Origin of the sequence: Streptococcus australis ATCC 700641, assembly GCF_000186465.1 — a bacterium.
GTDB lineage: Bacteria > Bacillota > Bacilli > Lactobacillales > Streptococcaceae > Streptococcus > Streptococcus australis.
This window is the reverse complement of the sequence record NZ_GL636091.1, coordinates 103,188-159,886: the sequence shown is the minus strand read 5'-3', so window position 1 is coordinate 159,886 and position 56,699 is coordinate 103,188. Positions and strand designations below refer to the sequence as shown.

The window sequence follows — 56,699 nt, the reverse complement described above, 5'->3', positions numbered from 1 at the left end:
GGGTGATCGATGTCTATATCAAGGAACTACGAAAAAAACTGGAGCTGGACTGTATCGTTACGGTACGCAATGTCGGCTATAAATTGGAGAGGCCATGACCAAACGGAGTATCTTTGCAAAAATCTTTCTGATCACCTTTGCCCTTTTTAGTAGCTTAGTTATCCTTCTACATGCTTCGGTTTACTTTATTTTTCCATCGACCTATATCGAGTCCCAGCGCCAGACGATTTTGAAGAAATCGCAAGCCCTGGCTAAGAGTTTCCAGGGCCAGGAAGAAGGGACCATTGAGTCGGTCATCGACCTTTATTCCAAGACCAATGATATCAAGGTCTCGATCAAGGGCAAGGAAAAACAAAATGCCCTAGAGGTCAAGGATGACCTGCTCGTGAACCCTGATAGCCAGAACAATTCCCTGGTCATTGAAGAGCGAAAGATTCAGACCAAAGAGGGGAAAGACTTGACCTTGCAATTCTTAGCGACTATCGATTCGCAAAAGGAAGCGCGGGACATCAGTCTGGGATTTCTTCCCTATAGTCTCCTTGCTTCCTTTGTTCTGTCGCTAATTGCCTCCTATCTCTATGCCCGCATGATTTCTGCTCCGATCCTTGAAATCAAGCAGATGACCAAGAGGATGAAACGGCTGGATCGGACAGCTAGTCTTCCCATTCATTCGCAGGATGAGATTGGCGTTCTCAAGCAACAGATCAACGACCTCTATCATCATCTTTTAGAGGTGATCGACAATCTAGAGCAGCAGAAACAGGAAAATCTGAAGTTGGAGCAGATGAAGGTCGAATTTCTAAGAGGGGCTTCGCATGAGCTCAAGACGCCTCTGGCCAGCTTGAAGATTATCCTAGAAAATATGCGGGATAAGATCGGCCGTTACAAGGATCGGGACCGCTATCTGTCGGTCTCTCTCGATATCGTCGATGAGATGAACCAGATTGTCCTGGAAATTCTATCTCTGTCCTCTGTCCAAGAACTAGCCGGAGACAAGGAGTGGATCCAGCTGGACCAAGTCTTAGAGCAGATCCTCGACCAGTACAAGGTCTTGGCTCAATCCCGCGCGCTCACGATTGACAATCAAATCGCTGACAAAGCAGTTTATATGGACCCAGCCATTCTGAAATTGGTTCTCTCAAATGTCATTAGTAATGCCGTCAAGCATTCGGATGCCGGTGGAGAGATCCAGCTCCGTCTCGAAGAAGAAGGGACGCACTTGGCAGTTGAAAATACCAGCCAAGAAATGGTAGAGACCGCTGAGATGCCAATGACCGCTAGCCGCCAGAAGAAGGAAGGTGGCTTGGGACTCTTTGTGGTCCAACACTTGCTGGACCATGAAGAATTGGCCTACCAATTTGATAAAACAGCTATGGGCTTACGCTTCCGTATGGAACTGCCCAAAGATCCTCAAGAATAAAAAAATAGAGAGTGGGACAGAAATCGGTAATTCGTTAGAATTCGATTTCGTCGTCCCACCTCCGCACAGTTGAGTAGGGCTATAAAAGCTGATGAAATCAGCGTAGTAGAGCCCACTCAACCACTGCGTCTTGCTCGACAATGCAAAGACAATTGAGAGGCTAGGACTTTTGTCCCAGCCTCTTTTTGTATTTAATCAAGCTGTCCGACCTTTAGCAATTGACCATGTTTTAATTCATAAATGGTATCCACATAGGTCAGGATGGAGCGGTCATGGGTCACCATGATAGCGCTCTTATTTTTGGATTTGACTTCTTTCCGGATCAACTGGGCGATTTCTTGCCCTCGGTCTGGGTCTAGGCTAGCCGTTGGTTCATCGGCCAAGATGACCTGTGGATTTCCGATGAAGGCTCGAGCGATGGCTGCCCGTTGTTTTTGCCCACCGGACATCTGATTCGGGTATTGGTGGTAACTAGCTTCGATGCCCAGATCTGCCAACAAAGCCTTGACTTCCTCTTGGCGTTTTTTCTTGCCCTTTTCCCCCTTCAATTTGGCCACCAGTTCTAACTGGTCACCGATTTTCATATAGGAGAGGAGCTGGTGATCTTGAAAGATAAAGCCGAGCAATTCTAGCCGTTTTTGCGTCCACTGGCCTTGGTTGAGGCCGGTTAGGTCTTGGCCAGCGATAGAAATCCGCCCCTCGTCTGCTGACAAAAGCAAGCCAGCGATGGCTAAGAGAGTGGATTTACCAGATCCTGAAGGGCCCAAGATGGCGACAAATTCGTTGGGTTCGACGCTTAAATTCAGCTGATTGAGGACATGGTGCATCTGGCTGCCATCGGCGTAGGATTTTCTGATATTTTCTAATGCAATAATGGCCATCTTATTCTCCATTTCCACCAATGACTTCGATTGGATCTACTTTTTTGATTTTGACAAGGGACAAGGCACCACACAAGATAGAGGTCAGGATAAAGCTAACCGAGATGATGAGATTGTCTTTCAGGGTCATAAAGGAAGGGACGCTATTGGGTAAAAATGGCGCCATTATGGTTGCCAAGCCAAGTCCCAGCAGTACTCCGATAAGGGAGATGATGGTGAGCTGGGATAGTTGGACATAGGTAATCTGGCTCATGGACATGCCAATGGCCTTTAGGACACCAAACTGTTTTAACTTTTGCAGGGTGAGGATATAGAAGAAGACCCCAAGGATAGCAGAAGAAGCGAGTAGTAGCACCCACGTGATCATCCGTAGCGTCAGGTTTTGAGCCTTGTAGCCAGGGATTTTATCGATCACTTGCTTCTTATCCGCCACCATTAAGTTGCTGGCTAGATCGTTAGAAGGGATGTTTTTCTTAGTCACAAGGGTTTGGGCTTGCCATTGATAGCTTGGATCTGTTTTTTGCCGCATGCCTGTGTAGGTATCCGAGCTGATAAAACCAATCTCGCTGTAGCCGTATTTGGCATTTTTCGCGAAAGCCACGACCTTGAGTTTTTGCTTAGAAGTTTTGTCGATCACTTGATCGCCGACTTGGATTCCCTCATCCTCTTTGAAAGAATGGTCCAGAATGACCTCGTTTTTCTTTAGGTCGGAGATCTTGATGTCTGTATCCTCCATGATTGGATTGAGGATCTCTTTTTCGTTGTTATCGGTCGCGAAATAGGTGATATCCAGGGTGTTGGAATCCTCTGATTTTGAGACGGTTGCCCGCTGGATGGACAAGCCAGAATAGTCCATCCCTTCTATCTTTTGGACCTCATCTAAATCTTTCGCCGTAATGGTTGAAAAGGGGATAATCCCTTCTGAATCTGTCGAAAGGATGTAGTGCAGGGCCCCATAGTTATTGATTTGGGCCGATACCGAACGGCCCAGTCCATTTGTCAGACCGGATAAAAACACCACCATAAACATGAGAATGGTAATGAGAAGTTCAATCAAGATAAATTTCTTGGGTTGGTATTTAATTTCATTCCATGCGATTTTCATATTCGTCTCCTTTTAGCACGGAGGTACTCAAGTAGCTTGGCACCTAAACATACTATACCATCATACCACAAGTGGGGGGATAATAGGAGGCTGATATTTGGTAGAGTGTTTCAAAAACATTATTCTTATTATCTTTCCTTTAGATACTTAAATGCCTATGAAACTGTTATTCTTCTTGTTAAGTAGACTATGATACATATGGTTTGTGGTATACTGGGATTATAGAGAAACGATGCTAAAAACCAAATCGGAGGATAACATGTTAGAAAACTTTATCAAAGAGGCAGATATGCCCCAAGAAGTTATTGAAAAATACAAGGACCAAGTCCCTGCTGAGTTGTTACAGATTTGGCAGGAGGATGGCTTGGGAACCTTTTTAGATGGTTATCTCAAAGTCATTAATCCAGATGACTATCTTGAACTTCTCCAAGATAGTTATTTCAGAGGAGATATCGCTTTTCCTATGTTCGTAACAGCATTTGGAGATATTATTACTTGGGAAGAGAATGAATTTGTTGGTATTGTAAAATATAACCTTCAAGACTGCGACATTATTATAAAGAGTTTGAAATATTTCCTTCAGTATTTAGATAACTCATATGTGACTGATAACTTTGAACTTGATTTATATAGACAAGCTGTGTCAAAATATGGTGCTCTGTCTTATAACCAATGTTTCGGTTTTGCCCCGCTCCTAGCATTAGGAGGCTTTAAAAATGTGGATCATATGGATAAAGTTAAAATCCTGGAGCACATTTACCTCATGTACCAACTCACAGGCGGAGTGTTTGACGATTGATAAAAAAGAACCACCCCCGAGGTGGTTTTTTCGATTCTTTGAATGAGGCTCGCTTATTTTGTGGATATAAAATTTTTGGTACAAAATTTGGTACAAAAAACAAAATGACAAGCAAAAAAGCCTTGTAAATAAAGGCTTTTTCCTGTTGATTTAGATGCCCCCTGCATGGATTTGGAAAGGATTTTCATATTGAGAGTAATTAAAAATATTGAAATATAAGTGATTTTAGGGAAGTACTTTTAGGTATTTCCAATGTCATGATTTAAAAATGGGGCAAAAGTGGGGCAAAAACGAATGACTCTCATTTGGTTTGAAAACCTATAATATCTAATGATTATGCTATACTAGAAATATAGTGTTGTTATCAATAAATATCAGTGCGAGACTAATCGGAGGATAAAATGGAAAAACAAATTAATGAAAAAATTATCGAAATGGATAGGGAATATCCCTTTTTATTTTGCTTTAAATCAGATTTTTGGATGGAATAGTAGATGATAAGACAAAATATCTTTGAAGATACAAAAAGACAAACGCCAAAAATGACGTTTGTCTACGTTCTGAGGTAGCCTTTAGGCTCCCTTTTTTCTTAGAAAATACCGATGAGTAATTGCATGCCAAGACTAGTCAGGATGATAGCGATCCAGCAAAGGGCTCCAAGAAGAATGGATTTTCCACTGGATTTGATCATAGCAACGAGGTTAGTTTTGAGACCAATAGCACTCATAGCCATGATGATGAGGAATTTGGAGAGCTGTTTGAGAGGTGAAAAGAAGCTATTGCTAACACCAAAAGAAGTAAGGACGGTAGTTAGCAGAGAAGCTAGGATGAAGTAGAGAATGAAAACGGGGAAGATTTTTTTAAGCTTTACTCCTTGGTTGTTGTCTTGTTGACGGCTTTGCCAATAGGAGAGGAAGAGAGTAATAGGGATAATAGCTAAGGTACGAGTCAGTTTGACAATGGTTGCAGATTCTAGAGTATTGGTATGATACAGACTATCCCAGGCGCTAGCTGTGGCTGTTACAGAGGAAGTATCGTTGACCGCAGTACCCGCAAAGAGAGCAAAACCTTCGTTGGAGAGATGGAGCCAAGAACCTAGAGTTGGAAAGATAAGAGCTGCCAAGACATTGAAGAAAAAGATAACAGAAATGGCTTGGGCTACTTCTTTTTCCTTGGCGTGAATAACAGGAGCAGTCGCTGCAATGGCAGAACCGCCACAGATAGAAGAGCCTACCCCAATCAAGGTAGCTAGCTTTGTATCCATGTTAAAAAATCGTTGGAAAAAGAAAGCAATAATTAAAGCGATAGAAATAGTCGAAAGGATGACAGGAAGGGAAGATTTTCCAACTGCGAAAACTTGAGAGATATTGAGTCCAAAACCGAGCAAGATAACAGCATACTGAAGCAATTTTTTGGAGCTATAAGTCAAACCAGCATCCAGTTGTTTATAGGGAGTGAGAAAGGGGTAGAGAATCATTCCGATAAAAATGGCGAAAACAGGTGCTCCCACAACAGGCAGAAAGCCTCCTAAAACCCAAGAGATGATAGAAATGATCAGACAGACTAACAGTCCTGCCCAATTTTTTGATAGAAATGACATAAAAACCTCCGAAAATAAATACTCCTTATTATAATCTTATCTGTCAGAAAAGTAAAATAGAAAGTAGGAATAAGGTTGTAAATTAACGGAATTTTGCGGTCAGAGAGCTTTTGTAGTTTAATAGATATATGTTCTTTGATCAATAAGGATGCAAATGTGGCATATGTTATTGAAAAAAATGAATTTGATGAGCCTGGATATGTGAAGTAATTATGTGAGATAAGAAAATAAATAAGAGAGTTGAAAATGTACTGCACCCCAAAAGTTAGACAGAAAAAATCTAACTTTTGGGATCAGTACATATCCTCGCTTTTTTTAATCTAATAGGTCCTTATTTTCAATTAAGAGTTCTAGTGGGGATTTATCTCTTGCTACAATAAAACCAGGTTCATATTGGTTATGAAATGTTCTTTTCGGAGAAGTTGGATCCATATACAACTCTTCTCCATCTTCTGTGTATAGTTGGTTGCCTCTTGTTATGAATTTATAAGAAATTTTTATATTGAAAGTAATCAAAAATATTGAAATATAGCTGATTTTAGGGAACTACTTTTAGGTATTTTCAATGACATAATTTAAAAGTGGGGCAAAAATGGGGCAAAAACGAATGACTCATAAAGGTTTCTAATTTGGTTTGAAAAACCTATAATACCTAATGATTATGCCATACTAGATATATAGTGTTGTTATAAATAAAAATCAGTATGAAACCAAATCGGAGGATAAATCAGAAGAGATGGTTCAGACTAGATGGATACTAATCATATAATATTTACTATTAAATTATCAAAATAAATATATGACGGTATAATTAAAATTTCAGAACAAAATTAATCCTCAAATAAAAATTGAGTGTACTCAATGGTTATGGTATAATACACATGAAAATTATATCTAAAGAAAAGAGGAAACGCATAGCATTAAATTATAAAACCTTGTGGATACAACTCGCCAAAAAGGGATTAAAGAAAACAGAAGTTATTGTTATTGCACAGATTACAACTAATGTCATGGCACAGATGGGAAAAAATAAGCCAATCACATTTAAAAATTTGGCAAAAATATGTAATGCATTGGAATGTACTCCAAATGATGTATTTAGTTTTAAGGAGGGTGGAAATGAATGACTGAAATGAAAATAATGCTTGTAGAAGATGATACTAACTTAGCAGAACTTATAAAGATGTATTTAATATCAGAGAATTGGGAAATCAGCATTTTTCATACTGGAAAAGAGGCGTTAGAGGAATTTGAAAAAAATAAATATGATTTGATATTATTGGATATTTTACTTCCTGATATAAATGGATTTGAAATATGCAAAAAGATAAGAGAAACGTCCACTATGCCAATCATTATGCTTACTGCCTTAGAAGATCCTATTCATAGAGTGCAAGGATTGAATATAGGTGCAGATGACTATATCGTAAAACCGTTTGAACCATCTGAATTGATTGCGAGAATTAATTCTCATTTTAGAAGAAATTATGTATTTACAAAAAATATTGTAAATACAATTAATTGTGATAGAGAAGTTAATAATTTAAAGATTAGCATTAAAACACATAAAGTTTACTATGGTAATATAGAGATTGAACTAACACCAAAAGAATTTGATATTTTGTGGTTGCTTATGGAAGAACCTGGTAAAGTGTATAATATGGATGATATACACTATAAAATATGGGGTGATAAGGTGCTAGAAAATGAAGTTAACCCAGTTATGGTTCATGTAAGAAGAATTAGAAGTAAGTTTGAAAAGATTGGGTTAAAATCAGTCATATTAACTGTTTGGGGAGTGGGGTATAAAATCAATGGGTAAGAAAAACCGTTTTTTTGTGGAAGGTATTATTTATCAAATACTATGGATATTTTTAAGTACAATCCTATTTTTCATTATTTACAAAATAATGGATAATTCTTTTGTTGACAGTGTAGATCCAGAATTGCCATTAGATAAATTTGCTTCCTTTTATTTTGAAATAGGTAAATATATAATACTTTTACTAGGGGCGGTTGCTATATTGATAGGGACATTTATAATACAGAAAAAAAGGTTTTATGTATATAATCAATATTTTGAGTCTGGACTGAATTATCTTAAAAGTGAAGATAAAGATTTAATACCATTTCATGAGTCATTATCAAAGGAACGAGATTTGTTTATAGAACTTCATAATTACAATAAAGAACTTGAAAAGGAGTATGAACTGGTATATAAAGAAAAAACAGATCTGCTAACGTATTTAGCTCATGATATAAAAACTCCTCTTGCGAATATGATAGGTTATATAACACTATTAAAAGACGAAAAAAATCTTTCTGAAGAACAAAAAAATAAGTTTGTTGATGTTATATATGAGAACATAAGATATTTAAATCGTTTAAGTGAAGATTTTTTTTCATATTTAAAATTCAATTTAAATGAAATTCCACTAAATTTAACGGATGTAGATATAAAAATTTTTTTTAGCCAGTGGGAAGAAGAAAAAAGTTTATCTATAAAAGATCATCTTTTAATTTTGGAGTTTTTAAATTTGGAAAACAGTAAGATTAAAACGGAACCACAACTTTTACTTAGAATAATGGAGAATCTGATTACAAATGCAGTTAATTATTCTGTGAAAGGAACAAGCATAAATATAAAGGTTGAGGAAATTAATGGAATGTTAAAAATAAGTGTTATAAACGATGTTTCTCCAAATTTAAATGTGAATTGGAATATGGTTACTTCAAAGTTTTATAGGGGAAATTTATCAAGACGAATAAGCAATAATGGATCGGGACTTGGACTTACAATTGTAAGTGACATTGTAAAACACTTGGGTGGAAATTTTGAAATTGGAGAGGAGAATAAAAGAGTTTGTGCTAAAGTAATACTTCCATATATATTAAATTAAATCGCAAAGAAAACGCAAGAATTATTTAAAGATACCGTTAAGTATAAAGCAAAGAGCTATTCTATAATATAAATAAGGATAGCTCTTTTATATTTGAATGGAATTATTAATTTGAATCATCATCTGTGATTATAAATATATAAAAAGGAGGTAGAGTTTTATGAATTATAATAATCCTCATAGGTATAGGAACGGAGATTGAGTAGAGTTTTTGAAAACTTTATTCGGAAGAAAAATTTTACAAAAAGTTTAAGTATTTGAGAGAGGAGAATTTTATCATGAAAAAATCATTGTCATTAGTATTATTAACAGGTTTTATGTTAGTATCATTCGTACCAGCATTGGCAGCAGAAAAAACAAACTTACCATATGTTGAAGGTCTTGGTTATGAGGTGGAAGTATTTGAAGAAGATTATACTCTGCCAAGGTTGTTCAGTTATGATAGCGGATGGAAAAGTTTTTTAGGTGGAAAATGGAGACATGGTGTAGGTAGTGTATATGTTTGGTCTAAATACGATCACAATAATAAAACACATAAAACTACAGTACAAGGTGCTGGTGGTAAATTCTCTTATTCGGGTTGGATAAACGCTGGAAGTAGAGCAGAAGCTTCTTGGGAAAAAGCTTCAAGTGGTAATAGAGCTTGGGCTGATGTTAAATAACAATAAATAAAAATAGTTGAACGAGTTTGAGCGGTACCACGTTGTTATTTTAGTATTGTGGCATTACTCATACTCGTTATTTTTATAAAGTTGGAGATGATGCAGAATGAAAAAAACAGTGGGTATACTGGCAATTTTACTAATTATAGTGATTGGTATAGGAAAGTTTTTCTATTCAGACGGTATGTTTTTAAATATATTCATAAAAGAGTTTAATACTACTGTAAACATTGTAACAAAGCCAGAAATAGCTGATAAAACAATAATTGAATTGCAGAAAATCGCCAATAAAAATGGTTTAAGCTTCATAAAGGAAGAATATATTCCTAAGAATAGTAGATTTGATAAACAGAAAATAAAGATTTACATTCATCTAAATGATTCTGAATGGTTCAAGAAATCTTTTAGAAATATATCTATTACTGATAGCAAAGACAAATTGAATGATTTTGAGAATGTAAAATCAATGAGTTTACTCACGTCAAAAGATATAAGCTTAATTCCTTTTGAAAACGTCAGCAAGGAAAAAGTTAATGGGGATTATCATGTAAGAGGTACGGAAGTAAATATTAATAAGTTTATTGAAGAAATAAATCAAAATGAAAAATTAAAAACAGAGGTCGTGGTTAATCCGGATTTTACTGTTTCTAGTGAATTCACACAGAAACAAGCATATCTATATATGCTTATGATTTTTATTATATTTGTAGCTACTGTCTTTTGTCTAATTATTTATAATGGGATGCTTTCAAAGGAATTATCGATATCAATTTTACTAGGATACGACAAATTAACTTTAGCTATTTCTAAGGTTTTAAATATTCTTGCAATACCAGCAATAGTGGGACTTGTACTGACGATTGGAATTATAGAATATTTAGTTGCTCCTAGTGATATTTTAGGATTTATGATATCAATGAAAACAATACTTATTTTAGTTGCTTTTATAATAGGGGGGCTAATATCAATAGAGTTTATATTGATTTATCTCAAATTAAAAGGAATTAATGTTATTGCCTTATTGAAAGGTTATAGAAGAAGTTATCATAGAAGTTCTTTTTTTATAAAAACAGGGTCGATTGTTATGGTTCTTTATTTAGCAATTGTAAGTATTTTAGGACTCGCTGATTACTCGAGTATGAAACAATACATTCCAACTTGGGAAAGCTCAAAATATTATGCAAATTTGGCTTGTGCATGGTCTTGGAGTTATGAAAAAGATGATGATAAGTTCCATGAGATTGTTATTCCAAAGCTGAATAACTTATGGAATAGTTTGGACGATAGTGGAGCAATATTATTTAATGCCCCAAACGTTAGAAAAGAGGGAATGAATGATGATGAGGAGTATCTAAATCAACAACCGTTTCAAGGCAATTATGCCTATGTAAATAAAAATTATTTACATATTGCTAATCTCTTAGATAAAGATACGAATAAAATAGAACAATATAAAATACATGAAAATGAGTGGATTGTTTTTGTTCCAGAAGATGTTAAAATTACTGAATTTGACAAAGAAAAAATTCATGAAGATCATATTTTTCAAAATATAAAAAAACAAGGTACAATTACAGAAACATATGTAAGGCTGAAAGATAATCAAAGTGTATTTTCTTTTGATAGTGGCAAAAGAATTGATGAAGCAAACTTGAAAAATTATGTTTTGGTAGCAGTAAATGGGAAAGAATTACTCCCAGATTATGGAATCAAACTATCATCTTTAGTAAATGGGCAGCTACATCCATATGTTAAAGAGCCTAGTAGAGGATACGAGAGTTTGAAGGACATAATTGAAGAAACAGAATCTGAGCCGTTTATACTCTTTATCAGCTCAGTCTACGATGATATAGTCTCAAGAATAGACGAATATAAGATGGAGGCAAGTATATATGTTATTGGTCTTGTCTTATCTATTGTTATTTTAGCAACGTTATTAAAAATAGATAAAGAAACATATTTTTATAATCATGGACAACGAATAGATGTTTCTAGGTTGTTGGGATATGGATTTTTTGATATACATCATAAGAAAATTATTGAAAATATCGTTGGTTATATCATAAGTATTATTATTTTATTTATGGTTATTATGGTAACAGGAGTAATAAGTGATGTTGGACTGTTTATACCAAGAGATGGTTGGAGTATGTCTAAACTTTTGATTAGTTTAATAATAGCTATTTGTGGAAGCTTTATATGTTTTGGCATAGAAATTTTACAACTAAAGAAAAGTGAAAGAAGCATTGTACTTAGGTTAAAGGAGGGGTGTTAAATGCAAAAAGAAAAGGAATTGCAAATAACCTTAAGAAATGTCTCTAAGAAATATGGGGAACACAGTATTTTGGAAAATATTAGTTTGGATATTTATAAAGGAGATTTTGTTTGTATCTTTGGGAAAAGTGGAGGAGGAAAAACAACACTTTTGAATATAATTGGGACATTAGAAAATTATGATAGTGGTAGTGTAACCTGTTTTTCAAATCGAGATCCTATAAAAGATCCTAAAGTAGGAGAGCTATTACGCAGAGAAAAAATTGCTTATTTATTTCAAAATTTTGCTTTGGTAGAAAAAATGACGGTTGAGGAAAATATGATGCTTGCTGCCAAATACAATCAAGAAAAAAATAAGAAAAATCTTATAGAAGCTGCATTGAATAAAATGGGCATTTCAGACAAATTAAAATCGAAGGTTTATGAACTTTCAGGTGGAGAACAGCAAAGGGTAGCCCTTGCAAGAAATATGATAAAACCGTTTGAAATTATGTTGGCGGATGAACCGACAGGTTCTCTTGATTATGAGAATAAAAAAATTGTAATCGATACACTTATTAGATTAAATAATGAAGGTAAGACGATCGTAGTTGTAAGTCATGATAAGGACTTTGAAAAAGTAGCACATAAGAATTATATTATTGAAAAGTCAGCTATAAGGGAGGTGTTAAGATGAAAAGGAAGATTGCTTTATTAGTACCGGTTATAGCACTGTGCATTTGTGGTTTATTCTTTTACATGAACAGAAATAGTGATGATATTGATGTTGCATTTACAGTAAAAAATGAAACAAAAGAAAAAATAGATACAGTGGGTATTGCGATGGGGAAAAAATGTATTTTGAATAGAACAAATGGAGAAAAATTTTATTTTCCAAAAGATCTAGTCAAAGAAAAACAAGACAAAGCTATTGTTTTTGTAGTATCTAAAGATGGAATCATAGCAAAGTCAGGGGAAATAGATTTAAAAGAAAATAAAGAAGTAAGCATAAGGGGAATTAAAGAAGGAGAAATATCATTGGATATAGCTGATCAAAAAACAGATATAAAAATTAGTATTCCTAGATTAGATGCTTGGAAAGTTAGTACAGATGAAAAATTTATCAAGGGTTCTTATGAAGCAAATACTGATTCGCAATATACATTATATTTATTAGGAAAAGGAGGAAAATTAGGTATTTCCAGTACAGAAATGAAAGGAATACGTGTTATTGCAAGTTGGGAAAAACCAAAAGATAAAATAGATAGTTGGCTTATATTTAATGATTAAAAACACAATATTTGTAATAAAAGTTGTAAAATAATAATTTATTGTTAGGGGAGGATTTTATACTGACCCCAAAAAGTTAGACAATTAGTTTATCCAAAGGATTTAGTTCTGTATTGCACAGGACTGAGTCCTTTTAGTTTTATCTTAATTCGTTTGATGTTGTAATAATCAATATAGTCTACAATAGCTTGTTCCAATTGCTCAAGTGAGTGAATGGTCTTCTCATAACGATAAAACATCTCAGACTTAAGAATGCCAAAGAAGGACTCCATCATGCCATTATCTGGGCTGTTTCCTTTACGTGACATAGATGCTGGATTCCTTTATCCTCTTTATTTAATCTAATAGGTCCTTATTTTCAATTAAGAGTTCAAGTGGGGATTTCTCTCTTGCTACAATAAAACCGGGTTCATATTGGGTATGAAATGTTCTTTTCTGAGAAGTTGGATCAATATACAATTCATCTCCATCTTCTGTGTATAGTTGGTTGCCTCTTGTTAGGTAAAGTAAATCCTCTAAGTACTGTCCATCAGTTTGTAGAAAATGTTCGATGTATTTGACAGCCTTTAAGATCTCACTTACTTTATCAGAGTATTCATTCGATTCAAGAACACTCTTTTCTAATTCAATCTCCTTACTCGTTCCAAAAAGTTGAGTTGGAGTTGCATTAAAATATTCTGCTATCTTATCTAAATTTGCAAAGGTAGGATAGCTTTTTTGTTTTTCGTAATCAGAGATGTATGGAAAGATTGCTCATAAAAAAATGTGGGGCAAATGATGGGGCAAATCAGTTATAGACAAGCAAAAAAGCCTTTTAAATCAAGGCTTTTTCCTGTTGATTTAGATGCCCCCTACATGGATTTGTAAGAACTTTTCATATTGAAAATAAACAAAAATGTTGAAATATAGCTGATTTTAGGGAAATACTTTTAGGTATTTTCAATGTCAGGATTTAAAAATGGGGCAAAAGCGGGGCAAAAACGAATGACTCGTATTTTGTTTGAAAACCTATAATACCTAATGATTATGCTATTCTAGATATATAGTTTTGTTATAAATAAATGTCAGTGCGAGATCAAATTGGAGAATAAAATGGAAAAACAAATTTCTACGTAGAATGGAATGCGAAAAAGTGATAATTAAAGAGACGAAAAAGCTGAGAATATGATTTCCCAGCTTTTTTGAATGCGATAGAAATAGCAACTAGACTATTTACGAAAGGCCTCAATAATGTAGGTGAAGCCAGTAACTAAAAATGAAAAGGCAATGACATAAACGACAAAGACACCTGTAGCCACTGGATTGAACAGAATCACTAGACCTAGTAAAAATTCAAGCAAGGCTACCCACATGATATTGCTACCAATAATAGGGAAAATCAATCTTAGACGATTGCCTTTAAAGAAAGCAATAATGGCTTCTACAATTAACCAAATTCCTACAATGGTCGGAATGACGACCGGCAGGGTCACAAAGCCATAAGCAACGAGGTAAAGAGCTAAGAGAAGACTAACAAATCCTTGGAAAAGATAAACAGGTGAGCGAAGCTCTTTTGGTGCAGAGAAATAGCCTAAAATAGCTGCTATAGAAGAAACCAGTAAACCAAATGAAATCCACCAGCTGTAAGCAACAAGATTAGCTACTGGGTTTGTAAATAGGAAAAGTCCTAAAAAGGACAAAAACAACTCCTGCAAGGAATAGCAGTAAACGATTAGAAAATTTCATTTCAATACCCCCTATATAGTATAGTTTGCTAATAAAACTATTATACTTATTTTTATAGAAAATGTCAATAAAATAAATAAACAATTTGGAAGTTTCAGTCTGACTTACAAAAAGAAAAGGAGTTTTCACTCCTTTTCACAGATTGAAGACAAAGTCCTTATAAAAGTGTCTTCTAAAGATTTTAACTTCAATCTGAAGCGAGGTTATCCTCGCTTTTTCTATTTATCAAACAATTCCTTATTTTCAATTAAGAGTTCTAGTGGAGATTTATCCCTTGCTACAATAAAACCAGGTTCATATTGGTTATGAAGTGTTCTTTTCTGAGAAGTTGGATCAATATACAACTCATCTCCATCTTCTGTGTATAGTTGGTTGCCTCTTGTTAGGTAAAGTAAATCCTCTAAGTACTGTCCATCAGTTTCTAGAAAATCTTCGATGTATTTGACAGCTTTTAAAATCTCACTTACTTTATCAGAGTATTCATTAGATTCAAGAACACTCTTTTCTAACTCAATCTCTTTACTAGTTCCAAAGAGTTGGGTTGGAGTTGCATTAAAATATTCTGCTATCTTATCCAAATTTGCAAAGGTAGGATAGCTTTTTTGTTTTTCGTAATCAGAGATGGACTGTTTACCGATTCCTAAATCTTCAGCTAGTTGAGTTTGGCTTACTCCTTTTTCTATGCGTAGTCGTGCCAAATTGGGTCCAAAATTTTGAATAATAAAGGTCATGGGAAACTCCTATTTTTATTTTTAACTTATTTTATCACCTATAAACTTACAAATCAAGTTTTTAGTTGACTAATTAAAATATTTTTTATAAAATATATTTATAACTTATAAATAAGTTATAAATAATACAAAATAGCTCGTAAGTTTAGGATTGGTGAGTGGGGAGGAAGTTGAGGACAAGACGATGACTTATGACTATTCGAAGCCTTGGAGCTAGAAATTGTGTGGACAAGGACAAGGGACGAGCCTGACGGGAAGTCAGGCGAAGTCCTGCAGACTGCCGTCCAGACAATTTCTAGCCAAGCAAAAGCTGGCTATTCTAACAGCCAGCAAAAAGGTACACTTAGGGCAACGCCCAAAGAACGACGGAACGAGCAAACGTTGATTTGACGGTGTTTCTGAGGCCTAAAAAATCTAAAAGAAGGGGGGACAATTTTGTTGGTTTCTATACAAGATTTAAGAAGCATTCAAGAACGATGTGATGTAGGAGAATTAGTACAGAGGTTAGATGTCAGTATTGATAGATTAACGGTTATCTGGGATACAGACACTGGTTCCCTAAGACGAATTTTCAAAAATCTGAAACAGGCAATAAGTACAAGAGTTGACTCATTTGAAATACATGATAACTTATGGACCTATGAAATTCGTAACGAAGGAAAAACTGTTGCTCATAATAGCGGTTTTAAAACAAAAAAACTTGCAGAGTCAGAAGCTGAACCGATTCTGCAAGAACTTCGTTTAGGAAAAAGAATTTCTAGAGATATTTCTCTTGTCGATCTATATCAAGAATGGCTTGAACTAAAAATTCTACCGAGTAGTAGGTCGGAAGAGACAAAGAAAAAATATCTTCTCCGTAAAAACACAATTGAAAGATTATTTGGAAATAAAAAAGTCACTCAAATTCGTGCGAGTGAATACCAAAGAATTATGAATAAGTATGGACAAACAGTTGGTAGAAATTTTCTTGGTAGATTGAATACTGGGATTCATCAGAGCATCCAAATGGCAATTGCCGACAAAGTTCTAATAGATGATTTTACACAACATGTCGAGTTATTTTCATCCAAAGAACAACAGATGACAGAAGAGAAATATTTACATACAGAAAAGGACTATCTGGATTTACTTTTAGCAGTAAAGAGAAAATTTGATTACCAACGCTCAATTGTTCCTTATATCGTCTATTTTCTATTAAAAACAGGCATGAGGTTTGGAGAGTTAATAGCGTTAACTTAGAATGAAGTTGACTTTGACAGAGGACTGCTAAAAACATATAGGAGGTTTAATACCCTTTCTCATAAATTTGTCCCTCCAAAAAACAAAACGTCTATTCGGATGGTACCGATAGACGAAGAATGTATTAAGATATTACAAGTCCTAAAAATTGAACAAGAGAAGGCTAATAAAGAGCTGGGAATCAAGAATAGGTATAAAATGATTTTTCAGCATTATGGATATATTCACTTGGTACCAGACATTGCAAGTGTCAATAAAGCTTTGAGTGTTCTTTTAAATGAATTAGATATTTATCCAATTATCACGACAAAAGGAGCACGTCATACCTATGGAAGCTACCTCTGGCACAAAGGATTTGACCTTGGAGTTATTGCAAAAATTCTAGGGCATAAAGATATTTCAATGTTAGTAGAAGTATATGGACACACTTTAGAAGAGAAAATTTTTGAAGAATTTAATCAAATTAGAGATGTCTGGAAAGATTGCTCATAAAAAAATGTGGGGCAAATGATGGGGCAAATGCTCTTAAGACAAGCAAAAAAGCCTTGGTTATCAAGGCTTTTACTGTTGAAGTTTGATGCCCCCTGCAGGGCTCGAACCTGCGACCCATAGATTAAGAGTCTACTGCTCTACCAACTGAGCTAAGGAGGCAAAAAAAAGCTGTATTGGTGCCGAAACTTCACGGTTTGTATTGAACCCGCGCAATTAAGCAGGTGGGCAACTTGCTCTAACTGAAGCTGCTTCCGCGTGATACGGCCTGCATGCTGTTAGAAGTCCTTTGTTTCCCTAATAATACAAAAAATAGTCGGTCAACACTTAAGTGTGAAGTCGTACACCACAGCGTTTCTATATGTATATGATACCATATTTCAAAAAAATTTCAAGGGAAAATCTCAATTTTTTGGAACCGATATCACCTTTTCTTGAGTTGATCAATCTTCTCTTTTGTCGCCCCTAGGGCTCGCTCGTATTTGCCATTTTCATTGGGAGTGAAATAAGAGGTGCCCTTCAGCTTGTCTGGCAGGTAGTCCTGTTGGACCCAATTACCAGGATAATTGTGGGGGTATTTGTAGTCTTGGGCATTTCCCAAGGTCTTGCTTCCGGCATAGTGGCCATCCCGTAAATGGCGAGGGATGGGAAGATTGCCCGACTTACGGAGGTCAGCCAAAGCCTTGTCCATGGCGACGTAGGCTGAGTTGGACTTGGGTGAAAGGGCCAGGTCGATGACGATGTTGGCGATGAGGATGCGGGCTTCGGGGAATCCGATGCGCTCCGCTGCCTGAAGGGCTGTCACCGTATGGATCTGCGCTTCTGGATTAGCTAGGCCGATATCTTCGTAGGCAATGACCGTCAAGCGACGGGCTAAGCTGGGGAGATCTCCCGCTTCAATCAAGCGTGCGGCGTAGTGGAGGCTGGCATCGACATCCGAACCACGGATAGACTTTTGCAGGGCAGAGAGCACATCATAGTGGCCGTCTCCATCTTTGTCCATGGTGATGTAGCTACGCTGGAGACTGTTCTCCATGATCTCGAGACTGATGTGGCGAACGCCATCCTCCCCTTCCTTGGTAGAGAGGACGGCTAAATCGAGAGAGTTATAGGCAGAACGCAGGTCTCCATTGGTCGAAGTGGCGATGAAATCCAAGGCATCCTCGTCAAGGGTAACAGGAAAGTCAAAGCCCCGCTCAGAGTCGCTCAGCGCCAACTGGATCGCCTCTTTGACCTGCTCATTGGTCAAGGGTTCCAACTCAAAAATCTGTACCCGACTGCGAATGGCAGGCGTCACGGAGAAGAAAGGATTCTCAGTCGTTGCGCCGATCATGATGACCAGACCGCTCTCGAGCAAAGGCAGGAGAAAATCTTGTTTGGTTTTATCGAGGCGATGGATCTCATCCAAAAGCAGGACTAAGCCACCTGAAAACTTGGCTTCCTCTGCGATCTCTTGCAGGCGTTTTTTGCTGTCGACGGTTGCATTGAAGGTCCGAAAGGCATACTTGGTTGTGCCTGCGATAGCAGAAGCAATACTGGTCTTGCCAATCCCTGGTGGGCCAAAGAGAATCATGGACGAGAGACGATTGGCCTCCACCATGCGGCGGATGATTTTTCCCTCCCCGACCAGGTGTTCTTGTCCGATGACCTGGTCGATGGTTTTGGGGCGCATGCGCAGGGCGAGATTGTCCGGCATAAGGGTCTCCTTTCTAGCTTTGTCTCCTTTAAAAGAGGCAGTTTTTATGGTAAGATTGTAGTAACTATTGTATCATATTCCGCTCTAAGAGTGGGAAATTAGAAAGAGGACATGATGTCTAAATATGGATTTTTGGATGTTTTAGAAGAGGAAATGGAAAAGGTCTTTCCCTTTGACTTTGAGATCAATTGGGATAAGAAGAATCATGCAGTAGAAGTGGCTTTTCTCTTAGAAGTACAAAACACAGGAGGGGTTGCCTTGGTCGATGAGTCGGGGGAAGAGTCTGACGAGGATATCTTCTTTGAAGAAGCTGTTATCTTCTACAATCCAGCCAAGTCTCATATGGAGGAAGATGCCTATTTAACAGCGATTCCTTATGAACCGAAAAAAGGCTTGTCTCGGGAGTTTCTAGCTTATTTTGCGACCTTCCTCAAAGATACAGCCGAGCTGGCCTTGGATGACCTCATGGATTTCTTAGCAGACGAAGAAGCAGAGAGCTTTGAGATCGTCTGGAACCAAGAAGTCTTTGAAGAAGGAAAAGTCGGCCTGGAAGAAAGCACCTTTTACCCTTATCCGAGATATTAGGAATAGTGGGAGAGTTTATGAAAAAAATTGGGACCTACCTGGTTTACGGCCTGTCCTTTCTTCTCTTGATGGGTGCTTTTGTCTTGGGGACGATCGCCTTTACGGATTTAGGCTTTCAACTGGTTTTTGTACCGGGCTATCTCTTCACTTTCGGTAGCATGTATCTCATTTTCATTCTTCATGAACTGGGGCATGCTTTCTGTGGCTATCTGACGGGTTATCGCCTCGTCGCTTTAGGCTTGGGAAGTTTCCTCCTGACTAAAAAAGCAGGAAAGTTTCGTCTTAGTCGCACGGCAATTCTGAAAAATGTCGGTGCCCAGTATATTGGACTAAAAGAGGATGAAAGTGACCAACGAATGGTCTTGATGCTTTCAGGTGGGATATTGGTTCATTTGACCTTACTCATCTTATCCATCCTCTTTGGAGTTCTGACACAGAGTTGGTATTTTGCAGGCACTTGGATTTGTCTCAATCTCTCCTTCATTTTGGCCAATGTTCTCCCCCTTGGGATTACAGATGGAGCCAAAATGTTAGAATTGATGCGCCATCCTGAAAATGTAACCTATGCTTATCTAGGACTGCGCCATTCTGCTCAGACCCTGCTAGCGCCAGAAGACTACGACCTAAAAGACTTTGTTGGGCCTGTCCCTGAGGAGGCGCGAGGAGGCTTTGTGGAGGGTGCCTTAGCCCTTCAGGGAGAAGTCTTAGAGGGCGATCGAGAGGCGGCTAAGGAGCACTTTCAGGCTTTACTGAAGAGGACAGATAATCCGATGATTCAAACGGCCTCCCAGTTGTCCCTACTGCATATCGCCTTGTTGGAAGGTGATCATGAGAAAGCAGAGGAATACGCGACCATTCGACGAGTCAAGTCTTTTTTGTCGATGAAATTGACCAATATACAGGCGGTCCAAGCCTGGTATCAATTTAAGGTCAAGAAGGATTTGTCCCAGACACACAAGGCGGTCAAGCTTGCCAGACAGAAGATGGATGTGAGCCTCATGCTGCGGGATGAGAAAGCTTATTACCAGCAGTGGTTAGATGAGTTGGAACAAGCCATACAGGAAGAAGAGACTCAGGTGAGCTGAGAAATAGGAAAGGGAGCTGTCCGATGCTTCAGAAATTTAAGCGGTTATTTAGTAAAAAATCCCAAAAATCTCAAGAACGTGAGTCGATCCTTCCCCGCAATCGCTTTGCGGATTTAGATTTTGAGCGAGTATTGAAGTCAGGAACTCGTTGTTGTGTTGATGAAGATGGGCACTATGTTGAGGATGGTAAAATCACATTATTTGAATTTTCTATAGACTTTGCAGAATTTGAGTTCATAGGTGATTTCAAAATTGAGGAGGAAGATCAGTTTAAGCAACTATTAGCTCGTTTGAATAGTTTTGACAATGCCATTCAGTCCTATTTGGAAAGTGAGATGCAACAACCCATCCCTCAGTATGCCAAGGATCTCGGCTATACTCAGAAGAGATGGGAAAGGACATTTTACTTCCATCCTTGGATATTAAATGGTGAGGAAAATCCGCCTAATCTTCGATATGTTGCAGATTATGTAAATGATGAGTTTACCGTTTATTTTGCTAAAAAACATGGTAGATGGCAGGCGTACTGGGATGCAGAGTGCCAAAAAGTAATCGAAGAAAGCTAGCTAGGGGTTTTCTATAGAGTAGTAGTTATGATAAGAAAAGGTCATCATCATGGAATTATTGGATAAACACTTGAATTTTACGGGTTGTAAGATTGCTTTGATTTGTGATGGGCGAATTTTGACCATCTTACGCGATGACAAACCAACCATTCCTTGGCCTAATCTGTGGGACTTGCCAGGTGGTGGTCGTGAAGGGGACGAGAGTCCTTTCGAGTGTGCAGCGCGTGAAGTCTATGAAGAATTGACTATCCAACTGTCGAAAGATGACATGATTTGGTCTTGGATCTACCCCAGCATGTTAGATGAGAACAAAAACTCCGTCTTTTTAGTTGGGAAATTGACACAGGAACAGTTTGACAGTATTGTCTTTGGAGACGAGGGACAGGGCTATAAGTTAGTGAGACTTGAAGAGTTTTTGGCGTCAGATCGGGTCGTTCCCCAATTACAAGAACGAGTGAGAGATTATGTGGAGAAAAGTTTATGATAACACTTGAGAAAGCAGGAGCAGAGGATTTAGAAACCATTATTGCCATTCAAAGAGCCAGTTTTAAGGCAGTCTATGACAAATACAAAGATGAATATGATCCCTATCTAGAAGATCGCGAGCGAATTAAATGGAAATTAGTTGAGCGACCCTATAGCTATTACTACTTTGTGAAAGAAAACGAAGAGAAGATTGGTTTTTTACGAATTCATACCAATGAAGAGTTAACGGAAGCTTGGTTGGGGACCGCAGCGATTCTGCCTCCGTATCAGGGAAAAGGGTATGGATCTGAAGGATTACGCTTGCTAGAAGAGGAATTTTCAACCGTTAGACAATGGGATTTGTGTACGGTGTTACAGGATGCAGGCATGGTCGCCTTCTACGAGAAGAATGGCTACCATCAAACCCATATCGAGCCTGAAAAAGAAGGCATGGATATGGTCTACATGAAAAAATTGATAGAGAAATAGAAAGGATGGTTCGGTTAAATTTCTAAACTGAACCCGCCCTAAACACTGTGCCAAAAAGATAAACTTCTCTTAGACACAAACGTCTTCAGAGAGTTTCCTATTTTGGCTTTGTGTTTTACGGGCTTGGTATCTTAATGATGGAAACATGGCAAGAGTTAAAAGTTACAGTTAAGCGTGAAGGAGAGGAGTTGGTTTCTAATCTCTTGATTGAGTTAGGTGCCCAAGGGGTAGCAATTGAAGATAGCATGGACTATGTTGGAAATGTGGACCGCTTCGGTGAGATTTTCCCTGAGGTCGAGCAACAAGAAGAAATCGTGGTCACGGCCTACTATCCGGATACGGTTGATGTAGCAGTGGTTGAGGCTGACTTGCAGGCTCGCTTAGCAGAATTGACCGACTTTATGGATCTGGGAGAGGTCAAGATGGGGACGTCTGCCTTGGCTGAGGAAGACTGGGCCGACAACTGGAAGAAATACTATGAACCTGCTCGCATTACCCATGATTTGACCATTGTGCCGTCATGGACGGATTATGAGGCAACAGCGGGAGAAAAGATTATCAAGCTGGATCCTGGTATGGCCTTTGGGACAGGGACCCATCCAACAACCAAGATGAGCCTTTTTGCCTTGGAACAGGTCCTTCGTGGTGGCGAAACAGTGCTGGATGTGGGGACAGGTTCAGGGGTTCTTTCCATTGCTAGCTCACTTCTAGGTGCCAAGGAAATCTTCGCCTATGACTTGGATGATGTGGCAGTTCGGGTCGCTCAGGAAAATATTGAGCTCAACCCTGGCATGGAAAATATCCATGTAGCCCCAGGTGATTTGCTTAAGGGGGTGGAGATTGAGGCAGATATCATCGTGGCCAACATCTTGGCAGATATTCTCATCCATCTGACAGACGATGCTTATCGTTTGGTCAAGGATGAAGGTTACCTCATCATGAGTGGCATTATCAAGGACAAGTGGGACATGGTCCGTGAGTCAGCAGAAGCAGCTGGATTTTTCCTTGAAACCCACATGATCCAAGGGGAATGGAATGCCTGTGTCTTCAAGAAGACCAAGGATGTCTCCGGTGTGATTGGAGGCTAGCATGCAGCAGTATTTTGTAAAAGGTTTGGCTAGCTCACCTGTCACTATCGAGGACAAGGAAACTAGCAAGCACATGTTTCAGGTCATGCGCTTGAAAGAAGATGATGAGGTGACTTTAGTTTTTGATGATGGGATCAAGCGCTTGGCGCGCGTGGTCAATGTAGAAGCCCGTCAGTTGGAGATAATCGAGGAATTGACTGACAATGTGGAACTGCCGATCCACGTGGCCATCGCATCAGGCTTTCCCAAGGGAGACAAGCTGGAGTTCATCACTCAAAAAGTGACGGAGCTTGGTGCTAGCCAAATTTGGGCCTTTCCTGCAGACTGGTCAGTCGCCAAATGGGACGGCAAGAAATTGGGCAAAAAGGTCGAGAAACTAGAAAAAATCGCCCTTGGAGCAGCAGAGCAAAGCAAGCGTAACTTCGTTCCAAGTATTACCCTTTTTGAGAAAAAAGCAGACTTTCTAGCCCAACTCGACCAGTTTGACCGTATCGTGGTGGCCTATGAAGAGTCGGCCAAAGAAGGCGAAAGCGCTGCTCTTGTACAAGCTGTAAGTGGTCTTGAAAAAGGGAGCAAGGTTCTCTTTATCTTTGGTCCAGAAGGAGGTCTCTCACCTGCTGAAATTGAAAGTTTTGAAGCTAAAGGAGCAGCCCTTGCAGGCCTTGGCCCTCGGATTCTCCGTGCAGAAACTGCCCCACTCTATGCTCTCAGCGCAGTGAGTGTTGTCACAGAATTAATGAAAAACGCGTGAAGGTAATCTTCACGCGTTAATTTTTAGAGTAGGAAAGAATTAGTTTTCTTCTTTCTTACGAGATGGGAGAAGGAAGCCAAGACCGGTCATCACCAATCCGACAAGGGCCATGATAGAAGCACGTTGGCCAGTTTCTGGCAAGGCTTTTTCGATGATAGAAGAAGTGACTACTGGCTTAGCAGTTTCTTGGCGAACTTCTACAGGGAGAGCTCCTTCTTGACTTGGAGCAGGAAGGGTAATGGTTTGTTGGCTATGAGACAAGGTGATGGTTTCATCTTGTGCCGGTTTCTGATGGTTCGGTACAAAGATAAATGGATTTTTTCCTATTTCAGGACTTGTTGGTTCTTCTGGTTTTGTTTCAGGCTCTACTTTTGGTTTCACATAAACAAAGCGGTATTCCCCAAATCCTTCTTGTTTAGATGGTTCAAGGTAGACGACATCTCCGTCTTTACCAACCAGATCCTTAGCTTTGTCAGCAGTCAAGAAGCGAACGTCTGCATCCTTGATACTGCTTGTAAAGCGCCAGTTTCCGTCTGCACTTGGGTTGATATTCTTTTCTTCCAAGATGTAGTTAATGATAGCTTGGCGGTTTTCCAATCCGAGGAGTTGGTTCAGGCTAGCATCGCGAACGCCTGGGAATTTTCCGTTTGCCCGGTAGTTGTTGGTCACAACGATAAATTCTTGATCCGCAGTTACTTCCTTGCCTTGGTATTTCAAGTTGCGGACACGGCTAGCATCGGGGTTAGCTGTTTTTCCTTCGCGGTCGTATTTATTTGGCTGGGTCACGTCAAACTCGTAGGTCACCCCGTCGATGACGTCAAAGTTGTAGGTCCGGTAGTTAGGGTTGACAAGCTGTTGAGGCTCTTTGCTAGTTGGGTCGATCGTGTTGAATTGACCAGCAGACATTTCCAACCATTCCTTGAGTTGCGCACCGGTCACCTTGAGGATGGCAGTGACATTATCATAGAGATAAAGGTCAGCGACGTTCTTGATGGCGATTGGGCCAGCTGGGATATCCGTATAGGCAGTAGCATCCCCACGGGTACCCGCCTTAAATGGTGCGGCAGCAGAAAGGATTGGAAGGTTGGCTTCAGGAGTTCCTGCCAATTCCTTCTTAGCATACCAAATTTGTGCGTTATTCACGATTTGGATAGATGGATCGTCTTTCACAAGGGCAAAGTAGCTAGTAATCGGAGCAGAAGTGGTTCCGACTTGTTGGCGGACATATTTAACTGTACCTTCGTGAGATTCCTTAGCGATAGCGGTGATGCGCTCGTCGGCTACTTGTGATTTGGTATCGATCTTGCGGATGGCAGCCTTGCTTCCGACAACAGACCATTTGCCGTCTGTGTAGCGCAGGTTGAGGTCGATCACCCCAAGGTGGTCGCCGTATTTTCCAGCCATGGTAACCGGTGTTCCGTTGATTTTACCGTTTACCCCGTCAACGCCAGCATATTTTTCGTAGAAGCCAGTTCCATTTCCGCTTGGGAATTCAGCGTGTGAGTGACCAGTTACAACTGCATCAACACCTGGGAGGCTGGCAATTTGGTAACCTTCGTTTTCTTCGCCTTTTTCGTACTTGTCATCTCCGATACCAGAGTGAGAAAGAACGAGGACAACATCCGCTCCAGCTTTGCGCATTTCTGGGATGATGGCTTGGATGGCTTCGACAGAGTCATTGACCTTTACCTTGCCTTCGAGGTTAGCCTTGTCCCAGCTGAGGATTTGTGGAGGGACGATGCCTGTTACCCCGATATTGACATCGACTGGACGACCGTTTTTGTCAGTATAGGTCTTTTTGATAATCTTATAGGGATCGTAGACAAAGGCACCAGTCTTTGGATCCACGACGTTGGCATTGACGATCGGCATGCCGGCAGTAGAGATGACCTTTTTAAGGTAATCTAGTCCGTAGTTGAATTCGTGGTTTCCAAGGGTTCCTGCATCAAAGCCTAATTTTTGAAGAGCCGCATACATAGGGTGTTGCTCACCGTCTTTGATGGGATTGACGATGGCCTTGTAGGTACCAAGAGGAGTTCCTTGGATAGTATCTCCATTATCAACGAGGAGGACGTTGCTATTTTCTTTCTTCGCATCTTCGATCAAGACAGCTGTTTTTGCTAGACCAACGTTTTGCGCTGGTTTGTCTTGGTAGTAGTCATAGTTGACCAAGTTGGTATGAAGGTCCGTTGTCGCAAGGATGCGGACATCGACTTCTTGCCCCTCAACTGGAGCGGTCGCTTTTGCGTCACTGGCACTATTTTGAGGTGCCGCTGGAGTCGCTTCGCTTGCTGTAGCAGCGGCTTCTCCGCTAGCAGTCGGAGTGTTATTGCTAGTGCTTGCTTCAGAGCTAGTCGCAGGAGAGGCAGGAGTTGCGGCCTCTGTAACAGCAGTTGCTGACGAATCAGTCGAGTTTGAGCTTGTCGCTTCATCTGCCTGGGCAGTAGTCGTTGCCAAGAAAGCAGCAGCAAGGCTGAATAGGGCAGCCTGTTTACGGAATGATGACATGGTTGTCCTCCTAAATAAAATGATATCTTTCTATTATATCCTATTTTGTTCAGAATATATTCGTTTTCTTATTTTTTATATATTACAAATTAATGAATTTTTTATAAAAAATGGAGTATTTGTATAAAAAGGGATCCTACGTTCGGGATTTCTGGCTGATAGTGCTGGAAAGCTCCTCAAATAGCATGAAAGTCAATCGGACTAGTTTTCATATACGGCTAAAAGTGATAGAATAGAAGGCAAGAAAGTGGAGAAAACTAGATGCCGAAAGAAGAACCTTTAACAGGGGGCCAGGTTATTGCCCTTACCAAAAAATACTTGTCGGGAGAGGATGTTGCATTTGTAGAAAAAGCTCTCCTTTATGCAGTCGACTGCCATAGTGGGCAATTCCGTAAATCAGGTGAACCCTATATCATCCACCCTATTCAAGTTGCCGGCATTTTGGCAAAATTGAAGTTGGATGCTGTGACAGTTGCCTGTGGTTTTTTGCACGACGTTGTCGAGGATACAGACGCGACCCTAGATGATCTAGAACGCGAATTTGGACATGATGTCCGAGTGATTGTTGATGGAGTGACCAAGCTCGGGAAGGTCAAATACAAGTCCCATGAAGAGCAGTTGGCAGAGAACCACCGCAAGATGCTCATGGCCATGTCTCAAGATATCCGTGTCATTTTGGTCAAGCTAGCAGACCGCTTGCACAACATGCGGACTTTGAAGCATTTACGCAAGGACAAGCAAGAGCGGATTTCTCAAGAAACCATGGAAATCTATGCACCGCTAGCCCACCGTCTCGGGATTTCCAGCGTCAAGTGGGAATTGGAAGATCTATCCTTCCGTTATCTGAATGAAGTCGAGTTCTACAAAATTTCCCATATGATGAAGGAGAAGCGTCGCGAGCGGGAAGCCTTGGTAGAAGAAGTTGTCCAAAAGATCGAGTCCTATGCGGCAGAACGCCACCTCTATGGGAAAATCTATGGTCGTCCTAAGCATATCTACTCCATCTACCGCAAGATGCAGGATAAGAAGAAACGCTTTGATGAAATCTATGATTTGATTGCCATTCGCTGTATCCTGGAATCACCGAGCGATGTCTATGCTATGCTGGGCTATATCCACGAGCTCTGGAAGCCCATGCCAGGCCGTTTCAAGGACTACATCGCCAATCGGAAGGCCAATGGTTACCAGTCCATCCATACCACTGTCTACGGTCCAAAAGGTCCTATCGAGTTCCAGATCCGTACCAAGGAAATGCACGAGGTTGCTGAGTACGGGGTTGCGGCACACTGGGCTTATAAGAAAGGAATCAAGGGCCAAGTCAACAGCAAAGAATCGGCTATTGGGATGAACTGGATCAAGGAGATGATGGAACTCCAAGACCAGGCGGATGATGCCAAGGAATTTGTTGATACTGTCAAAGAAAACTATCTGGCAGAAGAGATTTATGTCTTTACCCCAGATGGAGCGGTTCGTTCTCTTCCAAAGGATTCTGGACCGATTGATTTTGCCTATGAGATTCATACCAAGATCGGGGAAAAAGCGACTGGTGCCAAGGTTAATGGCCGTATGGTTCCTTTGACTACCAAGCTGAAAACGGGTGACCAGGTTGAAATCATCACCAATCCAAATTCATTTGGACCAAGTCGTGACTGGCTCAATATCGTCAAGACCAGCAAGGCCCGCAATAAGATCCGCCAATTCTTTAAGAACCAAGACAAGGAACTCTCGATCAACCGTGGACGAGAGTTGCTCATGGCCCAATTCCATGAGCATGATATGATTGCCAACAAGTTCATGGATAAGAAGCACATGGACAAGGTCTTGCAAAAGACCAGCTACAAGACCGAAGAGGCCTTGTTTGCGGCCATCGGTTTTGGAGAAATCGGAGCCATCTCTGTCTTTAATCGTTTGACGGAGGAAGAGCGTCGAGAAGAGGAAAAGGCTAAGGCGCGTGCAGAAGCTGAAGAGCTGGTCAAAGGTGGAGAAGTCAAGGTTGAAAACAAAAAAGACACCCTCAAGGTCCGCCATGAAGGTGGCGTGGTCATCCAAGGGGCTTCTGGTCTCTTGATCCGGATTGCCAAGTGTTGCAATCCCGTCCCAGGAGATACAATTGTCGGTTACATTACCAAAGGACGTGGGGTTGCCATTCACCGTCAAGACTGTATGAATCTGCGGGCCCAAGACAACTACGAGCAACGCTTGATCGACGTCGAGTGGGAAGACAATAACACGACCAAGGATTACATCGCCCATATCGATATCTACGGCCTCAACCGTGCAGGCCTTCTCAATGATGTCCTTCAAGTCCTCTCTAATACGGCTAAGATGATCTCAACTGTCAATGCCCAACCAACCAAAGATATGAAATTTGCCAATATCCACATTTCCTTCGGGATTCCAAACCTGTCTATGTTGACAACGGTTGTGGATAAGATTAAGAGTGTGCCGGAGGTATACTCTGTTAAGCGTACCAACGGCTAGTCGGCTGCTCAGTTATCTTTTATTGCTTCGTTAGCTCGCCTCGCCGTACTTCAGTACTGTCTTCGTCTCGCTGCCTTGCCCTAAAAGCAACTGAACAGCCTTTGGTTTTCGGATAGTCTGCCTGCGTCTCACTGCCTTATCTGATGTCGATTTTCTTTGAAGATTGAGGAGCGTGGTCAGAACTCTTTTATTGCTTCGTTAGCTCGCCTCGCCGTACTTCAGTGCTGTCTTCGTCTCGCTGCCTTGCCCTAAAAGCAACTGAATAGCCTCTGTTTTTTAAAATAGTTGCCTGCTTTTCATCGTCTTGTTTGAAGTCGATGTTCTTTGAAGCTTAGTGGTGAGCCCAATAGATTGTTTAAATAGGATAATAAGATGAAATTAGTGATTCAACGGGTCAAAAGGGCCTCGGTTTCTATTGATGGTCAAGTCTATAGTCAGATTCAAGAAGGGCTTCTGCTCTTAGTGGGAGTGGGACCTGAGGATGACCAGAAGGATTTGGAGTACGCGGTGCGGAAGGTCACGCAAATGCGGATTTTCTCGGATGAAGAAGGGAAGATGAACTTATCTGTCAAGGATATTCAAGGGGAAATCCTATCTGTTTCGCAGTTTACCCTCTTTGCCCAGACAAAAAAAGGCAATCGTCCAGCCTTTATCGGGGCAGCCAATCCAGAGATGGCCAGCCAGCTCTACGATGACTTCAATGATTTGTTAGAAAAGGAAGTCCCTGTCAAACGTGGGATCTTCGCTGCAGAAATGGCAATCGAACTCATTAATGATGGCCCAGTGACTATCATCCTCAATACGAAAAATCCATAGAAAAACAAGCCCTTGATTAAAGGGCTTGTTTGAATGTAGACAAATTACTTTTTACTTAGGATAGCTGGATAACTTTTCAAAAAAATCCTTATATTACTTTGAGTTGTCGAAGTAAATCCGAAACTTTCCGCCGTGAGAAAAATGCTTGAAACATTGTTGTTTCAAGCACTTGGGAGTTTTGAAACCTTAGGTTCAAAACTAAGTCATGGAACTTCGTAGAAGTTCGCTGACGTCCGTACTCACCTAAGGAAAGTTTCTAGGAATACTATTTCTTCAATCTGACATGCTCTTAATCAGAGGGCATGTTTTTCTATGTAAAGTTGTTGGGCAATCAGATGATTGATCTGGATGTCTTGGTCTTTAATCTGGAGCTTATAGAGGCCAGTGTAATCGTCGTATCCTTTGAAGAGAATGTCATCTCCAATGGTCAGTTGGATCTGGTCTAAAAAATTCAGCAATTCAAAGCTATCCTGGACTCTTCGCAAACGATAGGTTCCCAGTTCGCTGACATCACTCAAACGGTCCTGGTAAGCCTCGATGAGGAGTTGTCCTTTAGGTGGAATAGTTCCTCCGTGGGGGCAGGTCCTAGGAGTGTCTAACATCTGGTCAAGTTTATCGATAAAGCGGTCGGAGACAGTATGCTCGAGCACCTCAGCCTCTTCATGGACTTCTTCAGTTGTATAGCCCAGTTTTTTGAGCAAGAACACTTCAATCAATCGGTGCTTGCGAAAGAGATCGGAAACTGTTTGAAGGCCGAGCTCGGTAAGCAGATAGCCGTGGGTCTTATCCTTGATGAGGAGATTCTCCGAGATCATTCGCTTGACCATCTCAGTCACGGCTGGAGGCGAAACCTGCATCCGGGCCGCAATCTCTTTGTTACTAATTTTTTCATGTTGCGTGCCGATTTCATAGATGCACTTGAGGTAATCTTCTTTATTTGGTGTCATAGGGTCCTCTTTTCTTCGCTCCTTCTAGTATATCAAAAAAAGCGCAAAATGGCTTGGCCAGTGGATAGGAATTGTCTGGGAGGGCGAAAGATGATAGTATAGAAGCATAAACCGAAAACAATATGGAAAGGAGGGGGCAGATGAAGCGACGGGAATTAGAAAAACTGGGCTGGACGACCAGAGGTCTCAGCTACTTAGAAAAACGACTGCAGTCTTGCGAAGATGAAGCAAGAAGGCAAGACTGTTACCGCTCTGTCTTTGTCTTTGCCAGCCCTCTTTTCCAAGAGATGTGGCAGAGAGAACTGCAAGGATTGACGGAAGGCCGTGCCCAGGCCCTCTTAAGAGGGATCATGCACCTCTGTCTCATGCCACGGGATTTATCGGGAACCTGTGAGGAGACCGCCTTCTTACTGAAGCGGTTCTGGCCAGCTTGCCCACCTCATTCACCTTTTTGGTCCTCTTTTTCAAGAGTGGTCCAAGTAGCGTTTGCTCAGGATTCATTAGCCAGCAAAGCAGGAGATCAGCTCTTAAAACGCCAGATCCACCAGTTCCGCTATCTGCTCTCTGCCTACCAGACCCAGTGGATTCGGGAGCATTATGCCAAAACTGGACAGACTGATGAAGAGGCGCTACAAGCTTACTTACAGGAGACAAAAGGAATTAAAATCGATGCTTATGCAGCGGCTCGTCTCCATAATAAGGTCTATGTGGATCAAGACGGACAGCTCGCTTTCCCATCTCGTGCCCAGGCCCAGTTGAACTTCAAGATCTTGCTCAACTTCCATACAGAGTACATCCTGGATCAGGGTGGCCAGTTTCTCAACGAAGTGGATCCGAATCAGATTTCTGAAAATGGCATTGTCAATGGAGCCAGTTTCAACTATGGCTTAGCTAGAGGCCGAACCCATAAGGACTTGGATATCGATCCCGTCAAACCTTGGGATCCGCCATTTCGTAAGAAAGTCCTCTATCAGCAAGGTGTTCGCTATCTCGCTCCGAAGAATGATCGTAGTATTGAAGGATACTGGAGCCGGAAGGGAACCTTTGCACAAGGAGGCAAGAGCTACAAGCAACAAGTAGCAAAGCGTGTGCGGCGCTTCCTCAGAGGAATCCCACGCTTACGCTGGCGAGTCCTCTTCCAGAATGGACTCCATCGGATTTTATAGTAGTCCTCTTTCGGATTGAAGAAAAAGGCCTCTTAGAAACTCACCTAAGGAAAGTCTCTGAACGAATTTTGTAAATATAGAAAAGAGGTCGTAGACCTCTTTTTCGTTTAATCAAGTGCTTTGACAGCTTCGATTGCGGCGTCGTAATTGGGCTCACTGTTGATGTTGTCGAGGTATTCAACGTATGTGACCTTGTTATCCGCATCTAGGACCAAGACAGCGCGTGCGAGCAAGTGCCATTCATTGATCAAGAGGCCATAGGCTTTTCCGAAGGAATGGTCGAAGTAGTCTGAGAGCATGATGGCATTTTCGATCCCTTCAGCAGCACACCATTTGCCTTGAGCGAAAGGAAGGTCGACAGAGACGGTCAAGACCACAGTGTCCTCCATGTCAGAGAGGGCCTGGTTGAAGTGACGTGTTTGAGTGGAACAGATGCCTGTGTCAATGGATGGGATCACGCTGAGGACTTTTTTCTTCCCAGCAAAATCAGCCAAAGATTTTTTCTCCAAGTTTGGCGTAGTCAGTGAAAAGTCGTGGGCGGTATCGCCAACTTGGAGTTGAGATCCGGTAAAGGTAACAGGGTTTCCTAAAAATGTTGTCATAGCAAAGACTCCTTTTTTCTTTTCATTGTACATTAATGAAGGGGGAAGAGCCACTGATTTGTTTGAGAATCTAATCAGCTTTAGAGACTTATTTGTTCAAACCTTCTGCGATTTTCTCCAAATTCCATTTCATCATGCTGTAGTAGCTGTCGCCTTCTTCGCCTTCTTTGGCGATCGAGTCAGTAAAGATTTTTGAAAAGATCGGGATATTGGTATCTTTAGAGACAGTTTTCATAGGACGTTCATCGACACTGGATTCAACAAAGAGAGACGGCACCTTGGTTTGACGCAATTTCTCTACCAGCGTTTTGATTTGTTCGGGTGTCCCTTCTACTTCGGTGTTGATTTCCCAGATATAGGCAGATGGGACGCCGTAGGCTTTGGAGAAGTACTTGAAGCAACCTTCGCTGGTTACGATCATCTTCTTATCTGCTGGGATGTTATTGAATGCTTGCTTGGCTTCTTGATCCAGCTTGCTAAGTTTTTCAGTATAGGCTGCTAGATTTTTTTCGTAGAAGTCCTTATTTTTTGGATCTTTGGCGATCAATTGTTTAGCAATGTTTTTAGCATAGATGATCCCGTTTTCGAGATTGAGCCAAGCGTGAGGGTCTTCTTTTCCAGCTTGGTTTTGACCTTCTAGGTAGATGACGTCGACTCCCTCGCTCACTGCGAAATAATCCTTGTTTTCTACTTTATTGGCATTTTTGACCAACTTGGTAAACCAAGCATTGCCACCCGTTTCGAGGTTGATCCCATTGTAGAAGATCAGGTCTGCTTGTGAAGTTTTTTTGACATCTTCTGGGAGTGGTTCGTACTCGTGGGGATCTTGACCGACAGGGACAATACTGTGGAGCTCGATTTTGTCCCCAGCGATATTTTTAGTGATATCTGCGAGGATGGAGTTGGTGGTGACGACTTTCAATTTATCAGATGAGGACTTGGAAGAAGAGTCTTTGCTACAGGCCATAAGACCAAATAAGAGCGCCACAAAGAGAGCAAGGACAGAAGCGATTTTTTTCATGTGTTTCTCCTTTAATGAGGCGAAAGAGCGTGCTTGTTCTTTCTCTGCTTAGGAGCGATAAAGAAGCTGATGAGAAAGAAGACAGCAGAAGTGAGGACAATACAAGACCCGACGGCGATGTTGAAACTGTAGCCAATAAAGAGTCCCAGGATAGAAGCTAGAGCACCTAATCCGGATGAAAGGAGCATCATGGACCAGAGGCTATTGGCATAGAGATAGGCTGTCGCAGCGGGTGTGATGAGCATGGCGACGATGAGAATGGTCCCGACACTCTGCATGGCAGTGACAGAAACCAAGGTCAAGAGCACCATGAGCAGGTAGTGATAGAGTTTGACCCGGACGCCCATGGATTGAGCCAGAACAGGATCAAAAGAAGTGAGCAGTAGGGGACGAAAGAGCAGGACAATCACCAGTAAGACTGCCACTCCAACACCGATGGTCACCCACATATCCTGGTCTTGCACGGCCAAGATATTTCCAAAGAGGATGTGGAAAAGGTCGGTAGAACTTTTAGCGACTCCGATCAGAATGACTCCTAAGGCGAGGAAAGAAGAAAAGGTAATCCCAATCGCAGTGTCGCTCTTGATGATGGAGTTGCTCTTGATATAGGTGATGAGGATGGAGGCTAAAAGCCCAAAGGCAATGGCGCCAATAAAGAAATTGATGCCCAGGATAAAGGACAGAGCTACCCCCGGAAGGACCGCGTGCGAGATGGCATCTCCCATGAGAGACATGCCTCGCAAAATGATGAAGCATCCGACAGCTCCAGCGACAATGCCGATGGCAATAGCTGTGATCAGGGCATTTTGTAAGAAGTGGAATTGCTGTAACCCATCGATAAATTCTGTAATCATCCGACGCCACCTCCTATAAAGAGTTCATGCCCATAGGCTACATGCAGATTCTCCTTGGTAAAGGTTTCCTCTGTTTTCCCAAAAGCGATCAGCTTGCGGTGAAGGAGGAGGACCTGGTCAAAATAAGCTGGGACCTTGCTCAGATCGTGATGGACGATCAGAATGGTCTTGCCTTCTTTTTTCAAGGTCTGGAGGGTCTGCATGATGATGTCTTCGCTGACAGAGTCAATCCCTGCGAAGGGCTCATCCAAAAAGATGACATCTGCTTCTTGGACCAAGCAGCGGGCAATCAGCACTCGTTGGAATTGCCCTCCCGATAGTTGGCCGATCTGGCGATCCGCTAGATCAAGAAGATTGACAAGTTTCAAGGCATTTTCCACTTTTTTCAGATCCTCTTTGCTTTTTCGCTTGAAGATAGAAAGATGGGGGTAGAGGCCCAGCGAGACACACTCCCGCACCGTGATGGGGAAGTGGAAATCAATAGCGGATTTCTGTTCGACGTAGGCCACTCGTTGAAGAACTTGGCCGAGGTCTTTTTGATCGAGCTGGACCTTTCCCGAATGAGGGAGAAGTCCTAGCATGGCCTTGATCAGGGTTGATTTTCCAGCTCCGTTGGGTCCAAGAATGCCTAGGATGGTTGGACCCTGGATGGTGAGGGAAAGATCCTCCAAGGCCAGTGTTTGCTGGTAAGCAACACTTAGATGTTCAATTTGAATCATGATTTTACTCCTTTACTATTAATATACATGAATGAAAAAATTAAGTCAAGTTAATTTTTAAAATAATTTAGATTAAATCTTTTGTAATCATTGAAAAATAGACCTATTTTTGATAAGGTTAATAGAAAAGAATGAAAGTGAGAAGATCATGGTACGTTTACAAGATGATTTTTATGATTACGTCAATGGGGAATGGGCTGAGACAGCTGTGATTCCTGATGACAAACCGTCAACTGGTGGTTTTATGGACTTGATCCAAGATATCGAAAACTTGATGTTGGATATCACTGGAAAATGGCAACGGGGAGAAGAGCTGCCTGAAGACAGCATTCTGCAAAACTTTGTCAAATACCATAAAATGGTGGCAGATTTTGATGCGCGAGAAGCAGCTGGTGTAGCACCAGTCATGCCCTTGATCAATGAAATTAAGGCTCTGTCTTCTTTTGAAGACTATACCAGCAAGTTGGGCACCTATGAACTAGCTGGCAAACCAAATCTCTTGCCATTTAGCGTGTCACCAGACTTTAAGAATGCCCAAATGAATGTCTTGTGGGGAGAGTCCCTTGCTCTCATCTTGCCAGATACGACCTACTATGAAGAAGGCAACGAAAAAGGACAAGAATTGCTGGCTATCTGGCGCCAAATGATGGAAAAACTCTTGCCAAAATTTGATTTCTCAGAGGAAGAAATCAAAGATATCCTGGATAAAGTGATTGCGGCGGATGCAGAATTAGCCAAATATGTCTTATCAAACGAAGAAAGATCCGAGTACAACAAACTCTACCATCCTTATGAGTGGGCAGATTTCAAGGCCTTGGTCCCAGAATTGCCACTCGATACCTTCTTTACTGAAGTGATCGGACAAACACCAGATAAAATCATCGTGCCAGAAGAGCGTTTCTGGAAGGAATTCGCACCAAAATACTACTCGGCAGCCAACTGGGAAACCATTCATGCCAAATTGAAACTTGGTGCAGCTTTAGATTGGACGTCTTTCTTGACGGAAGAAATCCGTGTCTTGTCTGGTGAATATGGACGGACCATTACAGGGATTCCAGAACCTCGTCCAAAAGAAAAAGCAGCTCTGGCCTTGGCAGAAGGACCTTATAGCCAAGCACTTGGACTCTGGTATGCGGGAGAAAAATTCTCACCAGAAGCAAAAGCAGACGTAGAGCATAAAGTAGCGACCATGATTGACGTCTATAAGGAGCGCTTAGAAAAAGCAGACTGGCTCGCTCCTGAAACTCGTGAAAAAGCCATTGTCAAACTCAATGTCATCACACCACATATCGGCTACCCTGAAAAATTACCAGAAACATACGCCAAAAAGATCATCGACGAAAGCAAGACCTTGGTTGAAAATGCTCAAGCCCTTTACGAAATTTCCATTGCCCATACTTGGAGCAAGTGGAACCAACCGGTTGATCGGAGCGAATGGCACATGCCAGCCCATCTGGTCAATGCTTACTATGATCCGCAACAAAACCAAATCGTCTTCCCAGCAGCGATTCTCCAAGCACCTTTCTATGACCTTCACCAATCATCATCAGCCAACTACGGCGGAATCGGTGCAGTCATTGCCCATGAAATCTCCCACGCCTTTGACACCAATGGAGCTTCCTTTGACGAGCACGGTAGCTTGAAAGACTGGTGGAAACCAGAAGATTACGAAGCCTTTACCGCTCGGACCCAAAAGGTCATCGATCAGTTCGAAGGTCAAGACTCATACGGTGCCAAGATTAACGGGAAATTGACCGTTTCTGAAAACGTGGCAGACCTCGGAGGGATCGCTACAGCCCTTGAAGCGGCTAAGAAAGAGGAAGATTTCTCAGCAGAAGAATTCTTCACCAACTTTGCTCGCATCTGGCGCATGAAAGCCCGGACTGAGTACATGCAACTCCTTGCAAGTGTTGATGTCCACGCACCAGGAAAACTCCGTACCAATGTTCAATTACCAAACTTTGATGAATTCTTTGAAACCTTTGATGTCAAAGAAGGTGACGGCATGTGGCGTGCACCAGAAGACCGTGTGATTATTTGGTAAATTAAGATACTAAGCCCGTAAAAAAAGCGAGAAGAAAATAGGAGATTGACCATGTGGGCCATGCCCACCAGGCAATCTCTCTTTTTCTCGACGCTTTTAGGGCGAGTTCAATTTCGCGATACTCGTTTCGTTGATCAAAGTAAGTAGTCTCGACTTCAGTTGAGTGGTTTATTGATTTTACTAACGCTCGTAAAAGAAACTAAAAATCCCCAAAGCCAAGTTTCAATCTACTGAAACTAGCTTTGGGGATTTTTGAGTAGATTAGAAATAACAGTGAATGTCATGATCTAAAAAAACTTGCTGGTAGTCATATAAATCTTCTGGATGCAGGGCTTTTATTCCTTCCATTTCATAGCGACGTCCTAAAAGCTTGTATTTGTTTTCTCCAAACTGGTGAAATGGGAGAAGTTGTACTTCATCGATATCGAGAGAATTAAAAAGTGAAGCAAATTCTTCAGCATCGTTTAAGGAGTCATTGAAATTAGGAATGACTGGGATACGTAAAACGATTGTTTTGTTTTGAGCAAAGGCATAATGAATATTTTTAATAATCAGATGATTGTTGACTCCGACAACCTTCTTATGTTTAAGTGTATTGTAATGTTTAAGGTCTGTATAAATAAAATCAACATACTGAATGAGATCGACAAATTTCTCATGTTCAACAAAAGCTGTCGTTTCGATTGCAGTATGAAGTCCAACTTCTTTCGCAGCTTTTAAGATTGCTTTGGCAAATTCAAATTGAGCGAAGATTTCTCCACCAGACAGGGTAAGGCCACCACCAGATTCTTCGTAGAAGTCAACGTCTTTTAAGACGTCATCTATGATTTCTGTAACTGTTTTTTCTTCTCCCGTGATGGTTTCCTTTTTAGTAACAGCATCCAACATTTTTTCAGGATTTGCACGCTGGGATTCAGGATTGGAGCACCATGGACAACGTAGGGGACATCCTTTTAGAAATACAGTAGTTCGGATGCCAGGGCCATCATGGATACTAAAGTGTTGGATATTAAAGATTATGCCACGATTTTGTTCCATATTTTTGCTCTCCTATCAATCTAGTAAGTCCATTATACATTATTTAAGAAACTAATTCAATTACGAACGAAAGTTTATTTTGTTTTGAATTCACTCGAAAATTTGCTAAAATAGAGAAGAGGTAAAAACAATGCAACGTTTAGATGAAATATTGAAATTAGTATCGGAATTTGAAAAGATTGATGTTAATAGCTTGTCTGAGAAATTACAAGTCTCTAAAGTGACCATTCGAAAGGATTTGGACAAGCTAGAATCCAAAGGATTATTGCATAGAGAACACGGCTATGCTGTTTTAAATAGTGGAGATGATATCAATGTTCGATTGTCCTTTCAATATGATACCAAGAAAAGAATAGCCAAGGAAGCTGCTAAATTAATTAAGGATAACGACACGGTTTTGATTGAATCGGGCTCTACATGTGCTTTGCTAGCGGAAGAAATTTGCCAAACAAAAAAGAATGTCAAGATTGTGACAAATTCTTATTTTATTGCAGATTATATTCAGGAATATGATTCTTGTAAAATCATCCTACTTGGTGGTGAATTTCAAAAAGAATCGAGAGTGACTGTAGGTCCGCTTTTGAAAGAATTAATCCGCTCGTTTAGAGTTCCCTTTGCTTTTGTAGGGGTTGACGGATATGATGATGAACTTGGCTTTACTGGGAAAGATATGATGAGAAGTGAAGTTGTTCAAGCTATGTCCGATGTTTCTAAGGAAGTGGTTGTCTTGACAGATTCAAGTAAATTTGGGAAATGTGGAACCGTCAGACGATTTGCACTTTCACAAGTTTCGAGAGTCATAACAGATAAGAATATATCTCAAGAAGCGAAAGAAAAACTTGAGGATTCACAAACGATTTTAACTTTAGTATAAGAAGGAGAAGCCAATTGAAAGATGAACGGAAAAAGTTACTTGCTAAATTAGCCTATCTATACTATGTTGAAGACAAAAGTCAATCGCAAATCGCAGCAGAAACTGGAATCTACCGTACAACTGTCAGCAGAATGCTAGCAGAGGCTAAAAAAGAGGGAGTTGTAAAAATTGAAATCGAAAACTTTGATACTCGCCTCTTCCATTTAGAAAATTATATCAAACAAAAATATGGCTTAAAAGCTATCGAAATTATACCGAATCTAGTTGATGAGCCTCGAGAAAGCCTTGAAAAGCGACTGGCTCAAGCAAGTGCGGTCATGCTGCGTAATTTGATTGAAGATGGAATGACAGTCGGATTTTCATGGGGCAAGTCTCTCAGATTAATGGTAGAACAAGTTGGAACGAAGCGTTTGGATGGTGTTCAGTTTTATCCCCTAGCTGGAGGTCCCAGTCATATTCATGCTCGCTACCATGTCAATACGCTGATCTACAGTATGGCGAGTAAATTTCATGGGGAATGTCATTTTATAAACGCGAGTGTCATTCAAGAAAATTCTGAGGTGACGGAAGGTATCTTATCTTCTAAGTATTTTGAGGATTTGAAAGCTAGTTGGCGTTGTTTGGATGTTGCGGCTGTGGGGATTGGTGGCTATGCAGATAGCAAGAATCCTCAGTGGTTTGATATGCTGACATCAAATGATTTTAGGAAATTGGAGTCAGAACATGCTGTAGGAGAAGTATGCTGTCGTTTCTTTGATCAAGAAGGTGTCCCCGTTTATCCTGAATTACAGGAAAGAACAATATCTATCACATTGGAGGAATTGAGAAAGGTTCCGAATACCATCTCGTTAGCCTACGGTGATCAAAAAGCAAAAGCAATTTTATCGGTTTTGAAAGCCAACTATATCAATCATTTAGTCACAGATGAAGCGACGATCTTAAAAGTTTTAGAATTAGATGGTGATCAGCAATTTACTAAAAAATAGGACAGCGAGGATGCAGTCCTTATTTTTTTGAGTTAAATAGCACAAATGTGCAAAAACTAAAAACAATAATCAAATGTTGTAGTTTTTTATTGACCGGCAAAAATATAAATGGTATATTGACAATAGAAAAAGCGCTTTCATTAGATTGACAAAGGAGTGTAGTGCACATGGAAATAATTGTTGCAGACCAAATTATTATGGGCTTAATTTTAAATGCGGGTGATGCTAAACAGCATGTTTACCAAGCTTTATCATATGCTAAGGAAGGTGATTTTACATCTTCTGAAGGCGAAATTGCAAAAGCAGATGCAGCATTGCTAGAAGCGCATAACTTGCAAACCCAATTTTTAGCCCAGGAAGCAAGTGGGACAAAGACAGAGATTACAGCTTTGTTTGTGCACTCACAAGATCACTTAATGACTTCAATCACAGAGATTAACTTGATTAAAGAAATGATTGACTTACGAAAAGAACTTTCAGCGAAACAATAAGGAGGAAAAGATGATGAAAATTGGATTGTTTTGTGCGGCAGGATTTTCAACAGGAATGTTGGTAAATAATATGAAGGTAGCGGCTCAGGAATTAGGTATTGATGCTGAAATTGAGGCATATTCTCAAGCGAAATTAGCAGATTTTGCCCCAGAAATAGATGTCGCTTTGTTAGGGCCTCAAGTAGCTTATACTTTGGATAAATCAAAAGCGATTTGTGAGGCAAACCATATCCCTATTGCTGTCATTCCTATGGCGGATTATGGGATGTTAGATGGTAAGAAGGTACTAAATCTAGCTCTAGAATTGCTAGGAGAAAAATAAGGAGGCTTCCCATGTCTAATTTTAATTCTCAGAAAATTATCGCTCCAATCATGCGTTTTGTAAACATGAAAGGAATTATTGCTCTTAAAGATGGGATGTTAGCGATCCTTCCATTAACGGTAGTTGGTAGTTTGTTTCTGATTATTGGACAATTACCATTTGAAGGCCTTAATCAGGCTATTGCTAGTGTATTTGGCGATACATGGACAGAGCCATTTATGCAAGTTTATTCAGGAACATTCGCCATCATGGGCTTAATTTCTTGCTTCTCCATTGGGTATTCTTATGCTAAAAACAGTGGAGTAGAACCCTTGCCAGCGGGAGTTTTGTCCCTGTCTTCATTCTTTATCTTGTTAAAATCTTCTTATGTACCAGCTAAGGGAGAACCGATTGGCGATGCCATTTCAAAAGTATGGTTTGGTGGTCAAGGGATTATCGGGGCCATTATTATTGGTCTGGTAGTTGGTGCAATTTATACTGTGTTTATCCAAAGACACATTGTTATAAAAATGCCAGAACAAGTACCTCAAGCCATTGCCAAACAATTTGAAGCGATGATTCCTGCTTTCGTGATTTTCTTACTATCAATGATTGTCTATATCGTATCAAAAGTAGTGACAAACGGCGGTACCTTCATTGAAATGATTTATGATGTCATTCAGGTTCCTCTTCAAGGTCTAACAGGATCACTTTACGGAGCGATTGGGATTGCTTTCTTTATTTCATTCTTGTGGTGGTTTGGTGTTCATGGCCAATCAGTTGTCAACGGTGTAGTAACAGCCTTGCTACTTTCTAACCTAGATGCCAATAAATCAATGTTGGCAGCTGGGAAGCTATCCGTTGAAAATGGTGCCCACATTGTAACTCAACAATTCTTAGATAGCTTCCTTATTTTGTCTGGATCAGGTATAACCTTTGGGTTGGTTGTTGCCATGCTATTTGCTGCTAAGTCAAAACAGTATAAAGCTTTGGGGAAAGTTGCAGCATTTCCTGCAATCTTTAATGTCAATGAACCCGTCGTATTTGGATTTCCGATCGTAATGAACCCAGTTATGTTCCTTCCATTTATTTTGGTTCCAATTTTGGCTGCAATAATTGTTTATGCATCAATTGCTATTGGATTTATGCATCCATTCTCAGGTGTGACTCTTCCTTGGAGTACACCAGCCATTATTTCTGGATTTATGGTTGGAGGTTGGCAAGGTGCTTTCGTTCAAGTGCTAGTTCTTGCGACCTCGACTGTCGTATATTTCCCATTCTTCAAATTCCAAGATAATCTTGCCTATAACAATGAATTACAAGCTGAAAAATAGTGCGTTTATCATGTATGCACAGATGTGCGACTAGAATAGAATTTATATGTATAATTCATAATTCATTGAAATTCGTAAAATTTAATGCTACTATAGTTACGAAAGAAAACAAAATAATTTCAAAAGAAAGGTTTTGAAAAAATGAAACAAGTAGAAGTAGCAAGTACAAGCATTAAAACAGAATATTTTGGAAGCCTCACTGAACGCATGAATAAGTATCGTGAAGATGTCTTAAATAAGAAGCCTTACATCGATGCTGAACGTGCTGTTCTTGCAACTAAGGCATATGATCGTTATAAGGAACAACCAAATGTTCTTAAACGTGCCTATATGTTGAAAGAGATTCTTGAAAATATGACAATCTACATTGAGGATGAATCCATGATTGCTGGAAACCAAGCATCCTCTAATAAAGATGCTCCGATTTTCCCAGAATATACTTTAGAGTTCGTTCTGAAGGAATTGGATCTTTTTGAAAAGCGGGATGGTGATGTCTTCTATATTACGGAAGAAACGAAAGAACAGCTCCGTAGTATCGCACCGTTCTGGGAAAATAATAACTTACGTGCAAGAGCTGTCGCTCTTCTACCTGAAGAAGTATCTGTCTATATGGAAACAGGATTCTTCGGTATGGAAGGGAAGATGAATTCAGGAGATGCCCACTTAGCAGTCAATTATCAAAAATTATTGCAATATGGCTTGAAAGGTTTTGAAGAAAGAGCTCGCCAAGCTAAAGCAGCCCTAGATCTAACGGATCCAGCTAGCATTGATAAGTACCATTTTTACGATTCTATCTTTATCGTAGTTGATGCTGTTAAGACCTATGCTCAACGATTTGTGGAACTTGCTAAACAACTTGCTGAAACAGCAACTCCTGAACGTAAGAAGGAATTGCTTGAAATTGCAGAGATTTGCTCAAAAGTTCCATACGAGCCTGCAAGTACATTTGCAGAGGCTGTTCAGTCTGTTTGGTTTATCCAATGTATTCTTCAGATTGAATCAAATGGACACTCACTTTCATATGGCCGTTTTGACCAATATATGTATCCATACGTTAAAGCTGATTTGGAAAGTGGACGGGAAACTGAAGAGAGTATTGTTGAACGCTTGACTAACCTTTGGATTAAGACTATTACAATTAACAAAGTACGTAGTCAAGCACATACCTTCTCATCTGCAGGTAGTCCGCTTTATCAAAACGTTACGATTGGTGGTCAAACACGTGATAAGAAAGATGCCGTCAATCCATTGTCTTATTTGGTGTTGAAGTCAGTTGCTCAAACTCACCTTCCTCAACCAAACTTAACTGTTCGTTATCATGCTGGTCTGGATGCCCGCTTCATGAACGAATGTATTGAAGTTATGAAGCTCGGATTTGGTATGCCTGCTTTCAATAATGATGAGATTATTATTCCATCCTTTATTTCAAAAGGTGTTCTTGAAGAAGATGCTTATGATTACAGTGCAATTGGTTGTGTAGAAACAGCTGTTCCAGGTAAATGGGGATATCGCTGTACAGGTATGAGTTATATGAACTTCCCTAAAGTTTTGCTCATTACGATGAATGACGGAATCGATCCTGCTTCTGGCAAGCGCTTTGCACCAAGCTTTGGTCATTTTAAAGACATGAAGAGCTTCGATGAATTGCAAACTGCTTGGGACAAGACTTTGCGCCACTTAACCCGCATGAGTGTGATCGTAGAAAACTCTATCGACCTATCTCTTGAAAGAGAAGTGCCAGATATCCTCTGTTCAGCTTTGACAGATGACTGTATTGGACGTGGAAAACACCTAAAAGAAGGTGGAGCTGTCTACGATTATATTTCTGGTTTACAAGTGGGTATTGCAAACTTATCCGATTCACTTGCAGCAATCAAGAAACTGGTATTCGAAGAAGGACGCTTAACGCCACAAGAGCTATGGCATGCTCTGGAAACCGATTACGAGGGCGAACGTGGAAAAGAAATCCAAGAGATGCTTATCCATGATGCACCGAAGTATGGAAACGATGATGACTATGCGGACAGCTTAGTTCGAGAAGCATACGATATTTATGTGGATGAAATTGCTAAATATCCAAATACTCGATATGGACGTGGGCCAATCGGAGGAATTCGTTACTCAGGTACATCTTCTATTTCAGCCAATGTAGGACAAGGTCGTGGAACATTAGCCACTCCGGACGGTCGTAATGCCGGGACTCCACTTGCAGAAGGATGCTCTCCATCCCACAATATGGACCAACATGGCCCAACATCTGTTCTAAAATCTGTCTCTAAATTGCCAACAGATGAAATTGTTGGTGGTGTTTTACTGAACCAAAAAGTAAACCCACAAACTTTATCCAAAGAAGAAGATAAATTAAAACTTATTGCTTTACTCCGTACGTTCTTTAATCGTCTACATGGATACCATATTCAATACAATGTGGTTTCTAGAGAAACGTTGTTAGATGCTCAAAAACATCCGGAAAAACACCGTGACTTAATTGTACGTGTTGCTGGCTACTCAGCCTTCTTCAATGTACTATCAAGAGCAACACAAGATGATATTATTGGACGGACAGAGCATACTCTATAGTAAAGAGGTATGTATATGGAATTTATGCTTGATACTTTAAATTTAGATGAGATAAAAAAATGGGCACGAGTGTTACCCCTTGCTGGGGTAACTTCGAACCCAACAATTGCTAAAAAAGAAGGGAACATTGATTTTTTTGATCGTATCCATAAGGTGCGGGAAATCATCGGAGGATCTCCTTCCATCCATGTTCAAGTTGTCGCAAAAGATTATGAAGGAATTTTAAAAGATGCGGCCGAAATTCGAGAACAATGCGATGAAAATACCTATATTAAAGTTCCAGTAACACCTGAAGGACTTGCTGCAATTAAAGTGTTAAAAGCAGAGGGTTACAAAATTACTGCAACAGCAATCTATACTGTTTTTCAAGGACTGTTAGCTATTGAAGCAGGAGCCGACTATTTAGCACCTTATTACAATCGTATGGAAAACTTAAACATTGATTCAGCTCAGGTTATTTCTCAGTTAGCGAGTGCCATAGAGCGTAATCATTCATCAAGCAAAATTCTAGCAGCTTCCTTTAAAAATGTGGCTCAAGTTAATCGAGCATTTAAAGAAGGAACACAAGCAATTACGGCAGGGGCAGATGTCTTTGAAGCAGCTTTTGGAATGCCTTCTATTCCAAAAGCAGTAGATGACTTCGAGGCAGATTGGTCAGCTGTTCATCATAAGAATACAATTTGATAAAGGAGGAGTGTATGAGAAATTTTGCCAGCCCATCCCGTTACATTCAAGGTGAAAATGCTTTATTTGAAAATGCAAAACCTATTTTAGAACTGGGGAGTCATCCCGTTTTACTCTGTGATTCAGTAGTCTATGATATCGTAGGGGAACGTTTTGAAAAGTATCTCCTTCGGTATGGCTTTACAGTCTTGCCAGTGTTCTTCAACGGTGAAGCTTCTGATAATGAAATCAATCGTGTGGTCAGTCTGGCAGAAGAAAATGGCTGTGACTTAGTCATCGGACTTGGTGGAGGAAAGACCATCGACAGTGCAAAAGCCATTGCTGATCTTTTAAAATCACCAGTTGTCATTGCTCCGACTATTGCATCTACAGATGCTCCGGTTTCAGCCTTGTCTGTTATTTATACGGATGAAGGTGCCTTTGCTCGCTATATCTTCTATTCTAAAAACCCAGAATTGGTCTTGGTAGATAGTAAAGTCATCTCTCAAGCACCAAAACGTTTGCTTGCTTCTGGTATCGCAGATGGACTAGCTACTTGGGTCGAAGCGCGTGCGGTAATGCAAGCCAACGGAAAAACCATGCTAGGCAAACACCAAACTCTAGCTGGTGTGGCGATTGCGCAACGTTGTGAAGAAATCTTATTTGCTGATGGTCTCCAAGCCGTGGCTGCTTGTGAAGCTAAAGTGGTGACGCCTGCATTAGAAAACATCATCGAAGCCAATACCCTTCTCAGTGGGATTGGGTTTGAAAGTGGTGGCTTGGCAGCAGCTCATGCCATCCATAATGGCTTTACGGCCCTTACTGGGGATATCCACCATTTGACTCACGGTGAAAAAGTAGCCTATGGAACCTTGGTTCAATTGTTCTTGGAAAACCGTCCAAAAGAAGAATTGAACAAATACATTCATTTCTATCAACAAATTGGCATGCCAACGACTCTGAAAGAAATGCATCTTGAAAATGCAAGCTACGAAGATCTTCTCAAGGTTGGCCAACAAGCAACCATTGAAGGAGAAACCATTCACCAAATGCCATTCAAGGTACAAGCATCTGATATTGCTCAAGCGATTGTAGCAGTAGATGCTTATGTCAAGTCCTTAGGCTAATCAAAGAAATACAGAAACCATCGCCTGTTGGCGATGGTTTTTTTGATGGTTGTTCGTTTTCGTTTAATTTGGAGATGTATACTTCTGAATTAAGAGATTCTCCACCCACATAGCTGAAAAATGCAACCATATAGAAAAAAGAAAAGGCAAAGGCTCCAATCTTTGATAGACTCAGGAGGTAGCGTTACAAATACAAATTGGAGGAAATGAAATGACAGAATGTAGTCAAAAAGAATTGGCACAGATTGTAGGAGGAGGAGGTTCTCGCCCAAATGTGGTTCAAGGTCAGTCAGATAAGATTGAGATTGGACGTCCTGGATTTGTGAAGCGACCACCGCTCGCTCGTATTTAAGACATGATAGAGTTCTAGGATGAAGTGTTCTGAGAGTTAGATCTTAAGGCAGATTGGAACTCGGTAGAAAGGATTAAATGAAAGGGTAAATGCAATGAGTAAGACAGACAGATTGTTTCAACTAGCGACAATTGGAATTCTCTGCATCAATTTTGCGCTTTTTAACGTGGGACTCCCAACGGATTTAGTGGGCCACCTATCGGATGATTCTTATTATGGCTTGCTCCTCTTGTTGATAGGATTGATTGGGGGGGTAGCCGTTACACTCTTGGTAAAGAGTCGTCGCTGGGACTTGTACGGGAAATTCACCTTTAAAGCTTCCTATTTGGCGGTGTTTGTGCTTGTTTTTCTTGCTCACTTTTTATGGGATATGTTTTCTGCAGCGGTATTTCCGCCCACTAAGAATTCCATAGCCCTTGCAGAAATATCTAGTGATTTGTCAGGCTGGGCCTTGGTGTTGATACGCTATGTCTATGCCTGCTTGCTGGCTCCCATTGTGGAAGAGCTAGTTTTTCGTGATTTGGTCATGACGGCTTTGGCACCTTATCAGAAGTATAAGCTGGATATGCTTGTTTCGGCCTCCTTGTTCAGCCTCTCGCATGTCTGGCAGCATGGCTGGGATTTGCCAAGCTTTATCGTCTACTTGGTACCGGGCCTGCTATTTTGTGCGGTCTTGCGTTATACCAAATCGATTTACTGGGCTATCCTTCAGCATGCCTCTTGGAATAGCTTCCTTACCCTCTTATCCCTCCTGGTCAGTGGGATTTAAGTAAGGGGAAGGAGTGGCAGGGGCCTTTATCCATCATCAAAGAAGCAGTCAAAACTGCTTTTTTGCATGCAGTCAAAACAACTATTTTTTCTAACTTTTGAAATATTATACAGTTAAGCGTTTACATTTTTCCGTAAAGTGCTATAATTTAATATGAAGAATAACATTTTATACAGAGGTGATCCATATGAAAAAAGGGAAGCTACTCTTAGCCACCGGCGCTCTGCTTTTGTCTGTAAGCGCACTGGTAGCCTGCTCACAAGGAGGGAAATCTTCAAGTTCGGACAACCAGGTCTTTAGTTATGTATATACGCAAGATCCGGATACTTTGGATTATTCACTCTCTAATAAACGGTCAACTTCAGAATTTACAGGTAATGCTGTGGATGGTTTGTTAGAAGTTGACAAATACGGCAACTTAATCCCATCTCTTGCTAAGGATTGGACTGTTTCAAAAGATGGTCTGACCTATACCTATAAACTTCGTAAAGGGGTTAAATGGGTGACCGCTGAAGGGGAAGAATTCGGAGAAGTTAAGGCCCAAGACTTTGTGACGGGGCTTCAGCACGCAGCGGACAAGAAATCTTCGGCCCTCTATCTCGTCCAACAATCTATCAAAGGGTTGGATGATTATGTCTCAGGGAAAACCAAAGACTTCTCAACAGTTGGTATCAAAGCTGTCGATGACTATACGGTTCAATACACCTTGAACCAACCAGAAAGTTTCTGGAATTCAAAAACCACCATGGGCATTTTGATGCCAGTCAATAAAGAATTCTTAGATTCTAAGGGAGATGACTACGGTCAAGGTACGAACCCTTCTAGTATTCTTTATTGTGGTCCTTATTTGATTAAAGCTATCACCTCTAAATCTGTTGTGACGCTTGAAAAGAACCCAACCTATTGGGATGCTGATAATGTAAAAATTTCTAAGGTTAAGCTGACCTATTATGATGGACAAGATTCAGAATCTTTGATCCGTGGATTTGATAACGGAGACTATACCTTTGCCCGTGTCTTCCCAAATGGCTCTAACTATAAGAGTGTAGAGAAGAAACACAAAGATGACATTGTCTTCAGTGACCAAGGATCCTCTACTTATAACTTGTCTTTCAACATTGACCGTCAAGCTTATGAGATTACGACTAAAACTACAGATGCTCAAAAGAGCTCAACCAAGAAAGCAATCTTGAATAAAGACTTCCGTCAAGCCATTATGTTTGCCTTCAACCGCAAGGCCTATGTAGCGCAAGCCAATGGGGAAGCATCTGCAGACAAGGTCATCCGCAACACCTTCACTCCTCCAAACTTTGTTCAAATTGATGGCAAAGATTTCGGTGAGTCTGTAGAGAAAAACTTAGAAGAATATGGTGATGAATGGAAAGGTGTTTCTGTCGAAGATGGAAAAGATACCCTTTACAATCCAACCAAGGCCAAGGAAGAGTTTGCCAAGGCCAAAGAAGCTCTTCAAGGCCAAGGGGTAGAGTTCCCGATTCATTTGGACCTCCCTGTTTCATCCACCTATACAGAAGGAGTCAAGCAAGCTCAATCCTTTAAACAGTCGATAGAATCTACCCTAGGAGCAGAAAATGTCGTCATCGACTTGAATATGGTATCTGAGGACGATCTTAATCGAGTGACCTACTTTGCTGAAAATGCTTCTCAACAAGACTGGGATTTGAACAACAACTTGGGTTGGGGTCCAGACTATACCGATCCATCTTCTTACCTAGATATCACAAACTCTAAGAATGGTGAAAATGCAAATTCTTACTTCGGATTTGATGCTGGTACTAATAACGCAGCTGCTAAAGAAGCTGGTTTTGATGAATACGATCAATTGATTGAAGATGCACATAATGAAACAAAAGATGTCAATGACCGCTATGAAAAATATGCTAAGGCTCAGGCTTGGTTGACTGATAGTGCCCTCTTAATCCCGATTCATTCAGATGGTGCCTCTCCAGGTGTTCGTAAGACAGTTCCATACACAGCTGCCTTTGCTTGGACAGGACACAAGGGTCAAACCTTCAACTACAAGTACTTGGAATTGCAAGACAAAGTTTTGACAACCAAGGAGTACGATGAAGCGCGTGAACAATGGAAGAAAGAAAAAGAAGAATCCAATAAGAAAGCTCAAAAAGAACTAGAAAGTCACGTAGAAGACTAGGAGTTTAAGAGCGATTGTATATTGAACAGGGAAGAGAGTGGGACAGAAATCGGTAATTCGTTAGAATTTGATTTCGTCGTCCCACCTCCGCAGACAATTGAGAGGCTAGGACTTTGTCCCAGCCTCTTTTTGGTGGATAGAACCTTTAAAAATCCCCTAAAAATGGTATAATAGGAGCATCACGAAAATTGGAGAGACAGCATGAGTTTTTACAATCATAAAGAAATCGAGCCTAAGTGGCAGAAACACTGGGCTGACCATCACACCTTTAAGACAGGAACAGACGCTTCAAAACCGAAGTTTTATGCATTGGACATGTTCCCTTACCCATCTGGAGCAGGTCTGCACGTAGGGCACCCAGAAGGCTATACAGCGACTGATATCCTCAGTCGTTTCAAACGTGCGCAAGGCTACAATGTCCTTCACCCAATGGGCTGGGATGCTTTTGGTTTGCCTGCGGAGCAATACGCTATGGATACAGGGAATGACCCAGCAGAATTCACAGCGGAAAACATTGCCAACTTCAAACGCCAAATCAATGCGCTTGGATTCTCTTACGACTGGGACCGTGAAGTCAATACTACAGATCCAAACTACTACAAGTGGACGCAATGGATCTTCACCAAACTTTATGAAAAAGGCTTGGCCTATGAAGCGGAAGTGCCAGTAAACTGGGTGGAAGAATTGGGGACAGCCATCGCCAACGAAGAAGTCCTTCCTGATGGAACATCTGAGCGTGGTGGCTATCCAGTTGTCCGAAAACCAATGCGCCAATGGATGCTTAAAATCACAGCTTATGCAGAACGCTTGCTCAATGACTTGGATGATTTGGACTGGCCAGAGTCTATCAAGGACATGCAACGCAACTGGATTGGGAAATCAACTGGTGCCAATATCACCTTCAAAGTGAAAGGGACTGACAAGGAATTCACCGTCTTTACGACACGTCCAGATACCCTTTTTGGTGCGACCTTCACTGTCTTAGCTCCTGAACATGACTTGGTAGATGCCATCACAAGTCCAGAACAAGCTGAGGCTGTAGCTGACTACAAACATCAAGCTAGCTTGAAATCTGATCTGGCTCGTACAGACCTTGCCAAGGAAAAAACAGGAGTTTGGACTGGTGCTTATGCTATCAACCCTGTAAACGGCAAAGAAATTCCAATCTGGATTGCCGACTATGTTCTTTCTAGTTACGGAACAGGTGCTGTTATGGCTGTGCCTGCCCATGACCAACGTGACTGGGAATTTGCCAAACAGTTTGGCCTTCCAATCGTAGAAGTGTTGGAAGGTGGAAATGTAGCTGAAGCTGCTTACACAGAAGATGGACTTCATGTCAATTCTGACTTCCTAGATGGACTCAACAAAGAAGACGCCATTGCTAAAATTGTGGCTTGGTTGGAAGAAAAAGGCTGTGGTCAAGAGAAAGTTACCTACCGTCTCCGCGACTGGCTCTTTAGCCGTCAACGTTACTGGGGTGAACCAATCCCAATCGTTCATTGGGAAGATGGGACTTCAACAGCCGTTCCAGAAAGTGACTTACCCCTTGTCTTGCCAGTCACCAAGGACATCCGCCCTTCAGGTACTGGTGAAAGTCCACTAGCCAACTTGACAGACTGGCTGGAAGTGACTCGTGAAGATGGTGTTAAAGGTCGTCGCGAGACCAATACGATGCCACAATGGGCTGGTTCAAGCTGGTACTACCTCCGTTACATTGATCCACATAACACAGAGAAATTAGCTGATGAGGATCTCCTCAAACAATGGTTGCCAGTCGATATCTACGTGGGTGGTGCAGAACACGCCGTGCTTCACTTGCTTTACGCTCGTTTCTGGCATAAATTCCTCTATGATATTGGTGTTGTTCCAACCAAAGAACCGTTCCAAAAACTCTTTAACCAAGGAATGATCTTGGGAACTAGCTACCGTGACCACCGTGGAGCGCTTGTGGCGACTGACAAGGTTGAAAAACGTGACGGTTCCTTCTTCCATGTGGAAACAGGGGAAGAATTGGAACAAGCGCCAGCCAAGATGTCGAAATCCCTCAAGAACGTGGTTAACCCAGACGATGTGGTGGAACAATATGGTGCTGATACCCTTCGTGTCTATGAAATGTTCATGGGACCACTTGATGCTTCGATCGCTTGGTCTGAAGAAGGCTTGGAAGGAAGCCGTAAATTCCTTGACCGTGTTTACCGTTTGATCACAAGTAAAGAAATCGTTGCAGAAAACAATGGCGCTCTTGACAAGGTTTATAACGAAACTGTTAAATCTGTCACAGAGCAAATCGAGTCCATGAAATTCAACACAGCCATTGCCCAGCTCATGGTCTTTGTCAATGCTGCCAACAAGGAAGACAAACTCTATGTGGATTACGCCAAAGGCTTTATCCAATTGATTGCCCCATTTGCCCCTCACTTGGCAGAAGAACTCTGGCAAACAGTCGCAGCAACAGGCGAGTCTATCTCTTATGTAGCTTGGCCAACATGGGACGAAAGCAAATTGGTTGAAGACGAAATCGAAATCGTCGTCCAAATCAAAGGAAAAGTCCGCGCCAAACTCATGGTTGCAAAAGACCTTTCTCGCGAAGAATTGCAAGAAGTTGCTCTGGCTGACGAAAAAGTCAAGGCAGAGATTGATGGTAAGGAAATCGTAAAAGTGATTAGTGTACCTAACAAGCTTGTAAATATTGTTGTGAAATAACCAATAAAAAACAGTTGAAATTTTTTTCAACTGTTTTTTTATATTAATGGCGTCGGGCCAAGTCAGCTCCGAATTTATATCCTGCATTAAAGACGGATACAAAAAAGTTTGCAACTCCTGAAATCGCAACGATTTCAGCTGGACCAACACCGCCCTGGATGTTTTCTAATTCTTCAGTTGTTAAAAGTTGTAAATTGTTCATTGCTTTTCTCCTTTCTGATTCCCCGATATGCAATGATGAGGATCCAAATAACAAGAATCCCAGAAAGTAAGTCACTCACTCCGTAAGTTTCAAAAGGGAGTGTGAGATAGTGAAGGTCGTGTAAGATTTGTAGAACTGCTAAAAAGATTCTAGAAAAAAGTAAAGTAGATATCGTGATGATATGGAATATGCGTCTTTTTTTCATCGTTCTTACCTATGGACGGTTGGCTAGATATCTTAGGCCTGCTCCTGCAGCAAAAACTAGTCCGATACTACCGACAGCAACTGTAGCAATTTTCCATGTAGCTACCCCTGCAATTACAGCTGGGATAAATCCACCTTGAATAGAGGCTAGTTCATGATCTGATAGGATGTCATCAGAATGAATAGTAATTGTGTTCATCTATCTTCTCCTTTCTTTAAAGAAAATTGTTTCTTCACCTGTACTATTCGTAAAAATTCTAGAAAACTTCTCCTTATTTGAAAAATCATGAAAAAAGTTGAAAGTCACCTTCGGAGTGTGATAAAATAAGGAACTATATTAGCTATGAAGAGATTGGAGAACGAGCGATGAAGAAACCAGTGATTGGGATTACAGGCAACCAACGCCCTTTCCGTGAAGAAGAGGGAATGTACCTCAGTTATACACCGACAGGCTTTGTCCAGGGGGTTCAAGAAGCAGGGGGAATCCCTCTGATCCTTCCGATTGGAGACCCTGCATCGGCTGGGCACTATATTTCCTTGATTGATAAGTTGATTCTCACAGGTGGTCAGCATGTCTCTCCTCAGTTTTATGGAGCAGAGAAGGAGATTGTCAGTGACGATTACTTGCTTGAGCGCGACCTTTTTGAATTGGCCTTGATCAAGGAAGCGCTAGCTGCTAAGAAGCCCATCTTTACGGTTTGTCGAGGCATGCAACTCTACAATGTAGCTATGGGCGGGACACTTTACCAGGATATCGACCACCACTGGCAAGAAAATCCTGCCAGCGAAGCTAGTCATACGATCGAAACTGTTGAAGGGACCGTTTTGCGGGACCTGTTCGGAGAAGTTGGTCAGATCAATTCCTACCACCATCAGAGTATCAAGGATTTAGCCCCTCATCTAGAAGTAGTTGCTCTTAGCCCTGAAGATCAGATCATCGAAGCGGTGCAATCATCCCACGGGACAGCCTTTCTCGGAGTGCAGTGGCATCCAGAACTGCGTTATCAAATAAGTGAAGGAGACAAGGCTCTCTTTGATTATGTCGTCAATCAACTATGATAGAAACAAAACACGTTAGAAATCGGCTCTTCTGATCGCTAGCGTGTTTTTTCTATAATCTGCGTAAAAACGACTGAAAATAGTCTCTAGGAAGAGTACTGAAAGGGAGTATAATAGAGAGGAAGACAATGAGAGAGGATAAACACATGATCAACTTTCCAAAAGATTTTTTATGGGGGACATCGACATCTGGCCCACAGACAGAAGGGCGCTTTGCCGGAGATGGCAAGGGTGACAACCTCTGGGACTACTGGTACCAGGTAGAGCCTCATCGCTTTCGCTTCCAAGAAGGACCTGGCTTAACTTCGACCTTTTATGAAAATTGGGAAGAAGATATTGAGCTTCTAGTCGAGACCGGGCACACTGCCTTTCGGACTTCTATCCAATGGTCTCGGATTTTCCCTGAGGGTCGTGGAGAAGCCAATCCAGCAGGAGTAGCTTTTTACCGCCAAGTATTTGAACGCATTAAGGAAAAAGGCATTCACTTGATGGTCAATCTCTATCACTTTGACCTTCCTTTTGCCTTGCAAGAGCAAGGAGACGGGTGGGAGAACAAGGAGACGGTCTACGCCTATCGCGACTACGCTCGTTTCTGCTTTGAAACCTATGGGGACTTAGTCGATCAGTGGATCACCTTTAATGAACCCATTGTTCCTGTAGAGTTTGGCTATTTTTATGATGCCCATTACCCGCATAAGGTGGATGCCGCTGCAGCCGTCAAAGTCGCCTACCACACCCAGTTGGCAAGCAGCCTTGCGGTTCAGGTCTGCCATGAGGTGGCCCCAAACTACCGTATCGGAGTAGTCTTGAACTTGACGCCAGCCTATCCGCGGAGTCAACATCCAGCAGATGCCAAGGCGGCACGAATCGCTGAGCTCTTCCAAGCCAAGTCATTTCTCGACCCGTCTGTTCTTGGGACTTACCCACCAGAGTTGGTAGAGATTCTGCGGGAGCGAAATCTTTTACCAGAGGTAGACCCAAGTGACTTAGAGTTGATTAAAGAGCATACCGTCGACTTCTTAGGGGTCAACTATTACCAACCCATGCGGGTCTCTGCGCCTCGATATGCGCCAAATCCAGAGTCTCCGATGTTGGTCGAACAGTTCTACGAACCCTATGTCATGCCAGGAAGAAAGATCAACCCACATAGAGGCTGGGAAATCTATGAGCAGGGCTTGTATGATATTGCTCAAAATATCAAGGAAAATTACGGCAACATCGAGTGGCTCCTAACAGAGAATGGAATGGGAGTTGAAGGGGAAGAAAAATTCCGCCAAAACGGGGAAATCCAAGATGACTACCGGATTGACTTTGTCAAAGACCACCTGCGTGAGTTGCACCGGGCTATACAAGAAGGGGCCAACTGTAAGGGCTACCTCATGTGGACCTTTATTGACTGCTGGTCTTGGCTCAACGGCTATAAAAACCGCTACGGCCTTGTCGAATTAGACTTAGCCACTCAGGAAAGACGCCTGAAGAAATCCGGTCATTGGTTCCGTGAGTTGAGCCAGCAGAATGGATTTGAAGAGTAAGTTTTTGAGGATTCTGATATCTAAGTACGATAGGCCCGTTCATTTCAGTAGTTGACTGACTGGTTTTATTTTCGGAAGTGTGGAACTCCATCAGATGCAGATGTTTCTGACGGCATTCTTCATTTCCGATTTTTCATTTAGTGCTGGAAAAGGTTAAAAAGCCTTCAACTTCAATATGTGCTATAATGAAATCAGAAGAAAAGGAGCTTGTATGATAGATTTTAAAACAGAACTAGGAAAAAAAGTACAAACTCTACGTGAAAGTAAGGGATTAAGTAGACAAGCAATCTGTGGTATTGAGGACCTATTAACGACACGTCAGCTCCAGCGAATTGAAAAGGGTCAGTCTTTACCAACGATTGCAACAGCAAAGTATATTGCTGAGCAACTAGGTGTTTCCCTAGATACGCTAACGAATCAAACTAGTTTAGAATTGCCGGCAGAATATCTGAACCTGAAGTATCAATTACGGACGTTATACCATTATGGAGATCAAGATCGTCTTCATCGGCATGAAGAAATTATTGAAGATATTTACGAAAATTATTTTGATCACCTGCCAGAGGAAGAAAAACTATCTGTCCAGGTCGCCCAAGCTACGGTTGATATGATTGGATCCAAAAATCCTTCTTTTGATCAAGGTTTATTAGATGAGTATCTAGAGCAAGCTATGAAGAAAAAAGAGTTAAGTCTCAACGATGTGGAGATTATCAAATTGCGCTTGCTTTCTTTGGCTTTGGGAGTCTTTGATCAAGATGAATTTATACACTTAGTGGAGAAGATTATACTTGCGATAGCTTATTTCCCCTTATCAGAGTTGGAAATGCTACAAAATACGCTCATCTCAGCTGCAGGCGTGTTAGCCCATTATGGGATATACGACAGGTTGCCAGACATTGTTAAAGCCTTAAATGATATTATGACAAAGAGACATGATTTTCAGGATAATATTTTTGTTTATGCTTTAAATTGGAAAGTTGCTTTATTTATAGAAGATGATCTAGAAAAAGCAAAAAATGATTATCAAAAAGTATGCTTAATGGCGGACTTATTATCTGAGGATCTAGTGAAGAGGAACATGCAAGAAGAATGGAAAGAGGACCTTGCAAAAAAAGGTCTAACATACACTGAGGTATAGAGAAGTATTTATCCTTTCGTCTGTTGTTCTTGAAAAATATAAAAGGAACATTGAGAGAGTGGGACAGAAATCGGTAATTCGTTAGAATTCGATTTCGTCGTCCCACCTCCGCACAGTTGAGTAGGGCTGTAAAAGCTGATGAAATCAGCGTAGTAGAGCCCACTCAACCACTGCGTCTTGCTCGACAATCCAAAGACTA

The 56,699-nt window shown here is 41.0% G+C and carries 54 protein-coding genes, 1 tRNA gene, 1 other RNA gene and 3 pseudogenes (1 of these 59 only partly in view); 39 read left to right on the top strand and 20 right to left on the bottom strand.

The window, feature by feature from the left end:
* Positions 1-98, top strand: partial view of a response regulator transcription factor gene (locus HMPREF9421_RS00780; protein WP_006595103.1) — the 3' end only. 556 nt of this gene lie to the left of the window's left edge; 98 of the gene's 654 nt are visible here — the last part of the coding sequence; its start codon lies off the left edge, out of view; its stop codon occupies positions 96-98.
* Complete coding sequence (locus tag HMPREF9421_RS00775) at positions 95-1,420, top strand: sensor histidine kinase (RefSeq protein WP_006595102.1); 1,326 nt, start codon at positions 95-97, stop codon at positions 1,418-1,420. Before HMPREF9421_RS00780 ends, HMPREF9421_RS00775 begins: the two co-directional genes overlap by 4 nt.
* A gap of 191 nt (positions 1,421-1,611) precedes the next feature.
* On the opposite strand, the gene HMPREF9421_RS00770 is transcribed toward HMPREF9421_RS00775, so the two are convergent.
* Positions 1,612-2,301, bottom strand: a complete 690-nt coding sequence (locus HMPREF9421_RS00770; RefSeq protein WP_006597033.1) for an ABC transporter ATP-binding protein — start codon at positions 2,299-2,301, stop codon at positions 1,612-1,614.
* A 1-nt stretch (position 2,302) separates the two neighbouring features.
* Entirely contained in the window at positions 2,303-3,406 is a 1,104-nt protein-coding gene (locus tag HMPREF9421_RS00765; protein WP_006595100.1) for an ABC transporter permease, read from the bottom strand.
* Between the two features lie 259 nt (positions 3,407-3,665).
* On the opposite strand from HMPREF9421_RS00765, the gene HMPREF9421_RS00760 reads away from it, so the two are divergent.
* The gene (locus HMPREF9421_RS00760; RefSeq protein WP_006597035.1) at positions 3,666-4,205 is read left to right on the top strand and encodes a T6SS immunity protein Tdi1 domain-containing protein; all 540 of its coding nucleotides are present in this window, start codon (positions 3,666-3,668) and stop codon (positions 4,203-4,205) included.
* Positions 4,206-4,794: 589 nt separating this feature from the next.
* Here the strand turns inward: HMPREF9421_RS00760 and HMPREF9421_RS00755 are convergent.
* The gene (locus HMPREF9421_RS00755) at positions 4,795-5,805 is read right to left on the bottom strand and encodes a YeiH family protein (protein ID WP_003009857.1); all 1,011 of its coding nucleotides are present in this window, start codon (positions 5,803-5,805) and stop codon (positions 4,795-4,797) included.
* Between the two features lie 315 nt (positions 5,806-6,120).
* Positions 6,121-6,342: pseudogene (locus HMPREF9421_RS11135) on the bottom strand (XRE family transcriptional regulator); the annotation flags it as partial.
* A gap of 377 nt (positions 6,343-6,719) precedes the next feature.
* Here HMPREF9421_RS11135 and HMPREF9421_RS00750 point away from each other — a divergent pair.
* From HMPREF9421_RS00750 to HMPREF9421_RS00720, 7 genes are all read left to right on the top strand, one after another.
* Positions 6,720-6,932 (top strand): helix-turn-helix domain-containing protein, encoded by a 213-nt coding sequence (locus HMPREF9421_RS00750; RefSeq protein ID WP_040803168.1) that lies wholly within the window; start codon positions 6,720-6,722, stop codon positions 6,930-6,932.
* On the top strand, positions 6,929-7,627 hold the full coding sequence (locus tag HMPREF9421_RS00745; protein ID WP_006595095.1) for a response regulator transcription factor: 699 nt from the start codon (positions 6,929-6,931) through the stop codon (positions 7,625-7,627). The genes HMPREF9421_RS00750 and HMPREF9421_RS00745 overlap by 4 nt, the downstream gene beginning before the upstream one ends.
* Complete coding sequence (locus HMPREF9421_RS00740) at positions 7,620-8,705, top strand: sensor histidine kinase (protein ID WP_006595094.1); 1,086 nt, start codon at positions 7,620-7,622, stop codon at positions 8,703-8,705. Before HMPREF9421_RS00745 ends, HMPREF9421_RS00740 begins: the two co-directional genes overlap by 8 nt.
* A 278-nt stretch (positions 8,706-8,983) precedes the next feature.
* Positions 8,984-9,367, top strand: a complete 384-nt coding sequence (locus HMPREF9421_RS00735; protein WP_006595093.1) for a lactococcin 972 family bacteriocin — start codon at positions 8,984-8,986, stop codon at positions 9,365-9,367.
* 106 nt (positions 9,368-9,473) lie between these two features.
* Positions 9,474-11,642, top strand: coding sequence for a hypothetical protein (locus HMPREF9421_RS00730; RefSeq protein WP_006595092.1), 2,169 nt, complete (start codon positions 9,474-9,476; stop codon positions 11,640-11,642).
* On the top strand, positions 11,643-12,317 hold the full coding sequence (locus tag HMPREF9421_RS00725) for an ATP-binding cassette domain-containing protein (RefSeq protein WP_006595091.1): 675 nt from the start codon (positions 11,643-11,645) through the stop codon (positions 12,315-12,317).
* Positions 12,314-12,910 carry a hypothetical protein gene (locus tag HMPREF9421_RS00720; RefSeq protein ID WP_006595090.1) on the top strand — a complete coding sequence of 199 codons (597 nt, stop codon included), beginning with the start codon at positions 12,314-12,316 and terminating at the stop codon, positions 12,908-12,910. The genes HMPREF9421_RS00725 and HMPREF9421_RS00720 overlap by 4 nt, the downstream gene beginning before the upstream one ends.
* A gap of 89 nt (positions 12,911-12,999) precedes the next feature.
* Here HMPREF9421_RS00720 and HMPREF9421_RS00715 read toward each other — a convergent pair.
* From HMPREF9421_RS00715 to HMPREF9421_RS00705, 4 genes and pseudogenes are all read right to left on the bottom strand, one after another.
* Positions 13,000-13,224, bottom strand: a pseudogene (locus HMPREF9421_RS00715) (IS3 family transposase); the annotation flags it as partial.
* Between the two features lie 22 nt (positions 13,225-13,246).
* Complete coding sequence (locus HMPREF9421_RS10515) at positions 13,247-13,660, bottom strand: helix-turn-helix domain-containing protein (RefSeq protein ID WP_081469346.1); 414 nt, start codon at positions 13,658-13,660, stop codon at positions 13,247-13,249.
* Between the two features lie 458 nt (positions 13,661-14,118).
* Positions 14,119-14,635, bottom strand: a pseudogene (locus tag HMPREF9421_RS00710) (HdeD family acid-resistance protein).
* 218 nt (positions 14,636-14,853) lie between these two features.
* A complete protein-coding gene (locus tag HMPREF9421_RS00705; RefSeq protein WP_002919839.1) occupies positions 14,854-15,366 on the bottom strand; it encodes a helix-turn-helix domain-containing protein in 513 nt (170 codons plus the stop codon).
* A 207-nt stretch (positions 15,367-15,573) separates the two neighbouring features.
* Between HMPREF9421_RS00705 and HMPREF9421_RS11125 the strand changes: the two genes are divergently transcribed.
* The 3 genes from HMPREF9421_RS11125 (at position 15,574) to HMPREF9421_RS11115 (ending at position 17,097) form a co-directional block, all read left to right on the top strand.
* Positions 15,574-15,756: a hypothetical protein gene (locus HMPREF9421_RS11125; RefSeq protein WP_003009863.1), complete on the top strand. Its 183-nt coding sequence runs from the start codon at positions 15,574-15,576 to the stop codon at positions 15,754-15,756.
* A 45-nt stretch (positions 15,757-15,801) separates the two neighbouring features.
* The gene (locus HMPREF9421_RS11120; RefSeq protein WP_006596966.1) at positions 15,802-16,605 is read left to right on the top strand and encodes a hypothetical protein; all 804 of its coding nucleotides are present in this window, start codon (positions 15,802-15,804) and stop codon (positions 16,603-16,605) included.
* 99 nt (positions 16,606-16,704) lie between these two features.
* Positions 16,705-17,097, top strand: coding sequence for a tyrosine-type recombinase/integrase (locus HMPREF9421_RS11115; protein WP_006595085.1), 393 nt, complete (start codon positions 16,705-16,707; stop codon positions 17,095-17,097).
* An 86-nt stretch (positions 17,098-17,183) separates the two neighbouring features.
* Here the strand turns inward: HMPREF9421_RS11115 and HMPREF9421_RS00685 are convergent.
* From HMPREF9421_RS00685 to HMPREF9421_RS00680, 3 genes are all read right to left on the bottom strand, one after another.
* Positions 17,184-17,256, bottom strand: a tRNA-Lys gene (locus HMPREF9421_RS00685).
* A 2-nt stretch (positions 17,257-17,258) separates the two neighbouring features.
* A non-coding RNA gene (ssrS, locus tag HMPREF9421_RS11170) (6S RNA) lies at positions 17,259-17,452 on the bottom strand.
* Positions 17,453-17,518: 66 nt separating this feature from the next.
* Positions 17,519-18,790, bottom strand: coding sequence for a replication-associated recombination protein A (locus tag HMPREF9421_RS00680; protein ID WP_006595084.1), 1,272 nt, complete (start codon positions 18,788-18,790; stop codon positions 17,519-17,521).
* Positions 18,791-18,904: 114 nt separating this feature from the next.
* Between HMPREF9421_RS00680 and HMPREF9421_RS00675 the strand changes: the two genes are divergently transcribed.
* From HMPREF9421_RS00675 to HMPREF9421_RS00645, 7 genes are all read left to right on the top strand, one after another.
* Positions 18,905-19,375: a DUF3013 family protein gene (locus HMPREF9421_RS00675; RefSeq protein WP_006596958.1), complete on the top strand. Its 471-nt coding sequence runs from the start codon at positions 18,905-18,907 to the stop codon at positions 19,373-19,375.
* 17 nt (positions 19,376-19,392) lie between these two features.
* Positions 19,393-20,460 (top strand): site-2 protease family protein, encoded by a 1,068-nt coding sequence (locus tag HMPREF9421_RS00670; protein WP_006595082.1) that lies wholly within the window; start codon positions 19,393-19,395, stop codon positions 20,458-20,460.
* Between the two features lie 23 nt (positions 20,461-20,483).
* The gene (locus HMPREF9421_RS00665) at positions 20,484-21,026 is read left to right on the top strand and encodes a hypothetical protein (RefSeq protein WP_006595081.1); all 543 of its coding nucleotides are present in this window, start codon (positions 20,484-20,486) and stop codon (positions 21,024-21,026) included.
* Positions 21,027-21,075: 49 nt separating this feature from the next.
* Complete coding sequence (locus tag HMPREF9421_RS00660) at positions 21,076-21,510, top strand: NUDIX hydrolase (RefSeq protein ID WP_006595080.1); 435 nt, start codon at positions 21,076-21,078, stop codon at positions 21,508-21,510.
* Positions 21,507-21,980 carry a GNAT family N-acetyltransferase gene (locus HMPREF9421_RS00655; RefSeq protein WP_006595079.1) on the top strand — a complete coding sequence of 158 codons (474 nt, stop codon included), beginning with the start codon at positions 21,507-21,509 and terminating at the stop codon, positions 21,978-21,980. The genes HMPREF9421_RS00660 and HMPREF9421_RS00655 overlap by 4 nt, the downstream gene beginning before the upstream one ends.
* Positions 21,981-22,117: 137 nt before the next feature.
* Positions 22,118-23,068 (top strand): 50S ribosomal protein L11 methyltransferase, encoded by a 951-nt coding sequence (gene prmA / locus HMPREF9421_RS00650; RefSeq protein ID WP_111674426.1) that lies wholly within the window; start codon positions 22,118-22,120, stop codon positions 23,066-23,068.
* Position 23,069: 1 nt separating this feature from the next.
* The gene (locus HMPREF9421_RS00645) at positions 23,070-23,819 is read left to right on the top strand and encodes a 16S rRNA (uracil(1498)-N(3))-methyltransferase (RefSeq protein WP_006595077.1); all 750 of its coding nucleotides are present in this window, start codon (positions 23,070-23,072) and stop codon (positions 23,817-23,819) included.
* 39 nt (positions 23,820-23,858) lie between these two features.
* Here the strand turns inward: HMPREF9421_RS00645 and HMPREF9421_RS00640 are convergent, their stop codons facing one another.
* Positions 23,859-26,327 (bottom strand): bifunctional 2',3'-cyclic-nucleotide 2'-phosphodiesterase/3'-nucleotidase, encoded by a 2,469-nt coding sequence (locus tag HMPREF9421_RS00640; RefSeq protein ID WP_006595076.1) that lies wholly within the window; start codon positions 26,325-26,327, stop codon positions 23,859-23,861.
* Positions 26,328-26,588: 261 nt separating this feature from the next.
* Here HMPREF9421_RS00640 and HMPREF9421_RS00635 point away from each other — a divergent pair, with 261 nt between their 5' ends.
* Together HMPREF9421_RS00635 and dtd are read left to right on the top strand one after the other, a co-directional pair.
* Entirely contained in the window at positions 26,589-28,808 is a 2,220-nt protein-coding gene (locus HMPREF9421_RS00635) for a RelA/SpoT family protein (protein WP_006595074.1), read from the top strand.
* 372 nt (positions 28,809-29,180) lie between these two features.
* Entirely contained in the window at positions 29,181-29,624 is a 444-nt protein-coding gene (dtd, locus tag HMPREF9421_RS00630) for a D-aminoacyl-tRNA deacylase (protein ID WP_006595073.1), read from the top strand.
* Between the two features lie 293 nt (positions 29,625-29,917).
* On the opposite strand, the gene HMPREF9421_RS00625 is transcribed toward dtd, so the two are convergent.
* Entirely contained in the window at positions 29,918-30,571 is a 654-nt protein-coding gene (locus HMPREF9421_RS00625) for a metal-dependent transcriptional regulator (RefSeq protein ID WP_006595072.1), read from the bottom strand.
* Positions 30,572-30,711: 140 nt separating this feature from the next.
* Between HMPREF9421_RS00625 and HMPREF9421_RS00620 the strand changes: the two genes are divergently transcribed.
* Positions 30,712-31,737, top strand: coding sequence for a DUF3114 domain-containing protein (locus HMPREF9421_RS00620; protein ID WP_006596962.1), 1,026 nt, complete (start codon positions 30,712-30,714; stop codon positions 31,735-31,737).
* 107 nt (positions 31,738-31,844) lie between these two features.
* On the opposite strand, the gene tpx is transcribed toward HMPREF9421_RS00620, so the two are convergent.
* From tpx to HMPREF9421_RS00600, 4 genes are all read right to left on the bottom strand, one after another.
* Positions 31,845-32,339 (bottom strand): thiol peroxidase, encoded by a 495-nt coding sequence (tpx, locus tag HMPREF9421_RS00615; RefSeq protein WP_040802778.1) that lies wholly within the window; start codon positions 32,337-32,339, stop codon positions 31,845-31,847.
* Between the two features lie 88 nt (positions 32,340-32,427).
* Entirely contained in the window at positions 32,428-33,360 is a 933-nt protein-coding gene (locus HMPREF9421_RS00610) for a metal ABC transporter substrate-binding protein (protein WP_006595069.1), read from the bottom strand.
* Between the two features lie 11 nt (positions 33,361-33,371).
* Positions 33,372-34,214: a metal ABC transporter permease gene (locus tag HMPREF9421_RS00605; RefSeq protein ID WP_006595068.1), complete on the bottom strand. Its 843-nt coding sequence runs from the start codon at positions 34,212-34,214 to the stop codon at positions 33,372-33,374.
* On the bottom strand, positions 34,211-34,933 hold the full coding sequence (locus HMPREF9421_RS00600) for a metal ABC transporter ATP-binding protein (protein ID WP_006595067.1): 723 nt from the start codon (positions 34,931-34,933) through the stop codon (positions 34,211-34,213). Before HMPREF9421_RS00600 ends, HMPREF9421_RS00605 begins: the two co-directional genes overlap by 4 nt.
* 148 nt (positions 34,934-35,081) lie before the next feature.
* On the opposite strand from HMPREF9421_RS00600, the gene HMPREF9421_RS00595 reads away from it, so the two are divergent.
* Positions 35,082-36,977 carry a M13 family metallopeptidase gene (locus HMPREF9421_RS00595; protein ID WP_040802775.1) on the top strand — a complete coding sequence of 632 codons (1,896 nt, stop codon included), beginning with the start codon at positions 35,082-35,084 and terminating at the stop codon, positions 36,975-36,977.
* A gap of 261 nt (positions 36,978-37,238) precedes the next feature.
* Here HMPREF9421_RS00595 and HMPREF9421_RS00590 read toward each other — a convergent pair whose 3' ends face one another.
* Positions 37,239-38,015, bottom strand: coding sequence for a glycyl-radical enzyme activating protein (locus tag HMPREF9421_RS00590; protein ID WP_006595065.1), 777 nt, complete (start codon positions 38,013-38,015; stop codon positions 37,239-37,241).
* Between the two features lie 130 nt (positions 38,016-38,145).
* Between HMPREF9421_RS00590 and HMPREF9421_RS00585 the strand changes: the two genes are divergently transcribed.
* From HMPREF9421_RS00585 to leuS, 12 genes are all read left to right on the top strand, one after another.
* Positions 38,146-38,889 carry a DeoR/GlpR family DNA-binding transcription regulator gene (locus HMPREF9421_RS00585; RefSeq protein ID WP_006595064.1) on the top strand — a complete coding sequence of 248 codons (744 nt, stop codon included), beginning with the start codon at positions 38,146-38,148 and terminating at the stop codon, positions 38,887-38,889.
* Between the two features lie 14 nt (positions 38,890-38,903).
* On the top strand, positions 38,904-39,875 hold the full coding sequence (locus tag HMPREF9421_RS00580; protein WP_006595063.1) for a sugar-binding transcriptional regulator: 972 nt from the start codon (positions 38,904-38,906) through the stop codon (positions 39,873-39,875).
* Between the two features lie 167 nt (positions 39,876-40,042).
* Positions 40,043-40,366, top strand: a complete 324-nt coding sequence (locus HMPREF9421_RS00575; RefSeq protein WP_006595062.1) for a PTS lactose/cellobiose transporter subunit IIA — start codon at positions 40,043-40,045, stop codon at positions 40,364-40,366.
* Positions 40,367-40,376: 10 nt separating this feature from the next.
* Positions 40,377-40,688 (top strand): PTS sugar transporter subunit IIB, encoded by a 312-nt coding sequence (locus HMPREF9421_RS00570; protein WP_006595061.1) that lies wholly within the window; start codon positions 40,377-40,379, stop codon positions 40,686-40,688.
* An 11-nt stretch (positions 40,689-40,699) separates the two neighbouring features.
* Entirely contained in the window at positions 40,700-42,001 is a 1,302-nt protein-coding gene (locus HMPREF9421_RS00565; protein WP_006595060.1) for a PTS sugar transporter subunit IIC, read from the top strand.
* 141 nt (positions 42,002-42,142) lie between these two features.
* Positions 42,143-44,581: a glycyl radical protein gene (locus tag HMPREF9421_RS00560; protein WP_006595059.1), complete on the top strand. Its 2,439-nt coding sequence runs from the start codon at positions 42,143-42,145 to the stop codon at positions 44,579-44,581.
* 15 nt (positions 44,582-44,596) lie between these two features.
* Positions 44,597-45,265, top strand: coding sequence for a fructose-6-phosphate aldolase (locus HMPREF9421_RS00555; protein ID WP_006595058.1), 669 nt, complete (start codon positions 44,597-44,599; stop codon positions 45,263-45,265).
* Positions 45,266-45,279: 14 nt separating this feature from the next.
* Positions 45,280-46,371: a glycerol dehydrogenase gene (locus HMPREF9421_RS00550; RefSeq protein ID WP_006596970.1), complete on the top strand. Its 1,092-nt coding sequence runs from the start codon at positions 45,280-45,282 to the stop codon at positions 46,369-46,371.
* A 211-nt stretch (positions 46,372-46,582) separates the two neighbouring features.
* Complete coding sequence (locus HMPREF9421_RS10175; RefSeq protein WP_006595056.1) at positions 46,583-46,723, top strand: bacteriocin; 141 nt, start codon at positions 46,583-46,585, stop codon at positions 46,721-46,723.
* 94 nt (positions 46,724-46,817) lie between these two features.
* Positions 46,818-47,492, top strand: a complete 675-nt coding sequence (locus tag HMPREF9421_RS00545) for a CPBP family intramembrane glutamic endopeptidase (protein ID WP_006595055.1) — start codon at positions 46,818-46,820, stop codon at positions 47,490-47,492.
* 187 nt (positions 47,493-47,679) lie between these two features.
* Positions 47,680-49,662, top strand: coding sequence for a peptide ABC transporter substrate-binding protein (locus HMPREF9421_RS00540; protein ID WP_006595054.1), 1,983 nt, complete (start codon positions 47,680-47,682; stop codon positions 49,660-49,662).
* A 201-nt stretch (positions 49,663-49,863) separates the two neighbouring features.
* Positions 49,864-52,365, top strand: coding sequence for a leucine--tRNA ligase (gene leuS, locus HMPREF9421_RS00535; RefSeq protein WP_006595053.1), 2,502 nt, complete (start codon positions 49,864-49,866; stop codon positions 52,363-52,365).
* Positions 52,366-52,408: 43 nt separating this feature from the next.
* On the opposite strand, the gene HMPREF9421_RS00530 is transcribed toward leuS, so the two are convergent.
* Positions 52,409-52,567 (bottom strand): class IIb bacteriocin, lactobin A/cerein 7B family, encoded by a 159-nt coding sequence (locus HMPREF9421_RS00530; RefSeq protein ID WP_006595052.1) that lies wholly within the window; start codon positions 52,565-52,567, stop codon positions 52,409-52,411.
* Positions 52,568-52,781: 214 nt separating this feature from the next.
* A complete protein-coding gene (locus tag HMPREF9421_RS00525; protein WP_006595051.1) occupies positions 52,782-52,970 on the bottom strand; it encodes a class IIb bacteriocin, lactobin A/cerein 7B family in 189 nt (62 codons plus the stop codon).
* 167 nt (positions 52,971-53,137) lie between these two features.
* Here HMPREF9421_RS00525 and HMPREF9421_RS00520 point away from each other — a divergent pair, with 167 nt between their 5' ends.
* The 3 genes from HMPREF9421_RS00520 (at position 53,138) to HMPREF9421_RS00510 (ending at position 56,500) form a co-directional block, all read left to right on the top strand.
* Complete coding sequence (locus tag HMPREF9421_RS00520) at positions 53,138-53,830, top strand: gamma-glutamyl-gamma-aminobutyrate hydrolase family protein (RefSeq protein ID WP_006595050.1); 693 nt, start codon at positions 53,138-53,140, stop codon at positions 53,828-53,830.
* Positions 53,831-53,976: 146 nt separating this feature from the next.
* Complete coding sequence (locus HMPREF9421_RS00515; RefSeq protein ID WP_040803165.1) at positions 53,977-55,362, top strand: glycoside hydrolase family 1 protein; 1,386 nt, start codon at positions 53,977-53,979, stop codon at positions 55,360-55,362.
* A 211-nt stretch (positions 55,363-55,573) separates the two neighbouring features.
* Positions 55,574-56,500 carry a helix-turn-helix domain-containing protein gene (locus tag HMPREF9421_RS00510; RefSeq protein WP_006595048.1) on the top strand — a complete coding sequence of 309 codons (927 nt, stop codon included), beginning with the start codon at positions 55,574-55,576 and terminating at the stop codon, positions 56,498-56,500.
* Positions 56,501-56,699 lie beyond the last annotated feature (199 nt).

What these genes read in the sequence shown, in the direction of transcription:
- HMPREF9421_RS00545 (WP_006595055.1), top strand. Translation starts at nt 46,818, where the DNA reads ATGAGTAAGACAGACAGATTGTTTCAACTAGCGACAATTGGAATTCTC.
- HMPREF9421_RS00570 (WP_006595061.1), top strand. Translation starts at nt 40,377, where the DNA reads ATGATGAAAATTGGATTGTTTTGTGCGGCAGGATTTTCAACAGGAATG.
- HMPREF9421_RS00555 (WP_006595058.1), top strand. Translation starts at nt 44,597, where the DNA reads ATGGAATTTATGCTTGATACTTTAAATTTAGATGAGATAAAAAAATGG.
- HMPREF9421_RS00775 (WP_006595102.1), top strand. Translation starts at nt 95, where the DNA reads ATGACCAAACGGAGTATCTTTGCAAAAATCTTTCTGATCACCTTTGCC.
- HMPREF9421_RS00725 (WP_006595091.1), top strand. Translation starts at nt 11,643, where the DNA reads ATGCAAAAAGAAAAGGAATTGCAAATAACCTTAAGAAATGTCTCTAAG.
- leuS (WP_006595053.1), top strand. Translation starts at nt 49,864, where the DNA reads ATGAGTTTTTACAATCATAAAGAAATCGAGCCTAAGTGGCAGAAACAC.
- HMPREF9421_RS00670 (WP_006595082.1), top strand. Translation starts at nt 19,393, where the DNA reads ATGAAAAAAATTGGGACCTACCTGGTTTACGGCCTGTCCTTTCTTCTC.
- HMPREF9421_RS00635 (WP_006595074.1), top strand. Translation starts at nt 26,589, where the DNA reads ATGCCGAAAGAAGAACCTTTAACAGGGGGCCAGGTTATTGCCCTTACC.
- HMPREF9421_RS00515 (WP_040803165.1), top strand. Translation starts at nt 53,977, where the DNA reads ATGATCAACTTTCCAAAAGATTTTTTATGGGGGACATCGACATCTGGC.
- HMPREF9421_RS00675 (WP_006596958.1), top strand. Translation starts at nt 18,905, where the DNA reads ATGTCTAAATATGGATTTTTGGATGTTTTAGAAGAGGAAATGGAAAAG.
- dtd (WP_006595073.1), top strand. Translation starts at nt 29,181, where the DNA reads ATGAAATTAGTGATTCAACGGGTCAAAAGGGCCTCGGTTTCTATTGAT.
- HMPREF9421_RS00755 (WP_003009857.1), bottom strand. Translation starts at nt 5,805, where the DNA reads ATGTCATTTCTATCAAAAAATTGGGCAGGACTGTTAGTCTGTCTGATC.
- HMPREF9421_RS00600 (WP_006595067.1), bottom strand. Translation starts at nt 34,933, where the DNA reads ATGATTCAAATTGAACATCTAAGTGTTGCTTACCAGCAAACACTGGCC.
- HMPREF9421_RS00770 (WP_006597033.1), bottom strand. Translation starts at nt 2,301, where the DNA reads ATGGCCATTATTGCATTAGAAAATATCAGAAAATCCTACGCCGATGGC.
- HMPREF9421_RS00680 (WP_006595084.1), bottom strand. Translation starts at nt 18,790, where the DNA reads ATGCCGGACAATCTCGCCCTGCGCATGCGCCCCAAAACCATCGACCAG.
- HMPREF9421_RS00540 (WP_006595054.1), top strand. Translation starts at nt 47,680, where the DNA reads ATGAAAAAAGGGAAGCTACTCTTAGCCACCGGCGCTCTGCTTTTGTCT.
- HMPREF9421_RS00745 (WP_006595095.1), top strand. Translation starts at nt 6,929, where the DNA reads ATGACTGAAATGAAAATAATGCTTGTAGAAGATGATACTAACTTAGCA.
- HMPREF9421_RS00660 (WP_006595080.1), top strand. Translation starts at nt 21,076, where the DNA reads ATGGAATTATTGGATAAACACTTGAATTTTACGGGTTGTAAGATTGCT.
- HMPREF9421_RS00590 (WP_006595065.1), bottom strand. Translation starts at nt 38,015, where the DNA reads ATGGAACAAAATCGTGGCATAATCTTTAATATCCAACACTTTAGTATC.
- HMPREF9421_RS00525 (WP_006595051.1), bottom strand. Translation starts at nt 52,970, where the DNA reads ATGAACACAATTACTATTCATTCTGATGACATCCTATCAGATCATGAA.
- HMPREF9421_RS00585 (WP_006595064.1), top strand. Translation starts at nt 38,146, where the DNA reads ATGCAACGTTTAGATGAAATATTGAAATTAGTATCGGAATTTGAAAAG.
- HMPREF9421_RS10175 (WP_006595056.1), top strand. Translation starts at nt 46,583, where the DNA reads ATGACAGAATGTAGTCAAAAAGAATTGGCACAGATTGTAGGAGGAGGA.
- HMPREF9421_RS00575 (WP_006595062.1), top strand. Translation starts at nt 40,043, where the DNA reads ATGGAAATAATTGTTGCAGACCAAATTATTATGGGCTTAATTTTAAAT.
- HMPREF9421_RS00645 (WP_006595077.1), top strand. Translation starts at nt 23,070, where the DNA reads ATGCAGCAGTATTTTGTAAAAGGTTTGGCTAGCTCACCTGTCACTATC.
- HMPREF9421_RS00730 (WP_006595092.1), top strand. Translation starts at nt 9,474, where the DNA reads ATGAAAAAAACAGTGGGTATACTGGCAATTTTACTAATTATAGTGATT.
- HMPREF9421_RS00610 (WP_006595069.1), bottom strand. Translation starts at nt 33,360, where the DNA reads ATGAAAAAAATCGCTTCTGTCCTTGCTCTCTTTGTGGCGCTCTTATTT.
- HMPREF9421_RS11115 (WP_006595085.1), top strand. Translation starts at nt 16,705, where the DNA reads ATGGTACCGATAGACGAAGAATGTATTAAGATATTACAAGTCCTAAAA.
- HMPREF9421_RS00595 (WP_040802775.1), top strand. Translation starts at nt 35,082, where the DNA reads ATGGTACGTTTACAAGATGATTTTTATGATTACGTCAATGGGGAATGG.
- HMPREF9421_RS00740 (WP_006595094.1), top strand. Translation starts at nt 7,620, where the DNA reads ATGGGTAAGAAAAACCGTTTTTTTGTGGAAGGTATTATTTATCAAATA.
- HMPREF9421_RS00560 (WP_006595059.1), top strand. Translation starts at nt 42,143, where the DNA reads ATGAAACAAGTAGAAGTAGCAAGTACAAGCATTAAAACAGAATATTTT.
- HMPREF9421_RS00765 (WP_006595100.1), bottom strand. Translation starts at nt 3,406, where the DNA reads ATGAAAATCGCATGGAATGAAATTAAATACCAACCCAAGAAATTTATC.
- HMPREF9421_RS00550 (WP_006596970.1), top strand. Translation starts at nt 45,280, where the DNA reads ATGAGAAATTTTGCCAGCCCATCCCGTTACATTCAAGGTGAAAATGCT.
- prmA (WP_111674426.1), top strand. Translation starts at nt 22,118, where the DNA reads ATGGAAACATGGCAAGAGTTAAAAGTTACAGTTAAGCGTGAAGGAGAG.
- HMPREF9421_RS00760 (WP_006597035.1), top strand. Translation starts at nt 3,666, where the DNA reads ATGTTAGAAAACTTTATCAAAGAGGCAGATATGCCCCAAGAAGTTATT.
- HMPREF9421_RS00655 (WP_006595079.1), top strand. Translation starts at nt 21,507, where the DNA reads ATGATAACACTTGAGAAAGCAGGAGCAGAGGATTTAGAAACCATTATT.
- HMPREF9421_RS00640 (WP_006595076.1), bottom strand. Translation starts at nt 26,327, where the DNA reads ATGTCATCATTCCGTAAACAGGCTGCCCTATTCAGCCTTGCTGCTGCT.
- HMPREF9421_RS00530 (WP_006595052.1), bottom strand. Translation starts at nt 52,567, where the DNA reads ATGAACAATTTACAACTTTTAACAACTGAAGAATTAGAAAACATCCAG.
- HMPREF9421_RS00510 (WP_006595048.1), top strand. Translation starts at nt 55,574, where the DNA reads ATGATAGATTTTAAAACAGAACTAGGAAAAAAAGTACAAACTCTACGT.
- HMPREF9421_RS00565 (WP_006595060.1), top strand. Translation starts at nt 40,700, where the DNA reads ATGTCTAATTTTAATTCTCAGAAAATTATCGCTCCAATCATGCGTTTT.
- HMPREF9421_RS00620 (WP_006596962.1), top strand. Translation starts at nt 30,712, where the DNA reads ATGAAGCGACGGGAATTAGAAAAACTGGGCTGGACGACCAGAGGTCTC.
- HMPREF9421_RS00605 (WP_006595068.1), bottom strand. Translation starts at nt 34,214, where the DNA reads ATGATTACAGAATTTATCGATGGGTTACAGCAATTCCACTTCTTACAA.
- HMPREF9421_RS00705 (WP_002919839.1), bottom strand. Translation starts at nt 15,366, where the DNA reads ATGACCTTTATTATTCAAAATTTTGGACCCAATTTGGCACGACTACGC.
- HMPREF9421_RS00720 (WP_006595090.1), top strand. Translation starts at nt 12,314, where the DNA reads ATGAAAAGGAAGATTGCTTTATTAGTACCGGTTATAGCACTGTGCATT.
- HMPREF9421_RS00625 (WP_006595072.1), bottom strand. Translation starts at nt 30,571, where the DNA reads ATGACACCAAATAAAGAAGATTACCTCAAGTGCATCTATGAAATCGGC.
- HMPREF9421_RS00665 (WP_006595081.1), top strand. Translation starts at nt 20,484, where the DNA reads ATGCTTCAGAAATTTAAGCGGTTATTTAGTAAAAAATCCCAAAAATCT.
- HMPREF9421_RS00520 (WP_006595050.1), top strand. Translation starts at nt 53,138, where the DNA reads ATGAAGAAACCAGTGATTGGGATTACAGGCAACCAACGCCCTTTCCGT.
- HMPREF9421_RS00735 (WP_006595093.1), top strand. Translation starts at nt 8,984, where the DNA reads ATGAAAAAATCATTGTCATTAGTATTATTAACAGGTTTTATGTTAGTA.
- tpx (WP_040802778.1), bottom strand. Translation starts at nt 32,339, where the DNA reads ATGACAACATTTTTAGGAAACCCTGTTACCTTTACCGGATCTCAACTC.